Here is a 54,834-nt window from a genome sequence, read left to right as displayed (position 1 = left end):
ATGGCCGACACTGCGTTTTTAAAGGGCGTCGGCTACGGTCGGCGCTATCCTTCCCCGCCCTGAAGGACGGGGCTTGCCGCGCCTTTTGGTCAGGGGATCGCCTCAAAGCAGCTTGAAACAGCCACAACCCACCTCTAACCAAAGCTGATCCGGAGCAGGGAGAAATCATCCTCAAAGTCCGTCCGCCCCTGAAAGGATTGGGCCTCATGGATCACCTGATCCAGGCCACCGTCAGCGCTCTTGCTCAGCAGGGCTATCAAATTGTCCAGCCCCCAGAGTTCTCTCTGCGGGTTTATGACTTCGTAAACTCCATCGCTGAACAGGTAGAGATGGCTGTTCTCCGGGATCCGCACCTGATCCCTTTGAAAAGTGAGGTCGGGCAAAATGCCAATGGGCAAGTTGGCAGTCTTCAGCAGGAGCGAATCCTGACCCTGGATGAGCAGGGCAGGTGGGTGGCCGGCACTGGCAAAAGAGAGCAGACGGGATCCCGGCTGATAAACCCCATACCAAAGGGTGAAGTACATCTCATGGTGGGATCCCATTTGAAAAGAGTGGTTGAGGGCGCGCAAGACCGCGTCCGGCTGGCGGGGATCGGCATCGGCCAAGCCTTGAGTGCGCAACTGGTTCATCACCGACACCGACAACAGAGCGGATCCCACCCCATGCCCCGACACATCCAGCAGATAGATGGCCAGGTGCTCCTCATCCAGCCAATGATAGTTAAACGAATCTCCCCCCAATTCCTGGGAGGGCAAAAAGCGCCACTCGAGAGCCACTTTGCAGTCGGGGAAATAGGCTGGCTCCGGCAGGAGGGAACGCACATAGCTGGCCGCCTCGGCCAATTCTGCCCGTAACCTGGCCGTTTGCTGCTGCAGGTCATAGCTGAGCTGGTGTAAGCGTAATCCGGCTCGCACACGTGCCCGCAACTCATTGGGGTCGATGGGCTTGCTTAGAAACTCATCTGCTCCGGCATCCAGGCCCTGGATGCGGTCTTCCACCTCAGTGCGGGCGGTGAGCAAAATAAAAAACGTCGTGGAAAACTTGGGATCGGCTTTGATGCGTCGGCAAACCTCCAGCCCATCCATGTCCGGCATCATCCAGTCACAGATGATCAGCCCCGGCACCAGCAGGTGGGCTTGCTCCAGCCCCTCGGAACCGTTGCTGGCCATCTCCACGGTGTAGCCCTGTCGTTCCAGGGATCGCTTCAACACCAGCCGAATCGTCGGATCGTCGTCGACAATCAAAATGGCCGCCATGACCGCTGCACCCCAATCCCAAAGTCAAAACGCATCCAAACCCAACTCCAGCCCAATACCCCATACTGGTAGGCAGACCTTTTATCGTAGCTTAGGCGTTGCGTCAGGAAAACCAGCTCGGCAAGCAGTCCACGACAAAGGGGTGAAGCCTCAGCAGCCTCATCCATCAGAGCTGAAGGTACGTATCGATTTGTGGATCCTCAAAACCGTGGTTGCACGCTACCCAAAAGCTAACCGTTTCCAGATACTGGTGGCGGGAGACAATTCGAGGCAGATTCTGGGCAGATTCTTCTTGAGAGACTTTCATTGGATACAGAGATACAGATCACACTCATCCATCCTTCGCCGACTTAGAGTGAACGTTAAGATTCAATAGCCTTTACCGCATGAGCACATCTCCCCCATCCTTATCTCCTTCCGCCGTTCAGGATTCGCGGGCGAGCTTGCCTCCGGGACCTAGCGAAGCTCACAGGGGAGAAATTCGGCTGGAGGACTTGGACGAGAAGCAATTGTTGGCCTCCCTATCGTCGGTGGTGTTAAACCCGGCAGCTTGGAGTTGCTTCAGCGTCAGTGAAACCAGTCGCCTGCTACGCCCCCTGCAAATCTGCCCTGACTTGACGGGAACTCTTGTTCTCTCCCCAGGGGCCACTGCCGAAGTGGTCTATAAGTTCCTGCTGAGCGATGGTCGGATCGGAACCATGAAGGGGCTGATCTCCATCGAAGACTTCCGCAGCGAGCGGCTGCGCTCCGTTTACGATCAGCTTCACATCGAAAAGATTATACCGGTCTTCACCGAGTCGGTTGTGGTGCAAATCATCGACCATTTGAAACCGATTTTTGCCCGTGACTTGGATGAGCTGCTTTGGCAAGAAAGTTTTTACTTTACCCCTCAAGATCTGCGCCAGCAGGAGTTCTTGTTGCGCGGCCTACGGCCCGAGGCGATCCCACGCAGCTTTCGGCCTCACCTGCAAAGGGTCTACACCCAGATTATGAAGGTGTGTCGCAGCTTGCCCAACATCGCCTTCCAACTGTGTCTGCGAGCCTACCTGGAGTACAACGAGGTCAAGAACAGGCATCTGCTGGCGCTTCTGCTCAGCAAGTATTTTTACACGCTCTACCGCATCGGCGGGCTGGACGGTTGGGAAAGTGGGGATCCGGTGGAGCTGGGATCCCTGCGCTCCTCCAATCGGCAGGCTCGACTCCAGGCTCTTGCTCGCCTTCTAACCCTGGACAACGACAGCGACGCTCCCCTGGTGGGCATTGGGGGCAGCGGGCTGGGGGGCAGCTATTTCAGCGGGGAACGGGAGCCTGCCGGCGTTGAGATGGTGAGCTCAGAAGAGATTGAAAAGCTGCGGCAAGATGTGGAGGTGGCCCGCGGCCAGATCGCCGAGGCCCAGCAATTGGTGGCCCAATATCAGGAGGAGAAAAAACAGGAACTGCTCAACCGCCTTCAGGATCCGGGAAAGTTTCTCCTCTTCAGCATTCATCAGTTTTTTGACACCCTCTTCGGATCCCTGCCCGGAGAAGTGAAAAGCGAGTACGGGGCAGTTTGGGTGCCGCGCACCTCCTACTTGGATGAGAAGGAGCGAGATGAGCTGACAGAGCATTTGCGCCTGATCACCAGCGAGGCCTATTTGGTCAGCGTTCCCTCTGCCGAGGCCACCCTCATCGGCTATTGGCGAGTTTTGGCCGATTCCTTCTACAACCAATGGGTTTTGAATCAGTACAAGCAGTTGCAAAGCTATGGAGTGGATCTGGAGCAACAGGGCATCCAGATTCTGGAACGAGAACGATTCCTGGATGAGGTTCAGTTGCGCTTTGCCGCCCGCCACCGAGAAATCGTCACCCAAAATGTGGAGAAGATCACCCAAATTGTGGTGGATAGCCTGGCCAAGCGGGTGGCCCTCAACACCGGCCAGCAAAGTTTTCAGGCTATGCGGGCCAAGTTGACCACCGTTTTGGATATGGACATTTCCCGCAAAGACGTGGGGGAAGTCAAGCGGCTGATCGACTACTTTACGGATGTGTTTTTGGGCAAGCGGGAGGAGCTGCGCTCCCCCTATCCGGTGGGCACGATTTTACAAGTCAAGGCGGCCATTGAGGCTCGCCCCCCCGATAGCCGCACCCGCATTGGTCTGGAAATTTTGGGTCAGCTCTACCGCGAGTACGTTCCCCTGCTGGGATCCGCACCGAAATAGGAACGGGGGCATAGCGGGGGATCCCGTAGGCCGACAGGTTTTGGGCACAATGGGGACTGGCGCGCTGTCTAGATGGAGATTCCCCATGCGCTACCGCCAGCTTGGCCACAGCCCTTTGCAAGTTTCCGAGATCTGCCTGGGCACCATGACCTTTGGGCAGCAGAATACTTTGTCTGAGGCTTTCGAACAGCTCGACTACGCGGTGGAGCACGGGATCAACTTCATCGATACCGCCGAGATGTACCCGGTGCCGGCGCGGGCGGAAACCCAGGGATCCACCGAGCGCTACATCGGCGAGTGGCTGCAACACCAACCGCGGCATCGCCTGATCCTGGCCACCAAGATCACCGGCCCTGGTCGGCCCTGGCATTGGATTCGCGGCGGATCCCTGTCCATTACCCGCGACAACCTCAAGCAGGCGGTGGCCGGCAGCCTCAAGCGCCTGAAGACCGACTACATCGACCTCTACCAGATCCACTGGCCGGATCGCTACGTGCCCCTGTTTGGGGGCGTTGCCTACGATCCCAGCCAGGAGCGGCCCACCGTTCCCATTGCCGAGCAGTTGCAGGCTCTGGCGGAATTGGTGCAAGAGGGTCTCATTCGCTACATCGGCCTGAGCAACGAAACCCCTTGGGGGGTGAGCAAGTTCTGCCAGGTGGCCGAGCAACTGGGGTTGCCCAAGGTGGTCTCGATTCAGAATGCCTACAGCCTCATCAACCGCACGTTTGAAATGGGCCTGGCGGAAGTCTGCCGCCACGAGCAGGTGGGCTTGCTGGCCTACAGCCCGCTCGGATTTGGGCTGCTGACGGGCAAATATCTGGGGGGGGTGAAGCCGCCGGGATCCCGTTTGGCCTTGTTTGAAGGCTTTGGCCAGCGGTACCGCAAGCCGAATGTGGAAGAAGCGGTGGCCGCCTATGTGCAAATTGCCCGCCGGCACGGTCTGACACCGGCCCAGTTGGCTTTGGCCTTTGTGCGCAGCCGCTGGTTTGTCACCAGCACCATCATTGGGGCCACCAGCCTGACCCAACTCAAAGAGAACCTCAGTTGCCTGGATGTGGAGCTGTCCCCGCAGCTCCTGGCGGAGATCGAGGCGGTGCACCAGCGCTACCCCAATCCTGCCCCCTGAAAGGTTGGCGAAACCGACGGCCAAATAGAACTTTTCAGAAGGTTTCCTCGTCTGGATGTGCGGTTTGGATCATCCTCTCCTACACTTCTGTCCGGCCAACTTCCAGGGCCCCTCCCAACCGAGAGTGGGGATCCAAGACTGTAAATCCCGTACCCAGAACCTGAGGTGTGAACGATGCGTGAGCTTTCCCTTTGGCAGGGCTGGAAGACTGCGGCTCTGGTGATCAGTTGCAGCAGCTTGGCCTGGCTTGGGGATCCCGCTTGGGCCCAACTTTCTGATATCAGCACCTATTGGGGTGCCCAGTACATTGCTGGGTTGAATGAACGGCAGATCATCGGCGGCTTCCCGGATGGCACCTTTCGTCCCAACGAGTCCATCACCCGTGCCCAATTTGCCGTCATTGTCACCAAAGCTTTTGGCCTAGATACCAACGTTCCTGTGCGCTCCTTTGCCGATCCCATTCCCAGTTGGGCGGCTCCCTCCATCGGCGCGGCGGCAGCGGCAGGGTTTGTTTCCGGCTTTCCGGACGGCACCTTTCGTCCCAACGATGTGCTCACCCGTGCACAAGCCATCACCGTCCTAACCCGTGCAGCCACCAACGGCAGGCTCATCGAAGATGCCGGCCAAATTGACGCGATCCTGGCCGGGTTTGGCGATGCCAATTTGGTTCCCAACTTTGCCCGCGCCCCCATCGCGACAGCGGTTCAGGAAGGGCTGTTGGTGCTCTACCCCAACCCCACTCAATTGAATGCCCAGGCGGTGGCCACGCGGGGGGAAGTGGCTGCCCTTACCTACCAAGCGCTGGCCAAGGTGGGTCGAGTACCCAATTTGGATCCGCCGGTGGGGGCTGCCATCCCCGGCCCTGGGATCCGTACCGAGCTCCTTGCCCAGGTCACTCCTACGCCCGAACCCCTGACCACGCCAGACATTCCCATTGAGCCTCTGGTAGAAACGCTGCCCGCCGCCCCAGAGGTGAGAACCTTCTTTGCCCGCGAAGAGCTGGGATCTGTAAACCCAGGAGATACGATTACCGTGTTTTTGCTGGGATCCCCAGGGGCGCAGGGATCGTTTTCCATCCCCGGCATTGCCTACAACCTGCCACTGCAGGAAACCCGCCCAGGGCAATACGAGGGCAGCTACACCTTCCGCAGCCAAGACCGGGCCTCAGAAGCGCCTGTTTTTGCCCGCTTGGAGCGGGATGGACTGGTAACCCTGGTGCAGCTGCCGGATAAGACCATCACCATCGGGCGGGTGACCGACACCACCTTCCCCACCATCAGCGAACTGGCCCCTCCCAACGGATCCCTAACCGACAACTCTCGCCCCTCCATCTCAGCCCGTTTCCAGGACGACCAGGGAATCGACCTCAATAGCTTTACCTTGCTGGTGAACAATGTGGATGTCACCGCCCAAGCCCAGCTCACCCGCACCGGCTTCGCCTACACCCCAGCCGAGCCGCTGCCCACCGATCGACCGACCTTAATTGCCGTCCAAATTGCCGATACCAGCGGCAACACCACCATCCAGCAGTGGTCTTTCCAGGTGCAGGCCGCCCAGCCCACTGCCACACCGACCCCAACACCAACCCCAACACCAGCAGCGACACCCACACCGACCCCAACGCCGACTCCAGCTCTGACCCCAACGCCAACCCCAACACCGGTAGCTACGCCTACTCCCACACCCACGCCGGAAGCTACACCCACCCTGACTTCAACACCGACCCCCACACCCACTCCGACTCCACAGCCTGGCGGGGAGCCTTCACCTTCTCCTTCTCCAGAAGGACGGTCTCCTGCAGAACCCAAGCCGGAGTCCAGCCCCGAGGCTCAGGAGAGTGAGGCTACAGAGTCTCCTAAGCCAGAATCCCCAGCCCCCCAGCCAGGGGATCCCGGCGGACCGACTCCTTCTCCTTCCCCCAGCCCCTAGGGAAAACTCGATCCAGACCCCGAACAGGCTCAATAGTGTTTTAAGAGCTTCCGATCCCTTAATACCTACTAAATCTAGTGGGCACAAGCGGGGCAGGATGTTAAGCTACTGCCAGTTGCGACCGGATGGGATCCATGAGCTCAACCTTGCAGCCGTTCCTGCATTTGTTGCAGAGGAGTTCCTTTTGGGGGGTGTTGATAGCCGGTGCCGTTACCCCGGTTGCTGCTCAGCAGTTCGAGTTCACCCCTCAGCCGGTGCCCCCCAGGGGGGATCCCGTCCCTACCTTGCCCTTGCTGAGTGCTCCGCCCTCCCCCAGCTCTGCCGCCCCACCGGCCCTACCGCCTGTACCTCAGGTGCCGCAAATGCCGCTGGATCCCACAGCTCCGGCCTTGGATCCGATCCCGGTGGTGCCCGTTCCAGCGGCCCCAGGTGGACAACTCCCCCAAGGCGAGGCCTATTCCTATCAACGTCGGCCCGACCTCAGTCCAGGTGGGGATCTCCCTGGAGCCACGCGGGGCGAGCTGCCTGCCGGCACCCGTATTCTCCTCACGGTCTACCGCCCCATCACCTTCCAGCCCTACCAGGCCATCAACGGCCACCTGGAAGTCTCCGAGCCGGTGGTGGATCGCTTTGGCCAGGTGGTGATCCCGGCAGGGAGTGTGGTGTGGGGCACTTTTGAGCCGGTTTACCGAGAACTGAAGTTGTCTGGCCGGGAGGCGGAGAGCGCCGATCCCCAAGAGCGGGTCGTCGGCAGCCGCTTTGTGGCCAACCGCCTCACCATCGGCTCTTCCACCTACTTGGTGAGAGGCCAATCTGCGCCGCTACCAGTCGGGTTGGATCGCAACGCCGATGTCGGCACAACTGTAGCCCGCGGGGCAGGCTATGGGGCAGCAGGTGGGTTGGCCTTGGGGATCCTCACGGGGGGATGGGGCTTTTTGCCGATCTTGGCCGGCAGCTTGGCAGGTGCTGCGGCAGGCAGTACCAATATCGACCGGGTGGTGACGCTACAGCCCAATACGTTGGTGGAGCTGGAACTGACCGATAGCCTGATCATCCAATAACTGGTCAACGCTCTCTTGCGCTGGGGCAGGTCAGTAGAGTAGAAGAGAGCACCCTCAATTGCTTCCATGGCCTTCTGGATCTACGTTGTGCCCCCGCTGGCCGGGCTGGTGATCGGCTATTTCACCAACGACATTGCCATCAAAATGCTGTTCCGGCCCTACCGCCCCTATCGGGTTTTCGGCTGGCGCATCCCCTTTACCCCCGGCCTGATCCCGCAGAACCAGCCTCGTCTGGCCAAGCAGATCGCCAAGACCATCATGGGATCCCTGCTCACGCCGGAGGAACTGCACAATCTGGCCCGTAAGCTGCTGCAAACCGAGCGCATGCAAGCAGGGATCCGCTGGCTGCTGGGGGTAGCCCTGGATCGGCTGCAAAACCCTGAGCAACAGCAGCAAACTGCTCAGGTGTTGGCGCGCATTTTAGCCGACCTGTTTAACGAGTCGTTGCCCCGCCTGGTGAAGGTGCTTGCCCGCCAAGAAACCTTTTTGGAAGGGCCCATTAACCAACTGTTTGACCAGGTGTTGCTGGAGCTGCGCCTCAGCAGCGAGCAGGCTAAGCAGCTCTCGGAGTGGATCCTGAAGCAGGCGCTGCCCCCAAAGGTGTTGCGGCAGAACTTGGTGGACTTTCTCACCGATCGCAACATCGAATCCCTTGACGAGGAGTTTCGTGAACGAGCGACCGGCTCCTACTGGGTGGTGGCCAACTTGTTCGGCCTGAAAAATGCCCTGTTGCGCCTGCGCACCTATTGTCTAGAAGAGCCGGAAGGGGCAGAAGCCATCTTGGAAGATCTGCTCAAAGACATCAACGCCTCCCGCCGCCTGACCGAGATCCTGCAGAACCTCTCGCTGCAAAACCTGCCGGTTTCCGCCGTGCGTCAGTTGCGCCGTGCCCTCCGCGACGGGATCCAAGATTACCTGCGCAGCCAAGGGCCAGAGGTTATCAAAGGGCTGGGGGAGACCATCGATTGGGAAAAAGTGGCCAGCCTGGTGTTGGGACGCCTGCGCAACTCCAAGGCGTTGATCACCTCCATCGATCAGATCAGCGCCGACCTGGCTTTGGTCTTGGAGCGCTACCTAGAACGGGATCTCGAATCCCTGATGATGCAGGTGATCCCGGTGTTGAACCTGGATCAGGTCATTGCCGATAAAGTCAACGCCACCTCCCCTGCCGACCTGGAGCAGGCCATCCAGCAGATCGTGCGCCAAGAACTCCAGGCCATCGTCAACTTAGGCGGCCTCCTCGGCTTTTTGGTGGGCTGTGTGCAGGTGCTGTTCTTGCTGGGCTGACGAGTTTGGGTTGGGCTTTGACTTTGGCTATGATATGAGAATGCGATTAACAATTCTCCACACTTCGGATCTCCATGCCAATCTACATCCCTGGAACTACTTCACCGGGATCCCTGCGGAGCACGGTTTAGCCAAGCTGGCCACCCTCATCAAGCGCGTGCGAGCAGCCAGTGAGGATCCCGTCCTGCTCATCGACAGCGGCGACACCATTCAGGGATCCCCTTTAGGCAGCTACTATGCGCAAGTGGAGCGCGTCTCTCCCCACCCCTTGGCCCATGCCCTCAACGCCTTGGGCTACGACGCCTTTACCCCCGGCAACCACGACTTTAACTTTGGGCTGCAAGTTCTCCAGGATTTTATCGGCGATCTCCGCTGTCCGGTGCTCTGCGCCAACATCCTCCGCCAGAATGGGGATCCCCTCTTCCAGCCCTACCTGATCCGGGAATTGGCCGGGGTTCGCGTTGGCTTGCTAGGGCTGACCACCCCCCGCATCGACACCTGGGAGCGACCCGACTACATTGCGGGGCTGCGCTTTGCCCCCTTGTTGGAGACCGCCCGACACTACCTGTCGCTGCTGCGACCTCAGGTGGATGTTTTGATCTTGATCCTGCACAGCGGCCCCAACCAATTGCCCCCCCTGCGCACCCCTGAGCATTGGCACAACCCAGATCGCTCCGGCTGGTGCAGCAACAAAAGCCTGGCAGGGGAAAACGAACTGTTGGCCCTGGCCGAACTGGACGGCATTGACGTCATCCTCTCCGGCCATACCCACCAGACCATCGCCGGTCTGGGGGGATCCCCAGCTCTAGTGGTGCAGCCCGGCTATTGGGGCAGCCACCTCTCCCAGGTATCCCTGGAGCTGGAGCGCCAGGGCAGCCGCTGGCAAATCATCAGCAAAAGCGCACAGCTCCTCTCCGCCGAAGGGATCCCTCCCGATCCCGAACTCTTGGCCTTGACAGAGCCCTATCATCAAGCCACCCTGCGCTACATCCGTCAGCCCATTGGCCAAGCCCGTTCTGCCTATAGCGGCGGTCTGGCAGCCCGTCTGGGGGCCAACCCTCTGGCAGAGCTGCTCCATCAGGCCCAATTGCAAGCAGTGCGGGAGGCAGGATTCCCCGCAGAGCTCTCCCTGGTCAACATCTGCAGCAGCGCCGGCCTGTCAGCAGGCCCCATCTCCCTGCAAGATGCCTACAGCCTCACCGTCTACGACAACACCCTCTGCGTTTTGGAGATCACCGGAGATATTCTGCGGCGCGCCCTGGAACAGACTGCCGGCTATTTTCGCCAGTTGGATCCCAATCACCTTCCCGCCGATCCTGCTGCCGTCGTGGCCCCCGAAGCCCGCGGCTACACCTTCGACCTCTACCACGGCATCGACTACTGCTTCGATCTCACCCGCCCCGTAGGAAAGCGCCTGGTGACCTTACAATTCCGCGGACAGCCGGTGGAACCAGCACAGACCTTTCGCCTGGCCATTAACCACTACCGAGCCGGCGGCGGCGGCGGTTACAGCATGTTCCAAGAAGCCCAAACCCTGTGGATCTCAGCCGATAGCATCCGCGACTTTCTGGTCTACTATATTCACACCCACTCCCCCATTCAACCCATCTACAGCCCCAACTGGCGCCTAATCCCCGACTTGGCCAAGATCTACTTCCCCGATTGCCTGGGCCGGCCACGGGAACATCTGCTGGTCGGCTAGGAAAGAAAAGATATTGACTTCAACTGGCTGAAAGAGAACCCGGTAGAATACGATCAACACAGAGCCTGGTTTGGCTGAGTGCAGCGGCGGTTTTGAAACTGCCAAACTGGGGATATCCGAGTCACTGCTCATTGCTAACACTTGCCGACATCGCCCATGACTGCCGAAGAGAAGCAACCGATGGCCCCAGAAGATACCTATCCTGAACTACAGGAAGAAGAGATCGACGTAGAGGCAGAGCTGGAGAAGCTGATTTTGGAAGATAGCGAAGCAGAAGCCGGTACCTCCTCCGGAGAAACCGCAGCTGAGCCTTCTCCAGATCCCGGTGAAGCTCTCAAGCAGCTCCAGCACGAGTTGGAAGTTGTCCGCCAGCAACTCAAAGAGAAAGAAGACGCCTACCTGCGCCTCTACGCCGATTTTGAAAACTACCGGCGGCGTACCCAGCGGGAAAAAGAAGAGTTCAGCCAAAAAGAACGGCAGAAATTTGTGCTGGAGATCTTGCCTGTTGTGGACAGCTTTGAGCGGGCTCAGCAGCAGCTGAAGCTGGAAACCGACCGCGAGCGGGAGTTGCACAACAGCTACCAGAGCGTCTACCGCCTGCTGGTGGAATGCCTGAAGAAGATGGGCGTCTCCCGCATGAAATCGGTGGGCCAGCCCTTCGACCCCAACCTGCACGAAGCCATAGCCCGTCAGCCCAGCCCAGACTATCCCGAGGATGTGGTAGCCATCGAATATCAGCCAGGTTACAAGCTGGGGGACTTGGTGATCCGTCATGCCATGGTGGCCGTCTCGGCGGGCAGCCCCAGCTCTGAACCATCCCCCCCAGCCCAAGCCACCATCGAAGCTGGTCCGGAAAACACGCCCGCCTCTCCCCAAAACCCCCAACCTTCCTAGCCGAACTTGCTCACTTGAACCTTGACAAACAGAGCCAGAGCAGTCTCAGAAACGCTACAGTAAAGCTACGGAGACGAAAGCAACGTCTGAAGGTTTCTGCGGGATTCTGGGCAGAATGCTTTTAAGATCCGTGGAATCGCGTTCTTGGGTTGAGACTTGGCGCACGGGGAGAGGGGGCTATGGGTAAAGTCATCGGGATTGACCTGGGAACCACCAACAGTTGCGTGGCGGTTTTGGAAGGTGGTCAGCCCGTTGTGATCACCAACGCCGAGGGAGGGCGCACCACCCCCAGCATTGTCGGCTTCGCCAAGAACAACACCCGCTTGGTGGGCCAACTGGCCAAGCGCCAGGCGGTTACCAATGCCGAAAACACCATCTTCAGCATCAAACGCTTCATTGGCCGCACCTTTGCCGAGACCGAAGATGAGCGGAGGCGGGTTCCCTACAAGGTCATCCCCGGTCGAGACAACATGGTGGAAGTGGCGGTGCAAGATCGCGCCTACACTCCGCAGGAGATCTCCGCCATGATCCTGCAAAAGCTGAAGGCCGATGCGGAGGCCTATCTGGGGGAGCCGGTGACCCAAGCCGTGATCACCGTTCCCGCCTATTTTACCGATGCCCAGCGGCAGGCCACCAAAGATGCGGGCACCATTGCCGGCCTGGAGGTGCTGCGCATCATCAACGAGCCGACAGCAGCCGCCCTGGCCTATGGCCTAGACAAACAAGATCAAGACCTACGCATTCTGGTTTTCGATTTGGGTGGCGGCACCTTCGACGTCTCGGTGCTGCAACTGGGCAGCGGGGTGTTCGAGGTGCAGGCGACCGCCGGCAACAACCACCTGGGGGGGGATGATTTCGACCAAAGAATTGTCGATTGGCTCATCCGTCAGTTTTTGGAGACGGAAGGGATCGACCTCTCGCGGGATCGCATGGCCCTGCAGCGGATGCGGGAGGCTGCTGAGAAGGCCAAAATTGAGCTGTCCAGCACCCAGGTTACACTCATTAACCTGCCTTTTATCACCGCCGACGATTCGGGGCCCAAGCACCTGGAAGTGGAGCTGACCCGCGGCAAGTTTGAGGAGTTGGTGCGGGATCTGGTGGAGGCCACCGTGGAGCCTACAGAACAGGCGCTGCGGGATGCTGGCCTCTCCCCTGCAGACATCGACCGCGTGCTGCTGGTGGGCGGCTCTACTCGTATTCCCGCTGTCCAGGAGAAAATTCGGCAAATCTTCGAAAAAAACCCAGATCGCTCCGTCAACCCGGACGAGGCGGTGGCCCTTGGCGCTGCCATCCAGGCAGGCGTGGTGGGTGGAGAAGTGAAAGATCTACTGCTGCTGGACGTGATCCCTCTCTCGATTGGGGTGGAAACGCTGGGGGGAGTCTTCACCCGCATCATCGAGCGCAACACCACCATTCCCACCAGTAAAACCCAGATTTTCTCCACTGCCACCGATGGCCAGAGTGTGGTGGAGATTCACGTCCTGCAGGGAGAGCGGGCCATGGCCAAAGACAACAAAACCTTGGGCCGCTTTCAGCTGACCGGGATCCCGCCGGCTCCCCGTGGGGTGCCCCAGATCGAGGTTTCTTTTGACATCGATGCCAACGGGATCTTGAAAGTCTCGGCTCGGGAAAAGGGGACAGGAATCGAGCAGAGCGTCAAGATCACCAACAACGGTGGCTTGAGCAGCAGCGAGATCGAGCGAATGCGTCGGGAAGCGGAGGCCTATGCCGAAGAAGATCAGCGCCGGCGGCAGTTGGTGGAAGCCCGCAACCAGTCAGATAGCCTGCTCTACAACTACGACAAAACCCTGCAGGAGCATGGCAATCGTCTCAGCGAAGCTCGAATCCAGCGGGGGGCTCAAGTGGCGGGCACATTGAGGGCATTGCTGGCAAATGATAACGTAGACTTAGCAACTTTACGGAACGCAATGGAAGAACTGCGGGCTGTCCTGCTGGAGATGGGTAGCGAGATCTATGGAGCTCGCTGAGGATTCTAGGCAACTGCTTGCTCTCCCCCAGCTCCGGTGCCTTGTAGGTCTGCTTCGGTTGTGCTGCCTGACAAGTTGCATCTCAAGTGTGTCTGATGTTTTGATCTTTAACCTCTTCTGAAGCGCTTCTATGGCTCGCGACTACTATGAAATCTTGGGGGTTAGCCGCGATAGCTCCAAAGAGGAGATCAAGCGCGCCTATCGACGGTTGGCTCGTAAGTACCACCCGGATGTCAACAAGGAGCCAGGCGCCGAGGAGCGCTTCAAGGAGATCAACCGTGCCTATGAGGTGCTCTCTGATAATGAGCTGAAAGCCCGCTACGATCGCTTTGGAGAGGCGGGTTTGAGTGGAGCTGCCGCGGCAGCAAGTGGATTCCAGGATTTTGCGGGGATGGGTGGCTTTGCCGACATTTTCGAGAGCTTTTTCACCAACTTTGCAGGGGCAGGAGCCAGCTATGCCCGCAGTCGCCAGGGGCCGGTACGGGGCGATGATCTGCGCTTTGACCTCAAACTGGAGTTTCTGGAAGCCATCTTCGGCGGCGAAAAGCAGATTCGCATCAGCCACTTGGAAGTCTGCAATGTCTGTGGAGGCAGCGGGGCTAAGCCCGGTACGGAGGTGAAAACTTGCCCCACCTGCGGGGGCAGTGGTCAGGTGCGGCGGGCAACCCGCACGCCGTTCGGCAACTTTACCCAGGTCTCGGTTTGTCCCACCTGTGGTGGCAGCGGTCAGGTGTTGGAGGAGCCCTGCTACAACTGCAATGGCGAGGGCTTGGCCCAAACCACGAAGAAACTGCGCATTAACATTCCAGCCGGCGTGGATAGTGGCACCCGTTTGCGGGTTTCTGGGGAAGGCGATGCCGGTCGACGCGGTGGCCCGCCCGGGGATCTCTACGTCTACCTATTCGTGGAACCGGATCCCGACTTCCAGCGAGATGGCCTGACCATTCTCTCGGAGGTGCGGGTGAGCTATTTGCAGGCCATCTTGGGGGCCAAGGTCTCTGTGCCCACCGTGGACTCGAAAGCCGGCCTGGAGGAGGAGGTGGAGCTGACCATCCCAGCCGGATCCCAGCCGGGTACAGTGCTGACCCTGGAGGGCAAGGGGGTACCTCGCATTGGCAACCCGATGTCTCGGGGCGACCACCAAATCACCTTGGTGGTGGAGATCCCCACCCGCATCAGCTCAGAAGAGCGGGAATTGCTCATGCGCCTGGCTGAGCTGCACGGAGAACGCATCAACAAGCGGGATGGTTTCTTGGGCGGGTTGTTGCGGGGGCTGGCCCAGATGCCTGGCAACCGGGAGCGTGAGGAAGAATGACTGCAGAGGCTGTTTCGTCGGAAGAGGTCAAGTTTATCCTTGACCAGCGCGGGATCCCTTGCCCACTTAACTACGTGCGGGCGAAGCTGCGCCTGGAGCGCATGGCTCCTGGAGAATTGCTGGAGCTATGGCTGGATGCGGGAGAACCCCTGGAGCAGGTGCCCAACAGTCTAGCCATGGCCGGGCATCGGATTGAGGGACAGGCAGCTTCCCCCGAAGGCCATTACATTCTCTGGGTGCGTCGCGGCACGCCTGCGTCGCCATGAGCCCGGTGAAACCAGAAGGAAAGGGGGATCCGGGATCCAGTTGTACCGGCTGGGTGCGAGCAGCGCAGGCCAACTTTTATCGCGTGCGGATCGATCCGAGTTTGGCCGCCCTTTTTCCCGAGATCCCGGCTCAGTTTCCGGCTCAAAAGCCCACCCCGGCGGAGATTCTCTGTACCTGTCGGGCCAAGCTGAAAAAAACGGGCCAGCAGGTGATGGTGGGGGACTGGGTGGAGGTGCGCTTGCCGCCTGCTGCCGCCGACCTCTGGCCGGAGCGGGGGGTGATCGAGGCGATCCTGCCGCGGCGCACTCAGCTGCCTCGACCCGCTATTGCCAACGCGACCCAAGTTCTGGTGGTGGTGGCCCTGGCCGAGCCCGACCCTGAGCCCAACGCCCTCAGTCGTCTGCTGGTGCAAGCCGAGGCCAGCCAACTGCGGGTTCAGGTGGTGTTGAACAAATGCGACTGCGTGGATCCAGAAGTGGCGACAACTTGGGTGGAGCGTCTGCAGAGGTGGGGATATGAGCCTCTGTTGGTCAGTGCCCACACCCAAGCTGGGATCCCCCAGTTGCAACAGTGCTGTCGAGATCAGATCTCGGTGGTGACAGGCCCTTCCGGGGTGGGCAAATCCAGCTTGCTCAATCGGCTGCTGCCGGACGTTCGGCTGGCCACTCAGGCCGTCTCCAGACGTTTGGGCCATGGTCGGCACACCACCCGCCATGTGGAGCTGTTTCCTTTGCCGGAAGGCGGTTGGATCGCCGATTCGCCGGGATTCAATGCTGGCGAAGGGATCCCGCCGGTGCATCCTTTGCAGTTGATACGGTGCTTCCCCGAAGTAAGGGATCGCTTGGGCGCCTGTCAGTTTCGCGATTGCCTGCACCATCGAGAGCCGGGCTGTGGGCTCCGAGATCTGGATTGGGAACGACGGACTTTTTACTTGCAGCTTTTGCAAGAAGTCCAGCAGGTGCAAAAGGCATCGGTGGGCCTTATCCAGCCTGGCCAAGATCCCAGTCTCGCCAGAATTGCGCGAAAGACCCCAATCTGAGGACTATAGTCATTCCAAACTAGATTGAGACACTCCTCAAGCATTCCGTGCAGCTTCTGCGACCACTCCCAGCCCCTCTTCCTTTGGGAGAGGGGAGTTAGGAACCAATACACAATACAACAGAAATGTTTCATTCCTGTCTAAAATGACTATAAAACGACCGTAGAATGTCAGGTGGACCAGATCTTGCGGATGGGCAAGGTGAAGCCCGGCAGCACGTCCTCTCCCGATAAGGTTTCCGGATCTTCGACCAATTCCGGCGCTTGCCCTTGTCGGTAGATCATCACCCGCTTGGCCTTGGGATCCAGCAGCCACCCCAGCCGGCAGCCGTTGTCCATGTATTCTTGCATCTTGGCCTGAGTTTGAATCCAAGAGTCGGTGGGCGAGAGGATCTCCACCACAAAATCGGGGCACAGGGGCAAAAATCCTTGACGGACTGAGGGATCCAAAGCTTCCCACTTTTCAATCGGGATCCAGGCCAAATCAGGGGAGCGGTCGCTGCCTGAAGGCAAGGAAAATCCGGTGGAAGAATCAAAGCTTTTCCCTCGGCCCGATTGCCGATTCCAAACATAAACTTCCCCGGCAATTTCAAAGTTAAGATTGCCCGTTTCCCCACCGGTTGGAGACATGATGACCAATTCTCCTTGGGCAGTACGCTCCAGCTTCAGCTCAGGATTGGCGGCACAAAGCCGGATAAAATCTGCTCGGCTGAGGGTTATCAGGGGAGATAGATTCAGAGTCAGAGCAGCCATGGTAGTGTGACTCCGCCTGTTTTTGGCCTATCGCTCAACATTTTTACTGCAGCTGTTTCCAAGGTTGGGAGAGTTCTGCAATTGCGTGGGATCCCTGTCATGCAAGAGATCCATCAGAGTTGGCTGGGTTAAGGGTGTGGAAAAAAGCTGTATCAGGGATCGTAAATCCGTGAAAGCTACTCATATCAAGCCGACCAGATCTTGCGAATGGGCAAGGTGAAGCCCGGCAGCACGTCCTCTCCTGATAGGGTTTCCGGATCTTCGACCAATTCCGGCGCTTGCCCTTGTCGGTAGATCATCACCCGCTTGGCCTTGGGATCCAGCAGCCACCCCAGCCGGCAGCCGTTGTCCATGTATTCTTGCATCTTGGCCTGAGTTTGGATCCAAGAATCGGTGGGCGAGAGGATCTCCACCACAAAATCGGGGCACAAGGGCAAAAATCCTTGACGGACTGAGGGATCCAAAGCTTCCCACTTTTCAATCGGGATCCAGGCCAAATCAGGGGAGCGGTCGCTGCCTGAAGGCAAGGAAAATCCGGTGGAAGAATCAAAGCTTTTCCCTCGGCCCGATTGCCGATTCCAAAGGGTTAAGTCTGTGGTGATTTCGGCATTCCAGTGGCCGGTTTCCCCGCCGGTTGGAGACATGATAACCAATTCTCCTTGAGCGGTACGCTCCAGCTTCAGGTCAGGATTGGCGGCACAAAGCCGAATAAAATCTGCTCGGCTCAGGGTTGTCAGGGGGGATAGATTCAGAGTCAGAGCAACCATGGCAGGCGTTTGGACACTCCTAAACCATTCTTAGAATGAGTCTAATGGGACCTCAGGATTTGCCCTCTGCTCTTAACCAAGCCACATCTTAACTGGGGTGAGGGGCGGGTTTGGTCAGGCCGATCACCTGAGTGTATGCACCGCGGGCCTGGGTTACACCAATGGTGTGCTCAGCTTTTTCGATCATGGGGCGGCGTAAACTGACCACCAAAAACTGCGCCTGACGAGATTGCTGCCAGATCATATTGGCCAATTTTTCCACATTGGCCCCGTCCAAAAACATATCTACTTCATCAAAGGCGTAAAAGCTGGAAGGGCGGAATCGCTGCAGAGCAAAAATAAAGCTGAGGGCTGTCAAGGATTTTTCTCCTCCCGACATGGCGCTGAGACGGCGCACCGGCTTACCTTTGGGGTGGGCCACCAAGGTTAGACCGCCTGCGAAGGGATCCTCTGGGTTTTCCAATTCCAAATGGCCATCCCCATCGGAAAGTTGGGCAAAGATGGTTTGAAAATGGCCGTTGACGGCATGAAAGGCATCCAAGAAGGCTTGCCGACGCAGGGTGGAAAAGTTCTCGATGCGCAGCAACAACTCGGTGCGCTCTTGGTGCAGGGTTTCCAGTTTGGCGCTGAGATCCCGCAGGCGAGCTTGGGTCTGTTCGTATTCGGCAATGGCCAGCATGTTTACCGGCTCTAGGGAACGCAGTTGATCTTCGGTTTTGCGTTTTTGCCGCTGCAGCTCGTCTAAGGTCAGGGTGGCGGGCAAGTCGGGCAGCGGATCCGGCAGCTCTTGGGCCACCGCTTGCAGTTGGGTTTGCAGTTGGGCCAGCAGGGCCTCTTTTTCCTGTTGTTGGGTGAGGGCGTTGTAGCGTTCCCACTCCAGGCGTTGGATTTGCTGTTGTTGGGCCCGCAGTTGAAATTCCTGCCGATCTCGCTCTTGGCGCAGGTGGGAAAGTCGGGCCTCGATCTGGCTTATCTGTTGCCGTTGCTCGGCAAGGTGTTGCTGGATGTGACCAAGGGTGGCTTGGGCTTGGACGATCTGCTCCTGCAGATGGGCTTGGCGCTGTTCGCTCTCTTGCAGGCGCTCCTGGTGGTGCTGGATTTGGGCCTGTTTCAGGTGTTGTTGGCCGGAGTTCTCCTGCTGTTGCCGCTCCAGTTGGGCCAGTTGCTGCTGCAGCTCTGCCAAGCGACTTTCTTGCTGCTGCACCGTCTGCTGCAGTTGCTGCCAATGCTGGTTCACCGGGGATCCCTCCAGTTGGCTGAGCTTGAGGGTGAGATCGGCTAGGCGCTGTTGCAAGGGATCCCAACGCAGTTGAATCTGCTGGAGCCGCTGCTGGATCTGGTGGCTTTCGCTTTGCCTTTGCGCCAGGGATCCCTGCAGGTGTTGCAGGCGGGCCTGTTGCTTTTGGCAGTCGGCTTGGTGCCGCTCCAGATATTGCTGGGCTTGCAGGGCGTCTTGGCGAGCCAGGAGCAGGGCTTGGGCCAGTTGTTTTTCGCGGGCTTGGGCTGCTTGTAGGCGCAGGGTGAGGGCGGCCAGCAGTTCCTCCAGCTCGGCCAAGCGGGAGCGCAAGGCGGCCTCCTCGGAAGGTTCGCCGGCAGAAAAGTGGATCCCAGCTCGCTGGGGGGCGCTGCCGCCGGTCATGGCGCCCGAAGTTTCCAACAGCTCCCCTTCCAGAGTAACCATGCGGTGCTTGCCGATGTGGGGCTGGGCCAGCTCTAGGCTTTGGAAAACCAGGGTGGAGCCGAACACAAAGCCGAAAACATCCCGGTAGCGCTCTTCAAAACGCACCAAACGAATGGCGTAGTCGATCAGGCCGTCCAATTTCAGGGGGCTGGGGGGGCGGGTGGGCTGGAGCTTATTCAAGGGCAAAAAGGTGGCGCGTCCGGCTTTTTCCCGTTTCAAAAAGTTGACAGCGCTCACGGCCACGGTGTTATCCTCCACCACCACAAAGTGCAGCCGGTTCCCTGCCGCGATCTCCAGCGCCAGTTGATACTGGGGATCCACCTGCCCCAACTGGGCCACCAACCCCAAAACCCCCGGCAGACGGGCACTCAGGATGGCTTGGGTCGCTCGGGATCCCTGGGATTCTTGCAACACTTGGCGGCGGGTTTCCCATTTGTCCAGTTGCCGCTGCTTGGCGTGCAGCTCGGCGGCCAGGCGCTCGTGGGTGGCGCGATCCAGCTCCAGGCCGGCCTGCAGTTGGGCCAGCTCTTGGGCCAGGGTCTGAACCTGAGCTTCCGACTGTCGGCAAGTGTGTTCCAGCTCGGCGGTGAGGGCCAGGTGGGATCCCAGCCACGCCTCGATCTGGGCAACCTCCGCCTGGATCTCTTGGCTTTGCCGTTCCAGTTGCCGTTGTCGCTCTTGCAGGCGAATTTGCTCCTGTTGGAGAGGCTCCTGTTCGGCGCGAAGTTCCTCAATGTGGCGGGTGAGGTAGCGCTGCTGTTTCACCCAGGCATCAGCGGATTGGGCTAGGGCGCGCAGCTGTTCGCGGCTCTGTTCCAAGCTAATTTGGGCTTTCTGAACCTGGGCCTGCAGGGATCCCTGGGCTTGGGCCAGTTGCTCTTGTTGGCTGTGCAGGTGTTCCAGCTCCGCCTGCAGATGCTGCTGTTGGGCTTGGCACTCCTGATGTAGGCGCTGCGCTTGCTGGATCTCCTCCTGCCAGGCTGCGATCTGTCGGCTGACCTGTTGCCGCTGTGCTTCGGCGGCGGCGATTTGGGCTTGCAGGTGCAGGTATTCCTCCTCTCCAAGAGCATGGATGCGGCTTTGCAACTCGGCCAGGGCGGCTTCGGCCTGTTGCAAATGATCGTTCAAGGTCTGCACCTGAGCAGTGGCCTGCTCCTGAGTTTCCAGAAACCGCTGAATGGCCGCCTGGGTTTCTTCCACTTGGGCCTGCAAATGCCGCCAAAGCAACACCTGTTGCTGCTGCTCCAGCGTTTGCAACTGCAGCCGCAGTTGCTGATAGTGTTGGGCCTTTTCGCTCTCTCTGAGCAGCCGCTCTCCTTGAGCTTGCCATTCTTGTTCGATGAGCCGAAAGCGCTCAATTTGTTCCCGTACCGCCTCCAGCTTGCTGTTGGCCTGGGCGATCTTGCGGTCGAAGGTGGCCACCCCCGCCAATTCGTCGATGATCTGCCGCCGTTCCTTGGGGTGCATGGAAATGATACTGGTGACATCCCCCTGTAAAACGACGTTGTAGCCGTTGGGGTAGATGTGCATCGCCTCCAGTTGTTCGTGCAGCTCGCTCAGGGTACAGGGCACATCGTTGATGTAGAAAGTGCTGGTGTAGGGGAGAGAATCCGTCCCGCTATCGCGAGTGGGATCCTCAGCCTTTCCGGGCTTGACCCGCAGCCGGCGACTGACTTTCCATTCCCTGGGCTGACCATCTTCTCCCGGCCCCAGCTCAAAGGTGACAGAAACATGGGTTTCCACCTGCCGATTGCCGTTGAGGCTGCCGGAATGCACCAGATCCAAAAGCCTCTCTGCCCGCATCCCCCGCGAGGACGATAAACCCAGCGCGAACAGGATCCCATCCAGGATGTTAGACTTACCGGAGCCATTGGGGCCAGAAATAACCGTGAACCCCGGCAACAGGGGTATCGAGGTTGTGCTACCAAAGGACTTAAATCGGGTCAGCTCAATCCGCTTGACGTACATGACACCCCATATCTAGCGTGACCACCGGCAGATGATGGCAACAGGCTAGCATGGGTAGCAAAAACCTGTGCAGCTCAAGTTTCTTAGGACGGCTTGGCATCTGAGTCTGCACCTGTTGAGTCTACATCTGTGCCGACGAGCAGGTCGGCCTTTTGTAAAAGACGATGCACCTCCGCCCTCAGCTCCGGCCAGCGGTAGGTCAGTAAGTTTGCCTTGGAGATAAACAGCAGCCGGTATCCGGGTTTCAGGTTTGGGCACAGAGGGCGCAAGATTTCTCGCAACTGGCGTCGCAGCCGATTCCGTTTTACGGCAGATTTGCTCACCTTTCTGCCGATCACCAGCCCCACTTGGCTAGGGATCCCTTCACACCCCACCGGCATCGGCTGAAACAGCAGGGTCAAGCCTGCACCGGAACGACGTTGGCCTCCCTGGTAGAGCGCCTGAAAAGCTCGTCGATCCCGCAATCGATGAGGAGCCGGCAACATTGGGCACCGAGGAGAGTCTGCCCCAGAAGTCAGCGAGTTTTGGGCTGCAACGCTCCAAAAAACCAAGACAAATCAAATCTCTGACCAAAGGGCTTAGGAAACCGCCAGGCGATAACGACCCTTGGCCCGCCGTCGCCGCAAGACCTGACGCCCGGTTGCCGTTCGCATTCTGGCCCGAAACCCAGAGACGCGAATGCGTCTGCGATTGGTGCCACGAAGGGTACGCTGAGTCATGGTGAGAAGCCAACCAATGAAGCCAAGATCATCTGCCAGAGCTGACCAGACTGCCATTCAGCCTGCTGGCAACTGATCACAGGTGGTTAATCCTAGCAGACTCAATGGAAAATTGCTAGATTGGCCACCCCGCGCCGAGCAGTTAAATTGGGAATCCCGAAGCTCCTGTCGAGGAAGCCGCCGCTGTTTCCTCTGGGCTTCTGCTGTGTCGCTCTGAGTGTGTGGTGTGGATATTTCCCTGGATCAGCTCTGGGATGAAGCCCTGTGTCATCTGCAGGTGCAGCTCAGCCGTCCAACCTTCGAGGCTTGGATCAAAACGGCGCGGGCTGAATCGTTGGTGGACAACCGCCTCACCATCTGTACCCCCAGCGAATGGGCACGGGGCTGGCTGCAAAAGCACTACGCTTCCACCATCACCGAGGTGGTGCAGCGGGTAGCCGGGATCCCTTTGCAGGTGGAGTTTTCCGTTTCCCCCCACGCTTCTGTCGAGGCAGAACCCCCTTCAAGGGCGATTTCCCCAACATCGGGCAGAGCCGGCAGCTTACCTGCCTCCACCACCCTAGGACTGGAAGTCGGCGGCAGCCTGCCCATGCGGGCGCCGGATCTCAACCCCAAGTATTCCTTCTCGCGGTTTGTGGTTGGCCCCAACAACCGCATGGCTCACGCTGCAGCTCTGGCTGTGGCCGACAAGCCTGGGCGCGCCTACAACCCCCTGTTTCTCTGCGGCGGGGTAGGGCTGGGCAAAACCCACCTGATGCAGGCCATTGGCCACTACCAACTGGAGGCCAATTCACGCGCCAAGGTCTTCTACGTGTCCACCGAACGGTTTACCAACGATTTAATCGATGCCATCCGGCGAGACAGCATGCAGTCTTTCCGGGAGCACTATCGGGATGTGGATATTTTATTGGTGGACGACGTTCAATTTATCGAAGGCAAAGAGTACACCCAAGAGGAGTTTTTTCACACCTTTAATACGCTGCACGAGTCCGGCAAACAGATCGTACTGGCCGCCGACCGCTCTCCTCATCTGATCCCGCGTCTGCAGGAGCGGCTTTGTTCTCGTTTCTCCATGGGTTTGATTGCGGAAATTCAATCGCCGGATATCGAAACCCGCATGGCCATTCTCAAGAAGAAAGCCGAGTACGAGGGGATGAACCTGCCCGCCGACGTGATCGAGTACATTGCCACCACCTACACCAGCAACATCCGCGAGCTGGAAGGTGCCCTGATCCGCGCCGTCGCCTATGTTTCCATTTCCGGCTTGCCGATGAGTGTAGAGACGATTCAGCCCATCCTCAATCCCCCCAGCGAGCCGAAAGAGATCACCGCCGACATGATTACCGATGTGGTCTGTGAAGAATTCGGCATCGACCGAGACAGTTTACTGGGATCCTCCCGCAAGCGTGACATCAGCCAAGCACGGCAAATTGCCATGTTCTTGATGCGCCACTACACCAACCTCAGCCTGCCCAAAATTGGCGACTACTTTGGGGGAAAAGATCACACCACCGTCCTCTATAGCTGTGAGAAAGTCAGTCAGCTACAGCGGCAAAGTCTGCAATTTGAACGGCAACTGCAAAAATTGGTCGAGCGCTTGCGGGTGGTTGCCAACAGCCGGAGCAGCTAGGCTTTCTGTTGTCGCTGGGCCGTCTTTGAGGTGTTGTTGCCGCGCTGTGGAGCACCTCCAGCCTTGCCCGTCTGCGTGGAGAATCCCTCGGAAAGCGGCTACAGTAGGGACGCAATGAATGTGGTTGCAGGTGGTGAGACAGTCTGGCAAAGGGCTTCGCCTGGGTATGCTGCTCCTCTGGGCTGGACTGGTGCCTGAGCGGCCAGTTTGGGCCAATTCCCAGCAAGCCCCTATTCCAGATCCGGTGCCGGCCACCCTCTCAGCCGCTTTGGATTTGGGCTTGGATGACCGAATTTTAGAAGACAGCCCCGTGTTGCGCCGCTGGCTGCAAAACCCGCCCAATCTCCTGGAAGAAATCCGCAACACGCCCGTCTTGCCCACCCGCTTGCAGGCCGGCTTTGAGTCCTCTTCGCACTGGCGAATCAGCCTGCAGGATTTGCGCCTGGGAGATCGCCTCACCCTCAGTGGTGACTATCGCCAATCTTCCGAACATCCCGAAGTGCGCCAGTACGGGTCGGAAATGCGTTACTTTCTGGCCCCCCTGGGATCCCGTTTTAATCTGGCGCCACAACTGGGGTATCGGGCTTTGGAACAAAAGAACCGCAGCCTCAGTGGAGTTAGCTATGGGGCTTTTGCCGTTTTGGCCTTGGCTCCCGGAGCTGCAGATTTGACCGGTAGCTACAGTTGGGTTGCCCCCCAGGAGCCGGAAGAAGGACAGGCCACCCTGGCGGAGATCACCGCTGCCTATGCCATTAGCCCTTCCTTTCGTCTTTCTGCTCGCTATAGCCTGCGCAACTCGACCCTGGATCGGGAGTTTAGCTTTGGCGTTGGGCTGGAGTGGATCCCCTAGCCTGCGCTCTCGCCCTCACTCCCAGGCCCTCTCCCGGTGGAAGAGGAGGGCTGGGGATCGACGCGACTTGGATTTGGGTGATGGCTCCGCTCTGGACTCAATGAATGGCCACCTCAACCCAGCCCAGATCAGAGGCGCACTGCCCGCACAAAGGCCACCCAACCCAAGCTGAGATAACGCTCCAACTGCAGCCCCACCTGTTGAAGGTGCTCGCGCAGCTGGGTTTCTGAGAAAAAATGAAGGCTGGTGGCTTCCAGCCATTGCTGCACCATCTGCCCCCATCCCTGGACCTGCTGGCTGTGCATCGAGACAAAGGCTCCTCCCGGTCTCAACACACGGGCAATTTCCCGCAAACAGGGATCCAAAGGCAATTCGTTCAAGGTGGCCCCGCTGATCACCGCCCCAAAAGTTCCAGAGGCGAGGGGAAGCTGTTCAGCCCGAGCCCGCATCAGGCTGTAGTGCTGCCAGTGGGGCTGCGCTTGTTGAGCGGCTTCCGCCAATACCCCTGCTGCATTGTCCAGGCCGATCACCGTCCGTTGTGGATCCTTGGCCAGGAGCAAGCGGCTCCAGTACCCCCCGGCAGTGCCCAAATCCAAGATGGGATCCCCCTCCCCCACCAACTCGGCCAGCAGTTGACTCTCCCGCTCGCTGCCAAAGCTCTCTCCCGTCAGCAGCGACAGGGCCCAGGGCCGCCAGAGGCGATCGTAGCCCCAGGCAAACCCAGGCAGATGGGCAATGGCTTGGGCCGGCGTGAGATGCAGGTCCGATGAGCTGCCGATAAAATCCACAGCCCCAGAAGCGGTGATGGGGTAAACCTGGCCGCAACTGGGACAATAAACCCGATCCGCCGCGGATCCCTGTTCCCGCCCTGGTGATTGGGTCAACCCTTCCCGACCGCAGCTCAGGCAGCGATAGAGGTGAACCGGCAAAGCAGAGAGCGAAGAGAGCATGCGACAGCCCAACGCAACCCAAAACTCGCGAGGAAAAGGGGGCAGCTGCCGGGATCCAGCCCCAACACCCCCCCCAGTTGTCTATCTGGCAATGGAGATGGGATCCCCTAGACCAACTTTGGACTCCGTCCCGCTTCCGGGAATGGACTGGGTAGGCCGACCTTCTCCGGGATGGGCACATACTCCGAGACAATCGCCCGGAATTCGTCGCCATCCAGGGTTTCCCGTTCCACCAAGGTATCGGCCAATCGATCCAGCAGAGGGCGGTGCTCCAGCAAAATCTGCTTGGCTTTCTGGTAACAGCTCTCCAGGATCTGCCGCACCTGGCGGTCGATCTTGGCGGCCACATCCTCCGAGTACTCGACGCGGTTCATCCAGCCGCCGCCCAAGAATACCTCGTTGTTGGGGGGATCCAACATCAAGGGCCCCAGCTCGGACATGCCAAAGCGGGTCACCATCTGCCGCACCAGATTCGTGTTCTGCTGCAGGTCGTTGCTGGCTCCGGTGGTCACTTCCGAGTAGCCGAAGACGATCTCTTCGGCCGCCCGACCGCCAAAGCCCACCACCACCCGATCCAGCAGCCAAGCGCGGCTGTACATGCCGGAGTCGATCTGCTCCTCGTTGGGCAGTTGCTGGGCAAAGCCACCTGCACCGCCGGAACGGGGGATGATGGTCACCTTGTTCAAGGGATCCGCGTGGGGCAAAAGTGTCATCAACAGGGCATGGCCACACTCGTGGTAGGCGATCAGGCGCTTGCTCTTGCCGTCCAGAAGCGGCGGCTTGGTCAGGCCAATGGTGATGCGGTCAATGGCGTCCTCAATGTCTTGGTTGGTGATGGCCATGCGCTGACGGCGGGCCGCCAAAATGGCCGCTTCATTGAGCAGGTTGGCCAGATCCGCGCCGGCAAAGCCAGGGGTACGGCGGGCAATCGCCTCTAGGCTGACCTCTTCCGCCAGCTTCTTGTTGCGGGCATGCACCCGCAAGATCTCGTAGCGCCCCTTAAAGCTAGGCCGATCCACCGTAATCTGGCGGTCGAAGCGCCCCGGACGCAAGAGAGCGGCATCCAACACATCAGGGCGGTTGGTGGCGGCAATCACGATAATGCCGGTGTTGCCCTCAAAGCCGTCCATCTCCGTGAGCAACTGGTTCAGGGTTTGCTCGCGTTCGTCGTTGCCACCGCCGATGCCGGCCCCCCGCTGCCGGCCCACCGCGTCGATCTCGTCGATGAAGACGATGCAAGGCGCATTCTCCTTGGCCTTCTTGAAGAGATCCCGCACGCGAGAGGCGCCCACCCCGACAAACATTTCCACAAACTCAGAGCCGGACAGGCTAAAGAAAGGCACTCCTGCCTCGCCGGCAATGGCCTTGGCCAGAAGGGTTTTGCCCGTCCCCGGCGGCCCCACCAACAACACGCCTTTGGGGATCTTGGCCCCAACAGCGGTGAAGCGCTCCGGCTTCTTCAAGAAGGTAACCACCTCTTGCAATTCTTCTTTGGCTTCTTCAATCCCGGCCACATCGTCGAACTTAACGCCGGTTTTGGCTTCCATCTGAAAGCGGGCCCGCGATTTGCCGAAGTTCATTGCCTGCCCAGGGCCGCCCGCTCCAGCACCGGCACGCCGCAGGAAAAAGAACAACCCTCCCAACAGCAACAGCGGGATCACCAGGTTGCCCAGAAGCGCCCAAAAGGCGCTGCCATTGCGGGTGGGTACCACTGCCACTTCGATCCCCTGCTCGGTGAGGCGGTCCACCAGTTGCGGTACGGTGTTGGGCAGCAGGTTCACTCGGTAGCGGGTGGAATGCTGGGTCTGGGGATCCACAGCCGTAACTTCAGCTACCAGATTGTTGTCCGTGAGGCGCACATCCGTAACCCGCCCCTCCTCGACGTAGCGCAAAAAGCGATCGTAGGTGAGGGCCGAGGCCAAAGCTGCATGGGCGGGTGCAGGCTGCAGCACCAGGCCGGATCCCTGCCAGAGACAAAAGCCCAGCAGGAGGGCGATCAGCCAGCGCTGGGGAGATAGAGGCTTGTTCATAGGGAAGAGAACGCTCGGTTATTAAAAGTCCTTTAACAAACTTAACCTGTCCCTCCTGGAAGGCACAACCCTACCCCCGCAAGGATGAGCTCCTGAGGGATCCCTGCCCCATCCGATGCCCGCCACCAGCCTGCAGTTAGGCCGAGCCGGGGGATCCCAGACCATCCAGCCCATAGACGCGCCGCCACATGGAGTCAGCCAGAGCAGCGGGCATGAGCCGCATCAGCCCCAACGCCACCTTACCCCCCGTGAAAGCGGTGTAGCGGTCGGAAGGGTGAGGATCGGTCATCGCCCTCAAGATCGGCTCCACCACTTTTTCCACCGGCCAGGCCATTTTGCTGAACGAGCTGGCCAGCTCGGCGGTCTTGTCCAAGATCGCCTTGTAGGGGCCGTTGGGGTTGACAACGGCAGCAAAGGTTTCTTCCGCCACGCGGCCAAACTCGGTGGCTACCGGCCCCGGCTCGATCAAGATAACCTTGATGCCGAAGGGGGCCACTTCCACCCGCAGGGCGTCGCTGAGGGCTTCGACAGCAAACTTGGTTGCGTTGTAAACGCCGCTGAAAGGCATGGACAGCTGGCCGGCCACCGAGCTGAGGTTGAGGATGCGGCCACTGCCCCGTTCCCGCATTTGGGGCAAGAGGGCACGGGTGAGGGCGTGCAAGCCAAATACATTCACCTCAAACTGGCGCCGCATGGCCGCCACATCCACCTCTTCCACCGGCCCCATCTGGCCATAGCCGGCGTTGTTCACCAGGATATCCACCCGGCCAAAGTGATCCAGAGCCTTTTGGGCCAGCGCCTCCACCTGGGCCGTATCGGCCATGTCGGTGGGCACCACCAGCGCCTCCGCTCCCCGACTCTCCACCAAGTCTTTGACGTTTCGCAGCAGCCCTTCCCGGCGGGCCGCCAGCACCAAGCGAGCCCCGCGTTTGGCCGCCTCCAGAGCGACGGCTTCCCCAATTCCAGCAGAGGCGCCGGTAATCAGCACCACCTGATTTGCAAGTGAAGGCATGGTTTCTTTTATCCAAACTCTCCACCATCCTAGAAGAACGACTGGGATCCCTGGAGAGGGGCAGCTCCGTCTTCCGAACTTCTGGATTCGGCATCCGCTATCATGGCTACATTGGGTAAACCCAGAAAACAGCCGGGACAAAGCCCGATAGACAGGTCTCTGCTTGGGCTGAAGTCCTATGGTGCTTTGATTTAAAGTAGAGAGTTGTGTATAGGGTGCAGCGACTGTGAAGTACTTCTGCAGGCGAGTTGGCCGAGGTCGATCTCTCTCCCCGGAAGAGCGTTGGGTTGTTACTGAGGTTCGATTGGCTCAATTGCTCAGGGCAGCGGAAGCCAACCTCAAGGCCAACTCTGAGCTGCGGCAGCAGCAGCAGGAGCAGCAAAAGCAACTGGAAGCCGAGCGCCGCCACAGCGAAGCCCTAAGAGACTCGACCGCCGATTTGCGCACCAGCGTGATGGAGCTGCGGGAAGGACAGGCCCTTTGGCAGAGCCATGTGGAAGAGCTGCGCTCCTGTCTGCGGGAGCTGCTCAAGGAACAAAGCGAACTGGTGCAGATTGTTGCCCAGCAGCAGCACATCCTGAAGGATTGTCAGGAAGTCATCCGCGCCATGCTGGAGCAAATGCGAGATGACCACCGAGACTTCCGCTCTGCCATCAGCATTTTGCTGGAGGAGCTGCACCAAACCGTGCGCTGTTTGGTTATCAGGTCAGGTGGCACCCTACCCAAGCCCGTTCGCCATCCCGAAGTGCCGGAGACGGATCCCGGCTCCCCGCCGACCGATTCGGCCTCGCCTGGGGAAGGCTCTTCGTCCTAGGGATCTTCTGCTCCCCCAAGAGCTATCCCACATCGCCTTCCGGCAGCCACTGCGGCCAGAACAGGCGCAACTCCCTGACCCGCTCCCCTTTGACCAGGAGGGATCCGCCCCCGGAGCGGCTTTGCAGCGGGATCTCGGCAGGAGAGAAGGAGTACACCTGTTCAGACTCCGTGATCACATCCAGTTGCAGATGGGAATGCCTCTCCAGCTCGGGGGGGAGACCCACCAAGCCCACCAGCACATCCCCTCGGTCGGAGAAGTGAAAGGCCGGCGCGCCCACCGGACTCCGCTCCAAGATGGGGATCTCGCTCAGGGGCAAGCGCTTCAGGTGGCCCAACCGGCTGGCCAGAACCAGGATCCCTTGCGGGGGCAGCAGCGCCATACCAACTATTCGCTCGGCGCGCCCCAAACGCAGGGCCGGCGATCCCATAGCCGCTCGACCCATCAAAGGGATCCCTTCGGCAGCCAGCCGCAGCACCCGTCCCCCTGAAGTCGCCAGAGCAACGCTGTAGCCTTGGCAGCCGGGATCCCAAAGGGCTGCCCAGCCCAGCTCATCTCCCTCTTTTAGCTTGAGGACGGTGGATCCCCGTTGGGTAAGGCCCATCAACTCTGCCAGGGCCAGCCGCTTGATCCGCCCCTGCCGGCTGAGCACCACCAAACTTGCCTTGCCCGGATCCGGAGCCAACGTGAAGGTGGCAACCATCGGCTCGGGGTTGGGGAGAAGGGTAACCAGAGGCACCCCCCGTGAGGACCCAGTGCTGAGGGGGATCCCTGCGATGGGCACGGTAAAAGCCTTGCCGCCGGCGGTGAGCACCAAGATTTCCTGCTCCAGCGTGACGCATTCCAGGCCGACCAGCACATCTTCCCCCAGTTCCCGTTGCGCGGGGTTGCTGCGGGAGCGACGGCCAGGCAGAGGCAGGCGGCGCACATAGCCCTTGCGGGTGAATTGCAGCAAGAAGTGGGTCTCTTCCGTCTCTTCGCCGCTGGGGATTTGGGCCACTTCCGCTTCCAGCTCCGAGGCCGAGAGGATCTGGGTGCGCCGGGGATCCCCGAAGATTTTCTTCAAGTGGCGCAGCTCTTTTTTCAGGTAGTTCAAGAGCTTGCGGCGGTCGCTGAGTAGCCCCTGCAGTTCTTCGATGCGGGCCTGCAACTGGGCATGTTCCTGGTGCAGCCGTTCCCGCTCCAATCCCGTCAGGCGACGCAGAGGCATGGCCAAAATCGTCTCTGCCTGCTGGGGGGTACAGCCCAGGCGAGTTTGCAATTGGGCTTTGGCCGTGGTGCCATCGGGCGCTTGCCGCAGCAGCTCGATCACCCCCTCCAGATCCGCCAACGCCAGCAACATTCCTGCCACCTCTTCCGCCTTGCGCTGCACCTGCTGCAACTCGGCACGGAACATCCGGTTGAGGGTGGCCTCGCGAAATTGCAAAAAGTGCTGCAGGATCTCTTTGAGGCTCAGCTGCCGCGGTTCCCCGTTCACCAAAGCCAGCAGGATGGCTCCAAAGTTGCTTTGCAAAGGGGTGAGCTTATACAACTGCTGCAAAACCGCCTGTGGGTTGGCCTCTCGCTTCAGCTCCACCACCACGCGAATGCCGCTGCGATCCGACTCATCGCGCAGATCGGCGATGCCGCTGATGCGGTCTTGGTTGGCCAGCTCGGCCACTTTTTCGATCCAGGCGGCTTTGTTCACCTGGTAGGGAAATTCAGTGATCACCAGAGCAGGCCGCCGGTGGCGTCCTTTGCCCGGCTGGATCTCCTCAAATCGGGCTACCCCCCGCAGGGTGATGGAACCGCGCCCGGTGAGGTAGGCTTCGCGGATCCCTTGGGTGTCTAAGATTTGGCCGCCGGTGGGAAAATCCGGCCCTGGGATCCAGCGCAACAGTTCCTCAGGGCTGAGGTCGGGATGGTCGATCAAAGCCAACAGGCCATCCACCACTTCCCCCAGGTTGTGGGGTGGGATATTGGTGGCCATGCCCACAGCAATGCCGGCAGAGCCGTTGAGCAGCAAAATGGGCAAGCGGGCCGGAAGAACGGTGGGCTCCGCCTGGGATCCGTCGAAATTGGGCATGAAATCGACGATCTCTTCCGACACCTGCTCCAGAAGCGCTGTGTGGCTCAGCTCCGCCAGCCGGCACTCCGTGTAGCGCATAGCCGCCGGCGGGTCATCATCCACAGAGCCGAAGTTGCCGTGTCCCGCCACCAGGGGATAGCGGCTGGAAAAGTCTTGTGCCATGCGCACCAGCGCGTCATAAACTGCCTGATCCCCGTGGGGGTGATATTTCCCCAGCACATCCCCCACCACCCGTGCGCATTTGCGGTAGGGGCGATCCGGCGTCAGGCCCAACTCGTGCATGGCATAGAGAATGCGGCGGTGCACCGGCTTTAAGCCATCCCGGACATCTGGCAAGGCCCGCCCGACAATCACGCTCATGGCGTATTCCAGGTAGGAGCGCTGCATCTCCCCCTGCAAATCGGTGGCAATCACCCGCCCTTGACGCGGCCCCCCGTTCGATTCGGATCCCAGTCCGTCGAGAGTCAGTTGCTGAGTCATGGCACACAGGAGCGGAACGCTTTCCAGGTTACTCTAGCCGCTTCTCTGGTTCTTGCGAGGTGGGATCCCACACTGACAGGGGCTGAGAGACTGGAAATGCTGCTCACTATCCATCGAGTTGTATCCATGCGTTTCTCTGAAAGAGCTCAACCTTTGCTCGTTGTGGTATCGATCGGCGTGGGTCTGGCCCTCACAGGATGGCCAAACTCTGTCCAAATCTTAAGAGGCTGGGTACAACCTCTGTTGGCTTTGCTGCTTTATCTCACTTTCCTGGGCATTCCACTCGCATCTGGGGGAAAGGTTTTTTTTCAGAAACTTGAGCAGGTTAATCGCGCTTCTAAAGCTGTATTGGCAGTGGCGTTGGCCAGTTTGTCGATCAACTTTCTGTGGACTCCGATTTTTGCCTGGGGATTGGGGGCTGTTTTTTTATCGGATCTGCCAGATTTGTGGGTTGGCCTGCTCATGTTGATGGTAACTCCTTGTACGGATTGGTATTTGGTTTTTACAGGGATAGCGGGTGGAAATGTGGTTTTAGCAACGGCCCTGTTGCCTGTTAATTTGGTTCTGCAAGTTTTGCTTTTGCCAGTTTATCTTTTGCTTTTGGCAGGAGATTTAGTCGAATTAAATGTTGAAATTTTATTGTCAGGCTTGTTTTGGATCCTTTTCTTGCCTTTGCTGGCAGCAGCACTCACACAATACTCCATTCGGCAAATCAAAACGGAACGTGGAGAGAGGGGATCCCTTGAAAGCTATCAAGACCGGATTAGCATCATGCAGATTGTGGCTTTGAATCTAGCGATAGTTTTTATTTTTGCCACTGAAGGAAGCATTCTCGCTGAGAATCCAGCCCTACTTTTCAAGCTTCTGCCTCCCATTCTGGTTTTTTTCGCCGTCAACTTCCTCTTGGCTTACCAGGTCAGCCGCTGGCTGGGTTTGGCTTATGAGGAGTGGGTCTGTTTGACCTGTACAACCTTGGCTCGCAATTCTCCGCTTGCTTTGGCCATTGCTGCTTCTGCTTTTCCGCAGCGTCCGTTGATCCTTCTGGCTTTGGTGATCGGCCCCCTGATCGAGCTGCCGGTTTTGACGATTGTTGCCCAGATGCTGTTGCAAATTCGACAGAAGAGATGCTGGAAGCAGGCTCGACGCTAGTTGAGGTGGCGCTCGGCCAATTCTAGCCAACGGGCGGTCCCGGAGTCGATGGCGGCGGTTAAGTCTGCCAGTTTCTGGGCTAACTTTTGCACTTCGCTGTAGCCGCTGGGAGGGTTGTGATAAAGGATCTGCTCAATTTCAGCTTTTTCTGCCTCCATCTGCGGAATTTGGCTTTTAAGCTGCTCATATTCCCGTTTTTCTTTGAAGGAGAGTTTTCTGCTTTGTGGGATCCTATCAAGCTCTTTTTCAGGCTGGGGAATGAGAGGGACAGACTCAGGGCGGGCGGATTTGATCTCACTCTCTTGGCGCTGCTTATGCTCCAGATAAACAGAATAGTTGCCAGGATATTGCCGGATTTGGCCGGATCCCTCAAAGGCGAAGATGCGATTCACGGTGCGATCCAAAAAATAGCGGTCATGAGACACCACGATCACACAACCATTGAATTCTTCCAGATAGTCTTCCAATACTGCCAAGGTTTGCACATCCAGATCATTGGTGGGCTCATCCAAAATCAACACATTCGGCGCTTGCATCAACACCCTCAACAAAAACAAGCGGCGGCGCTCACCACCGGAAGTGGAGTGGGGCATATTGTTGATTGGGGGGAAAGAGAAAGCGCTCCAACATTTGCGATGCGGTGATCGTCTCCCCATCGGCAGTTTTCACCAGCTCTGCCACTTCTTTGAGGTACTCGATCACCCGTTGGTCGGGGTTGAGGCTGAGATCGTCAGAGTGTTGGTCGAAGTAGCCAATGTGGATGGTGGGGCCAATCTCCACTCGGCCCGCATCTGGAGCCAATTTGCCGATGATGATATTCATCAAAGTCGATTTTCCCGCCTCATTGGGGCCAATAATGCCCACCCGATCATCGGGGGCAAAGGTATAGGTAAAGTCTTGAATGAGGAGTTGGTCGCCGTAGGATTTGTGGATCCCTTCTAGCTCGATCACCTTTTTGCCGATGCGACGCCCGGCGGTCGCAATATCCACTTGTCCCAGAGCTTGCTTGAATTCTTGATTTTGTAGGTCTTCGATGCGCTGTTTGCGGGCTTTTTGCTTGGTGCTGCGGGCTTTGGCGCCTCGTTTGAGCCATTCCAATTCCCGCCGTAAGAGATTGGCATACTTGCGTTGGGATCCCTTTTCGACCGCTTCAGCAGCCGCTTTTTTCTCCAGGTAGTAAGAGTAGTTGCCGCTGTAGGCATACAGATCGCCGCGATCAATTTCCAGAATGCGCTGGGTAACCCGATCCAAAAAATAGCGGTCGTGGGTGATCAGCAGCACTGCCCCAGCAAAACGATTCAAATAATCTTGCAACCATTCCACCGATTCGGCATCCAAGTGGTTGGTGGGCTCATCCATCAGTAGAGCATCTGGCTCTGCCAAGAGGGCTGACGCAATGGCAATCCGCTTACGGTATCCCCCCGACAAATCGCCAACGCGGGCCTGAAAGTCTGCAATGCCCAAACGGCTGAGAATGGTTTTGGCCTGGGTTTCCAGATCCCAAGCGGATTCCACCTCGATACGCTCGCTAATACTGGCCAACTGGGATAACAGACTGGGATCCCCACCTTGATGGGCCAAGCGATGGGAAAGCTCCTCGTAGGCTCGGATCAAGCGCATTTTTTCTCCGGCAGCCGCAAACACCTGCTCCAGCACCGTATGCTCGGGATCCATCTCTGGCTGTTGGGGTAGGTAGATTATCCTCGCCCCAGAACTGACCCAGAGGTCGCCCCCATCGATGGGTTCTAGGCCAGCGATCATCTTGAGCAGTGTGGATTTTCCGGAACCGTTGGTGCCGATGATGCCGACTTTATCGCCTTCTTCTAGGCTGAAACTGGCATTCCTCAGGAGTTCCTTGATGCCAAAATCTTTGCGAACGGAGTTGAGGGTGAACAGGGCCATGGGGGATCAGGATGCTGGGATCTGCAGGATAGGTCTGCAACGATGATACTGTCCGGCTCGATCCTGACTGTTGCAGGACAACAAAAAGGGATCCCCGATCGAGAAGGGATCCCATAAGTGAAAGATCTGCTGGAGAGGATTTAGAGCTTGTACTCCACGCCGCTGGCTTTATCAATAGTGCGGATCACTTCCCAATACTCTTTGTAAGTGATGGTAATGAACTGCTCCCCACCACTCTTGCCAAACTCTTCCGCTAGCTTGGTGCCTTCCCACTTAAAGGTGAAGAAAGCCTCTTTCACTTTTTCCGCCACTTCTGGGTGGAGGTTGTAGACAACTCCATAGGCTGTGGTGGGGAAAGTTTGAGATTTGTAGATGGTGCGAATTTTGCTGGGATCAATCGTGCCCCGCTTGGCCATGCGGGTCATCACGGAGTTGGCAATAGCCGCCGCCTCGTAGTCACCGTTAAACACACCCAAGATAGAGTTCTCGTGGTTGCCTGAGAAGACAGTTTGGTAGTCAACCCCGGGCTCCATGCCAAATTCCCCTTTCAGCAGCGCCGAAGGAGCCTTAAAGCCAGAGTTGGAGGTTTCGCTAGTGAAAGCCAATTGCCGACCGCGCAGATCTTCGATGGATTGGATATCGCTATCGGCAGGAACGATGATCTCCATTTCGTAGCCGAAGCTGCCATCCAAGCTGGCCATCATAGCAAAAGGACGGAAGCCCACCGCATTCACCGCCAAAGGGACAGAGCCGGTGTTAAAGCCGGTCACATGCAAACGGCCCGCCCGCATCGCTTCCAACTGAGCAGCATTGGACTGCACTGGGAAGTATTCCACCTTCTTGCCGGTTACCTCTGCCAAGTGATCGAGAAACTCAGCCCAAACGTTCTTGTAAACTGAGGGATCCTCAACGGGGGTGTAGGCAAAGATCAGGGTATCCGGATTGATCCACTCGTTCGGATCTTCCGGCACATCGGCAATCAAATCGCCATCGCGGTCGCAGAAGCGCACATCCATCTCCGGCGGACGGGGGCAATCTTTGGCCTGGGCATGCACCAGTCCAGACAGGGCTACAGAAGCACCGGCCACGGTGGCAACTAGCCCCACGAGCAAAGAGCGACGGCCTGCCAAGAAAGTTTTCATCATAGTGTCTATTGACTCCTCAATGAGGGCTCAGTGTTTCTTCAAGGAACAGATAGAAAATAGCAGGCTAGAGTTAACTTTTTGTTAAGCGAAGATTCAGAAAAGGTAATCTCCACTCAAAATCCGCAGAATTTCAGAGAGGGATCCCAGTGATTGCTACTGATACGCTGGGTTTACCCGTAGAACTCACTCCCAGGCCCGAATGGCCGAAATGGCCACCAGCAAGCTACCAAAACCGACAACACCCGCCAAAAATGCCCCAAAGTGCCCTTCGGTTTCGGGTAGCTCGTGCTTCAGCACTTGAAAGATTAAAACCCCCGCTACAAAGGCAATGCTGGCGGCTAAGGCTATCTCCGGCAAAATGGCCCTTTGCCCCATCAGCCAACCGACAAAAAGGGATCCGATCAACAGCCAACGCCCTTGGTGCTGAAATAAGTGGGGATGATGCTCAAATAGATCTTTACAGACGATGCTGAGGTGGATAGCCAAAGCGATGGTCAGCAACAGGCAACTGAGCCATTCTTGCACCGTGTGTCTTAGCAAATAACCCAGAATTACGCTGTAGAGCGTAAAGAAACCAATGTGAACGGAAAATATCCTTGGATGCAGCAATGCCTCTTGCTTGGAAGATTGGGCCAGCCCCTCCAACCCATATACCGTAACAATGCCCAGCAACATGAGCAGATGAATGTGTTCAATCAAATAGCCCAACACAGGCACTTCTAGGGGCATCAAGTGTTGTTGCAGCTCCGTCACTTCCGCCAAAAAAGCCGTGAACACATAGGCCAGAGAAATCCCTCCACCCAGAGAGAGCCAGTAGCGCTGCGGAATGTTGTGCAGGAGTTGCTGTAGCCGCCGGGTGAAGAAGATCACCCCAATCAAGGTCAGCAGAAGGAGTAGGCTGAACATCTTGGCACCACAACTTGCAGAACTGTACCCACGTAAATACGCGGAGGAACTCCCTCGCAGATACCTTGGGCCGTCAGGCTGGGAGCTGGATTGATGAACCCTGCAAGAGAAACTCCTCTCTTATTACCCCCGCTCCAGCTGAGAATGCAGCCCATTTTGCCTGAGAGTGGGCTGAGAAACCGCAGATCAACCGCTTTTTCGTCCTCCTTGAAACCATTGACCTTGGCATCATGCTATGAGTTGATGCGACGGGATCCGATACATCAAGCCATGCCCACCCCCCCCATCCGCTTTGGCACCGACGGCTGGCGAGCCGTGATTGCCGATGCCTTTACTTTCCAAAACTTGGCCCTTGCCGCCCAGGCCAGCGCCCAAGTGTTGGCCCGCACCTACCCCGGCGAAGGGATCCTGATTGGCTACGACAACCGCTTTCTCTCGGAGCGCTTTGCCGCCCACGCTGCCGAAGTGGTGGCCCGATTGGGGATCCCGGTCTATCTCTCCACCTGTGTGGCCCCAACGCCGGCCTTTAGCTGGGGTGCCAAGGAGCGGGGCTGCCACGGCGCTTTGGTGATCACCGCCAGCCACAACCCCCCCCACTATTCCGGCCTCAAGGTCAAGGGAGGATTTGGTGGCTCCGTGCCGCCGGAAGTTACCGCCGCCATCGAGCAGGATATGCGCCACCTGCAACCTCTTGGATCCCACAAGGCCCCCATCCACACCTGGGATCCCTGGCCCGGCTACCTGGCTCAGCTCAGCCGCTTTGTGGATCTGGAAAAGCTCAAGGGATCCCCGGCCAAGATCTGGGTGGATGTCATGTTTGGCTCTGGCGCCGGTGGCCTCAAGCGCCTACTGGGGGAGAAGGTGATTGAATTGCAGGCCCACCGGGATCCCTTATTTGGGGGATTTCCCCCTGAGCCTTTGCCGCAAAACCTGCAGGCTTCCGCTCAGATCATCGCAGCGGATCCGGCCCCCTTGAAAATGGGCCTGGTCTTTGATGGAGATGCCGACCGCATTGCCGCCCTGGATGGGCAGGGCCATTTCCTCAGCCCCCAGATCCTGATCCCCATCTTGATCGACCACCTGGCCGGGCGACGCGGCTTGCGGGGCGAGATTGTCAAAACCATCAGCGGCTCCGAACTGTTTGTTAAAGTTGCGGAGCACTACGGCCTGCCGGTTACGGAAATGCCGGTGGGCTTTAAGTACATCGCCGAGCGCATGATGAGCACCCAGGTGCTGTTGGGCGGAGAAGAATCGGGCGGCATCGGCTACCTGGGCCACATTCCCGAGCGGGATGCCCTGCTTTCGGCCCTGTATCTCATCGAAGCGGTTACGGAAACCGGCCAAGATCTCAGCGCCCTTTACCGAGCTTTGCAGGAACGGGAAGGGTTCACCTCTGTTTACCTGCGCCGCGATCTCCACCTCGCCGATCAAAATCAACAAACCCAGCTCTTCCAGCGGCTGCAAAAGGATCCCCCGCTTGAGATTTTGGGGCAGCAGGTGATCAAACATTTCGACAAAGATGGCCACAAATTCACCCTCGCCAACGGCAGTTGGGTGATGATTCGCGGCAGCGGCACCGAGCCTCTGCTGCGGCTGTACTCGGAAGCCAAAACCCCGGAAGAAGTGAATCGCCTGCTGGATTGGGCAGCCGGCTTGAACAGCACAACAGCTTAATATCCCAGATAATCTTTTGCGCAAAGCTGGATCCCTTTGACTCTTGAGTGCAGAGACTGAGAGGCTGCCAAACTGCGGCAGCCTACAGGGTTGGCCTCTCCCCCCAAGCTCTGCTGAGCAGCATAGGAATGCTCACAGCTTGACCCATCTGCCTCACTTTTACTTGGGTCAAGGGTAAGAACTCTAATTAAAAGAAAGTTACAGTAGCTGCACTAGAAGTCGCTGGCGGCGCGCCATTGCTCAAGAGAGTAACAGGTGGATTGGTGTAGATCGCAGGCATGGGCATCGTTTGTTCGACCAATACAGAAACTACGCAGGAGGTGCCTGCTGCTAGGCTTCCGTTCATGAGAGAAATCGTGGTCCCAGGGGTAAGCATACCACTGCAGGTGTTTGAGGTAACTGCTGGACTCGTAATTTGTAACCCTGTGGGCAAAGTGTCGATGAAACTGAGGCCGGTTATGGGAACAGTTGCAGTGTTCGTAATTGTGAAGACAACAGCCACGACGTTGCCGTTTTGAGTCGAGTTAGGAACAAACTGCTTATTGAACGTTGGAGCAGGAACCGAGATCACTGACAGATTAACAGGTGTGCTTTGAACAGCAGGAGCCTGGTTACTGGTCAGAGTTACGGCAGGGTTAGTATAGGTACCTGTGCCTGCAGCAACAACCTGAACAGTAACTGTACAAGTTGCATTGGCAGCCAGTGTTCCACCGCTTAGAGTGATTAGGGCCGCGCCTGAAGTCGGAGCAAATGATCCACCACAGGCATTGGTGGAGTTGGGCGGATTGGCAACAAACAACCCTGTAGGCAGGTTGTCTGCAAAGTTGAGGCCAGTCAGTTGGATGCCAGAGTTGTTGGTGATTGTGAAGCTTAGGGTTACGGGAGCGTTTGGTGAGGTTGTGGAAGGACTGAAGCTCTTGGTAAACGTCGCCAGGGGGCCTGGAGGCAGGCCAACGATGCTGGGAGAGGGGTTCGGGCTGGGCAGGGGCGGGATCGTCGGCGCCGACACAGGAGAGGGCACAAGAGGGCTGGGCTGGGTGGTGGGAACAGATCCAATCGGAGGAGTGGATGGCAGCCCTACCCCCGTTCCTCCGGGTTCTGTATTCGGGTTTTGCACAGGGATGATTGGCCCTGGCAGCGAGCTGATTGGATTCCCCTCTTTAGTTTGTTGACAAGCTGTTAACAAGCCCAAACACAGGCAAGCCAAAACCCCAGCTACTTTTCCCGTTTTCATTCCCTCATCCTCCTGCCATTCAACTCTCTCGTGGCACAAACCCAAACAGCCTTACTCAGCTCCAGCTTAGGGGGCTTGGGCGCGCGCTTCCAGCCTCAGAGCTTGACCAAATGAATCTCGAATGACCACGATTACCAAAACCCTTTCTCCCGCAGCAACGTTGGTGTTGTAGGCGGCTAGAGCCGCCGGGAAGGTGAAGCCGTTGGTAAGCGTGATCCCGTTGATTCGGTCGTCGTAGCTATTGCCTCTGCCTATCAGCGTATTTCTAAACTGCTCAATTGCCGTCGGCAAAAAGATGCTGGTAATATCCGTGCCGCGACTGATGTTAAAAAACTGAACCTCTACGCTCCTGATCACTCCTGGAGCAAGCAAGCCGCGCAAGGTGATAGTTACAAAGGCGGATCCCACTGGCGGAATGCCAGAAAGCAGCAAAAGATTAAACTCCCCAGCTGGAGCTGGCCGCAAGCTAGGCGGATCCGGTAGGTCGGGCTGGATGGGCGGCGGGGTGATGGGGGCGAAATCCGGACCAGGGCGGAAGGTGATAGGCGTGAGATTGGGGGCAATCGTGGGGGCAACGGCCACAGGAGGAGGCGTGGCACCGCTAGAAGCCAGTAGAGGCGGCACCCCGCTGGTGGTCTCGCTACTGCAGCCGGTAATTAGCGCAACCGAAGCACAGGTTGCCCAAAGAGAGAGGCCGCCACGGCCAAGGGCTGAGCCAAAACGTCGTCTCATCGAAAAATCTCCACTCACTCACACCACAGCAAACGTCTTAGGCAGCGTCCAGCGGGGATCCACCGAGCTTGCTCAAGTCTTATGCATCTGCACAATTTCAAGGGGGGATGCCTGCTGTTAGTTCTACTGCATCCTAGAGCGTTGTCAAGCGAGCGGCAGAGCAAATGCAAGAAATTGTTCTGGAAATGGCCCATCCCCTAGATATGGGGTATCATAGCCTCGAGCAGGGGCGGCCAGCTTACCTGTAGCGTTAGGGGTTGGGTGCCTTCTCCCCATTTTGTGTGTGGATTTGCCCAGATTTAAGGTGTGTGAGGAAGTGCCGTATGAACTTCAAAGGTCGCTCGTTGGCGGTTTTGTGTGGAGTCTTGCTGCTAGGCGGCTGCGGAGAAGTTAATGAGTCTCCGACCTTGCCTGGGCCCGTCCAGGTGGATCCGGCTGCCTTTGTCTCGGCCCAAGAGTATCGCTTTACCCCCGGCTCGGTGCTGGAGACCACCAGCCTCCGCTTGGACTATGTCAATCCGAGGTTTGACAACGGGATCCCTGTGCGTACCAACCCCTTCCAGGGAAGTGGTGAAGCTCGCATCGCCAATGTTGAAGCCCGCATCTTGCCTGTGAACGAGATTCCAGCCAGTGACTTGACGATTGACTCCACCCTTCGCTCCAGCACCCTGGCCATCCAAATTGGGCAAACCACACCGCTGGTGAATCTTATTGCCTTCGGCCCTAATGACGGCAGGCTATCTACGCAATTTAATATCGCCGGGCTGGTTGCAATTTCGACAAACCCCAATGATCAGCGCATTCGAGTGAACACAACCTTTAGAGCCGCCAGGGAAGGTACTGTCTTGACTCTCACCGTGCGCCGAATCTTGGTGAATAGGAATGGCAACCAAGTTGTCCTAGAGGGAGATTCTTCTCTCATTGTCCGCACCACGGGGGTACTCTATGAAGATCCTGGCCCAGGTGGCAACCCGCTAGCAGGAAGCTTCGTGAACCCAACAGAAGGAGTATCTGCCATTCTCCAGACAGGTAGTTTCTCCGCCAGCTTTGTGGTGCGCCAGCGGGGGGTTGCGGGCGATGGCACTCCCGAGGACGCCTTGGCTCTCTTTGCCCGCCTGAACTTCCGGCCCAACCAAGCGGAGATTGTCTATCGTCCTGCCCAGGTGGGTACGCAGTCGGTACTGTTCGCTCCGGATCCCACTCGTCCAAACATCTTGCCCAATCAGTTGGTTCGCATCCGCCGCTTACTGAACGGTCGGGTGCAGGCAGAGTTTGACCCGGCCAATGTCAGCACAGTCCTCAACTTCGTCCAGGTTAGCCCTCCACCGCGACCTTTCCCCACACCGATACCGCAATTGCCGGTTCCTGATCGTCCGGGTGCCCCAACAGCCTTTGATTACTTTTTCTCATTGCGCACAGAGCGCTCTACAGGTACCCTGCCCGGCTCGCCTGTGGAAGGAACCAACCCTGAGCCCGTTATCCTTCAGGGCATTGTGCCCACCACAGGAGATTTCGTCTTCCGCACCCTGGCCGGAGCACAATTAGCGGGGCCGTTTAACCGGCTTGATATTGGTGGGGGAACACAAAGAGGAAATCTGAACCTTGTCTTCGATTCAACGACCTCTGCTGAGCGCATTTCCGGCCAGTGGTTCCTGGAACAAGAGTTCCCCACCGGCAACATTGAAGGTGGGACGGAAGATGAACCAGGAAGTCCTGCTAGCCGGGAAGGGGCCATTTTGATCATCCGTGGGTTCTTTGAGGGAACTGAGGTGCGGCTGTAACCCAGGCAACCCGTTTGATCCCAGAGCAGGGATCCGCTCTGGCTTGGCCTTTTCGTCGGTCAGAGCTTGGGTAGATCGCTGAGCACCACCTGTGCGCAGTTGTGGCCAGGGATCCCGGTCACTCCGCCTCCTGGGTGCGCTCCTGAACCGCAGAGGTAAAGGCCGGGAATGGGGGAGCGATAGTCGGCCAGGCCGGAGATGGGCCGCAGGTTGTAGCTTTGATCCGGCGTCATTTCCCCGTGAAAAATGCTGCCCCCCACAAGGCCGAAGCGGGCCTCCAGATCCACGGGCGACAACATCTGCCGTGCGATCACGGCGTTTTTAATGTTGGGGGCAAATTGGGCAATTTTGTCGATTACCCGATCGGCAAATTCTTCCCGCAGGCCATCGTTCCAGTCTCGCCCTTTGGGTTGGTAAGGCACAAACTGGCAGAAGCAGGAGAGAATGTGCTTGCCTGGGGGAGCCATCGTCGGGTCGGTGGGGGATTGGCTGTAGATCTCGATAAACGGATCCCGGGAAGGGATCCCGTACTTGCAGTCATCCCAAGCCCGCTCCAGATAGGCCACCGAGGGAGCAATGTCTACCGTGGCGGAACTGACCACTTCTGGGGGCACTTCAGCAGGGGCCGCCGTGTAGCGGGGCAGTTCCTCCAGGGCCAAGTTGAGCTTGTACACCGGGCCTGAGGTGCGGTAGTGCCGTTCTAGCCGGTCACGCAAGTCTGGGGGCAAAGAGGAGCAGAGTCGCAAAAAGGTGATTTGGGGATGGGCATTGGAGAGAACCGCCCGCGCCCGCACGGTTTCCCCCGATTCGAGGATAACCCCAGCGGCCTGCCCACTCTCCATCAAGATCTCCGCCACTGGAGCAGACGTGCGGATCTCCACCCCTAAGTCCAGAGCTGCCTTGGCCATCGCTTGGGTAATGGATCCCATCCCACCGCGCACATAGCCCCAGACCCCACGCGAGCCAATAGCCCGACCTACCGCATGGACTAGCCAAATGTAGGGCGTACCCGGAGTCATCGGCCCGGCAGAGGTGCCGATCAAAGATTGGGGAGCCATCGCCGCCTTGACTTGCTCCGACTCGAAGAACTCATCCAAGAGATCGGTGGTCGAGAGGAGCATGATGCGGCGGAAATCGTCTTCATAGCCAGCAGCTGCAAAGCGATCCGCCAGTTGCCCCAGTGAAATCGGCGGCTGCATTAAGGTTGGCTCCACCACCTCGTTCACCCGATCCCAAAACTCCTCCCAGCGGTCGTAGGCTTCCGCATCTTTGCGAGAAAACTTGGCAATTTCCGCCTTGCTCTTGGCACGGTTATCGGCATACAGGAAGAGGTGCTGCCCATCCGGGAAAGGCATGAAGTAGGAAGGTTGCTTGGCGTAGACCTCAAAGCCATAGTCCGGCAGGCGCAGATCGCGAATGATCTCCGGTCGCAGCAAACTACAGGAATAGGAAGCCACCGACACGCGAAAGCCCGGGTGAATTTCTTCTGTAATGGCAGCCCCACCAACGGTGTGATAGCGCTCCAGCACCAGCACTTTTTGCCCGGCCTTGGCCAAATAGCAAGCGCTCACCAGCCCGTTGTGCCCGGCCCCAATCACCACCGCGTCGTAGCTCATCGACAATCCTTCTGCAAACGCTTCTCCACCCACAATACTCCTGCCAGCCAAGACTCGATCTGCCGGCAAGGGATCCCTGCCTTAACCGATGGAAAAAACGTAAACTACCCGACCCTGACTGCTTCGCAGTACAGGGCGGGTTTCGGTAGCCCTGCAGTTGGCAAGCCAACCACGGGCCTCTAGGCTGGTTTACGACAGCCCCAAGCTTGGCAATCATGTTGGCCCCATTCCAGTCCGCATCCCCTTCCCATCCACAGTGCCCACACTTGAACTGCTTCCCACTGCGATAGGATTGCGTAGGATCGGGATGGACGTGCAAACACCGGTGGCAGGTCTGCGACGTGTAGGCAGGCGGCACCAGAATCAAGGTAACCCCTGCACGCAGAGCCTTGTATTCCAGAAACTGCCTCAGCTGGTAGAACGCCCAACTGTTGGCCCTGCGCCGTTCAGCTTTGCTGCGTGGCTGTTGATTGACCCTTTCCCGGATCCCTGTCAGGTCTTCCAGAGCGATAGCGCTGTTGGTAGCTTTTGCCTTAGAGACAATAGCTTTGGAGATGCGATGATTGACCCACGTTTGAAAGCGTCTTTCCTTGCCAGACAGCCGTTGCAACAGTTCTCTGCATCTGCGCCGCGAACTGCGTGTGCCCTTACTGGCTTTGCGTTGGAGTACCGCCCTCAACCGGGAGTAGCGCTCTCGGACTCTGCTCAACTGCTGTCCATTCCAGTTGTCCCCCTCTGACGTATGGGCAATATCTGTCCTCCCCAAGTCCACCCCGATCACCTTGTCGGTATCTTGTTGCTTGGGTGGTTTTTTCTCTACGCAAATCTGGATGTAGTAGGAGCCGTCTCTGCGCTTGACCAGAGTGGCGGATTTGGGATTGGAGCCTGCCAACTGTTCTCTCTGGTAACGGCCAATCGCCAGCTCAAAGCGCTCTCGACCCTCCACTGTGGTCAGCGACACCGTCCAGTCTTTCTCGCGAAACGAAAAGATACGGGCATCGTAGGTCGCAAAGCCTCTCTTGAACGCTTTGACGGGGCGGTTTTTCTGTCGGGCAACCTTGCGGGCACCGGCCAGCCGTCTGCAGACCTGCTGGTCGCGTAAGCGGGACGTAGTCCTTGCCAAGTTACTGGACAAGCCGAACCGGGCACGGATTTCGCGGTAGCACAGAGATTGAAGTTTAACGGCGTTGGTGACTTTCTCGGGCGTGTTTTGGTTGACCCAGTTCAACGCCTGCACAAAGGCATCCAAGGTCGCGTCCAACTTTGCGGCCTGCGACTGGGACACCTTGAGCTTACAGGAGACGGTCAGGACTTGGGTCATGGTTCTATCGTAACTTCCGCATTCCTCCCGACACTGACCCTACGGGTACAGTGCGGGGCTCCTGCGATTTCTAGCTGATCCAGACTCAACTCTCCAGCCAGGATCCCTGGGATCCCAACTTTTTCCTTGGGGGTGTAAGCCTCTCTTTTTTGGTAAACTCCCGACTCTATTGGCAAGCTGTACGTCTCTAGGCAGTTCTCTTGCAAGTTCAAGATCCAGTAGTTGGGGATCCCGGCTTTGGCGTAGAGTCCGAGTTTGACTTCCCGATCATAGGTAAGGGAAGAATCAGCCACTTCGATGATGAGATAGATGTCTTCGGGCTGAGGATGCCGAGAGCGGTACTCATCCTGCTGAAAGCGCACAATGGCAAAGTCGGGCTCTGGCTCGTGATTGGGGGGCAGTTGGACCGGATCCTGGGTGCGCACAATAGCTTGCTCCTGCACAAGGCCCACCAACAGTCGGTACAGGCGGCTACAGTAGGCGGCGTGCCTCTCCCCTTTCGTCATCTTTTGAACTAGGAGCCCGTCAATCAGCTCCAACTGATTGGGCTCTTCAATCTGTCCAGACTCAATCAGTCGATGAAACTCCTCAAAGGTATATCGCCTGATATAGGGATCCAATCGGGCGGCTAGAGTCATCGACCAAACTCATCAGACCCTAAACTTCATATCACCACTCTACCAACTCACAAAAAAGGGATCCCTGGACCAGCCGAGGGATCCCTATTCAGCAGGTTATGGGCTTGCTACCCCGACTGAGAGGCTGTCGAGGCGATAACAAAGGCCGCGTAGGTCAGCACGTAACCCACCGTGAAGTGGGCCAGACCCACCAGACGACCTTGGACAATCGACATGGCCACCGGCTTGTCTTTCCAGCGGATCAGCTTGGCCAAGGGAGTGCGCTCATGCGCCCACACCAAGGTCTCGATCAGCTCTTGCCAGTAGCCGCGCCAGGAGATCAAGAACATGAACCCCGTCGCCCAGACCAAGTGGCCAAACAGGAACATCCAGGCCCAAACCGCCAGGTTATTCATCCCGTAGGGGTTGTAGCCGTTGATCAACTGAGCAGAGTTGGCCCAGAGGTAATCCCGCAGCCAGCCCATCAGGTAGGTGGAGTTCTCGTTGAACTGGGCAGTGTTGCCGCTCCAAACCCCAAGCTGCTTCCAGTGCCAGTAGAAGGTAACCCAGCCGATGGTGTTCAGCATCCAGAACATGGCCAGGTAGAAGGCATCCCAGGCGGAGATGTCGCAGGTGCCGCCTCGACCCGGGCCGTCGCAGGGGAAGCTGTAGCCAAAGTCCTTCTTGTCCGGCATCAGCTTAGAGCCGCGGGCATCCAACGCCCCCTTGACCAAGATCAAGGTGGTGGTGTGCAAGCCCAGCGCAATGGCGTGGTGCACCAGGAAGTCACCCGGGCCAATGGGCAGGAACAGGGATCCATTGGGATCGTTGATGGCCTGCAGCCAGCCCGGCAGCCACACGTTGCCGTAGTTGGGCCAAGCGGTAGAAGCAAGGCTGTCGGGGTTGGACAACAACACATCCATGCCGTAGATCATCTTGCCGTGAGAGGCCTGGATGAACTGAGCAAACACCGGCTCGATCAAGATCTGCTTCTCCGGCGTGCCAAAGGCCTGCATGACGTCGTTGTGGACGTACAGCCCCAGGGTGTGGAAGCCCAGGAACAGCGATACCCAGCTGAGGTGGGAGATAATCGCTTCCTTGTGATCCAGCACCCGCGCCAGCACGTTGTTCTTGTTGGCCTCAGGATCATAGTCCCGCACCAGGAAGATGGCCCCGTGGGCAAACGCCCCCACCATCAAGAAGCCAGCAATGTACTGGTGATGGGTGTAAAGAGCCGCCTCCGTGGTGTGATCCATGGACATGAACACGTAGGGGTTAAGGGCGTACATGTGCTGCGCCACCAGCGAGGTCACCACCCCCAGACAGGCCAAGGCCAGAGCCAACTGGAAGTGCAGGGAGTTGTTGACCGTGTCGTAGAGACCTTTGTGGCCTTCTCCCAGCAGGCCTCCGAAGGGAGTGCCCTTGGGGGGGTTGTGGGCGCCAAGGATCTCCCGGATGCTATGGCCAATGCCCCAGTTGGTGCGGTACATGTGGCCGGCCACGATGAAGATCACCGCGATGGCCAGGTGGTGGTGGGCCATGTCCGTCAGCCACAGGGACTGGGTGTTGGGGTTAAAGCCACCCAAGAAAGTGAGGATGGCCGTGCCCGCCCCTTCTGCCGTGCCCCAGACATGGTTGGCCGTGTCCGGGTTCTGGGCATACACCCCCCAGTTGAGGGTAAAGAAGGGCTTCAGACCTGCCGGGTGGGGCAGAGTGGTAAGGAAGTTGTCCCAGCCTACGTGCTGCCCGCGGGACTCGGGGATGGCGACGTGTACCAGGTGACCAGTCCAAGCCAGGGAACTGACCCCAAACAAGCCGGCCAGGTGGTGGTTGAGACGGGCTTCAGCGTTCTTGAACCAGCTCAGGCTAGGCCGGAAGCGGGGCTGCAGGTGCAGCCAGCCGGCAAACAGAAACACTGCCGCCAACAACAGCAGGCCAATCGCGCCGGTGTAGAGATCGCCGTTGGTGCGCAGGCCAATGGTGTTGAACCAATAGTACAGGCCAGAGTAGGCCGCGTTGACGGGGCCGCCGCCCCCCGGTTGGGTAAAGGCTTCCACCGCTGCCTTGCCAAAGTGGGGATCCCAGATGGCGTGGGCGATGGGGGTGACACCCGTGGGGTTGGCTACCCATTGCTCATAGTTGCCTTGCCAGGCGATGTGGAAGACGTTGCCGGAGGCCCACAGGAAGATGATTGCCAGATGGCCAAAGTGGGTGGCGAACAGCTTTTGGTAAAGCCGCTCCTCTGTCATGCCATCGTGGGTCTCGAAGTCGTGGGCGGTGGCAATGCCATACCACAGCCGACGCGTGGTGGGATCGCTGGCCAGGTCTTGGCTGAATTGGGGAAAACGAGTTGCAGTTGTCATGATTCTCTCTTCCTCCTTGCCTTAGCCGAGTGCGCCGAACCGTGCCAGGAAGAACGCCCAGGTGGTGACGATCCCTCCCAACAGGTAGTGGGCCACACCGACCGCCCGACCCTGAATGATGCTCAGAGCGCGGGGTTGAATGGCCGGAGCAACTTTCAGCTTGTTGTGAGCCCAGACAATTGACTCAATGAGCTCCTGCCAGTAGCCGCGACCGCTGAACAGGAACATCAGGCTGAAGGCCCAGACAAAGTGAGCGCCCAAGAAGAGCAGCCCATAAGCCGACAGAGCCGAGCCGTAGGAGTTGATCACCTGCACCGATTGCGCCCACAGGAAGTCCCGCAACCAGCCGTTGATGTTAATGGCGCTGGCCGCAAAGTTGCCGCCGGTGATGTGCTCAATCGTGCCATCGGCGTTGACGGTGCCCCAGATGTCGCTCTGCATCTTCCAACTGAAGTGGAAGATCACGATGGAGATGCAGTTGTACATCCAGAACAGCCCCAGGAACACGTGATCCCAGCCGGAGACCTGGCAGGTGCCGCCGCGGCCCGGGCCATCGCAGGGGAAGCGGAAGCCCAATTTGCCTTTGTCCGGGATCAACCGGGAAGAGCGGGCAAACAACACCCCCTTGAGCAAAATCAGCACCGTAATGTGGATGGTCATGGCGTGGATGTGGTGCACCATGAAGTCCGCCGTGCCCAGCACCATGGGCATCATGGACACCTTGCCGCCCACAGCCACCACGTCGCCACCAAAGATGGGGCTAACCGAGGCGCCCACATAGGGAGCGGTGCTGGCAATGGCCGAAGTGTGCAGCGACTGGATCCACTGGGCAAAGATCGGCTGCAGTTGGATGCCGGTGTCCGAGAACATGTCCTGCGGACGGCCCAGGGCTTGCATCGTGTCGTTGTGGACGTAGAAGCCAAAGGCGTGGAAGCCCAAGAACAGACACACCCAGTTGAGGTGGCTGATGATGGCGTCGCGGTGGCGCAATACCCGATCCAACACGTTGTTGCGGTTCACCGCCGGGTCGTAGTCCCGCACCATGTAAATGGCCCCGTGGGCAGCACCCCCCACCACGAAGAAGCCGCCTATCCACATGTGGTGGGTAAACAGGGAGATCTGGGTGGCGTAGTCGATGCCCATGTAGGGGTAGGGGTTCATGGCGTACATGTGCTGGGCCACGATGATGCTCAGGGATCCCACCATGGCCAGGTTGATGGCCAGCTGGGCATGCCAAGAGGTGGTGAGCACTTCGTAGAGGCCCTTGTGGCCTTCGCCGGTGAAGGGGCCCTTGTGGGCTTCCAGGATCTCTTTAATGGAGTGGCCGATGCCCCAGTTGGTGCGGTACATGTGCCCGGCCACGATGAAGAGCACGGCAATGGCCAAGTGGTGGTGGGCTTGGTCGGTCAGCCAGAGGGCACCGTTCTGCGGATCCAGGCCACCCTTGAAGGTGAGGAACTCCGCGTACTTGCCCCAATCCAAGGTAAAGAAGGGCACCACCCCGCTGAAGATGCCCCAATCCACGCTGGGGAACATCTCCTTCATCAGGGCCGGGTTGAGGATGAACTCGTGGGGCAAGGGCACCTGATTTGCCGGCACACCCGCATCCAACATCTTGTTGATGGGAATGGCCACGTGGATTTGGTGACCGGCCCAGGCCAAAGAACCCAGCCCCAGCAGGCCCGCCAGGTGGTGGTTGAGCATCGATTCCACATTTTGGAACCACTCCAGCTTGGGAGCCCGCTTGTGGTAGTGGAACCAGCCGGCAAACAGGCACAGCCCGGCCATCACCAAGCCACCGATGGCGGTGCAGAGGAGTTGAAACTCATTGGTGATGCCGGCAGCTCGCCAGAGGTGAAATAGACCAGAAGTAATGCGGATCCCTTCGAAGCCGCCACCCACATCCCCATTCAGGATCTCTTGGCCAAAGATGGGCCAGACCACTTGGGCGCTGGGCTTGATGTTGATCGGATCCGCCAGCCAAGCGGAATAGTTGGAGAACTGAGCTCCGTGGTAGTACATGCCGCTCAGCCAGACGAAAACCACCGCCAAGTGGCCGAAGTGAGCGGAAAAGATCTTACGAGAGACGTCTTCTAAGTCGCTGGTGTGACTGTCGAAGTCATGAGCAAGAGCATGGAGGTTCCAGATCCAGGTCGTGGTCTTGGGGCCACGGGATAGGCTGCGATCGAAGTGCCCCGGCTTAGCCCATTTCTCAAATGAGGTGGGAACCGGATCCACATCAACCGACACCTTGACCTTCGGCTCTCGCTCCTTTGGCGTAGTTGTCATCAAGAACTCCTCTCTTGCGACAAGGAACGAAGCATCCCCACCCCTTGGCAGAAGATTCCCTCAGGGCAGGACTTACCTGGCATTATAGGTCAGGGTTTGTGAGCCCTCAGTTGCTTCACAATAATTAAACGAGGGATCCCTTGTCCCATCGAGGCTGGAGTCGATTGGCAATTGTTTTTTCGATCATAGATGTAAATATATGTAACGAATTTTCAGCCAACCCAATCCGTTCTCAGGAAGGGTTGGAACTGAACAATAGACAGCAAGGGATCCCCTGGGTGGGGATGTGTGGTAAAACCCTGGCAGCCCTTTTGCAGATACCACCCTATGACCCTAGAGATTCCCCGTCGCCAATACGTCAGCAACTACGGCCCCACCGTAGGGGATCGGGTGCGCCTGGCGGATACCGAACTGATCATCGAGGTGGAGGAGGATTTCACCACCTACGGCGAGGAGATTAAGTTTGGGGGCGGCAAAACCATCCGCGATGGCATGGGGCAATCGCCGACGGCCACCCGCGCCAATGGGGCCTTGGATCTGGTGATCACCAACGCCCTGATCCTGGACTGGTGGGGCATCGTCAAGGCGGATGTGGGCATTCGCGATGGCTACATTGTCGGCATTGGCAAAGCCGGCAACCCCAACATCCAAGCGGGGGTGACGCCGGGCATGGTGGTTGGCCCCAGCACTGAGGTGATTGCCGGGGAAAACCTGATCCTGACAGCGGGCGGGATCGATGCCCATGTGCATTTCATCTGTCCGCAGTTGTGCGAGTTTGCCATCGCTTCGGGAGTGACCACCCTTTTGGGGGGCGGAACCGGGCCGGCCACCGGCAGCAACGCCACCACCTGCACCCCTGGAGCTTGGAACTTGGGCAAAATGTTGCAGGCGGCGGAGGGGTTTCCGGTCAATTTGGGCTTTTTTGGCAAGGGGAACGCGGCTTTCCCCGAGGCTCTGCGGGAACAGGTGGAAGCGGGGGCCTGCGGACTCAAGATCCACGAAGATTGGGGATCCACGCCGGCGGTGATCGACAGCTGTTTGCAAGTCTCGGATGAGTACGACGTCCAAACCCTCATCCACACCGATACTTTAAATGAATCGGCTTTTGTGGAAGATACCATCGCCGCCATCAATGGCCGCACCATTCACACCTTCCACACCGAAGGGGCCGGGGGTGGGCATGCCCCCGACATCATCCGCATTGCCTCGGAGCCCAACGTGCTGCCCAGCTCCACCAATCCCACCCGCCCCTTTACCCGCAACACCATCGAAGAACATCTGGACATGCTGATGGTGTGTCACCACCTGAGCAAGAATGTGCCGGAGGATATTGCTTTTGCCGAAAGCCGCATTCGCCCCCAAACCATTGCCGCCGAAGACATCTTGCATGACATGGGGGTGTTCAGCATCATCTCTTCCGACTCGCAGGCCATGGGCCGGGTGGGGGAGGTGATCATCCGCACTTGGCAGACAGCTCACAAGATGAAGGTGCAGCGGGGGCCTCTGCCGCAAGACAGCAGCCGCAACGACAACTTCCGGGCCAAGCGTTACGTGGCTAAGTACACCATCTGCCCCGCCATCGCCCAAGGACTCAGCCACGTCATCGGGTCGGTGGAGGTGGGAAAACTGGCGGATCTGTGTCTGTGGAAGCCGGCCTTTTTTGGGGTTAAGCCGGAAATTGTCCTGAAGGGGGGCCTGATTGCCTATGCCCAAATGGGGGATCCCAATGCTTCCATTCCAACCCCGCAGCCGGTGTACCCTCGCCCCATGTTCGGCAGCTTTGGCCGCGCCTTGACCGAGACCAGCCTCCTCTTTGTCTCCCAGGCTGCCCTAGACCTGGGGATCCCTGAGAAATTGGGGATCCAGCGCCGGGCCGTAGCGGTGAAAAATTGCCGCGAGATCGGCAAAGCGGATTTGAAACTCAATACCGCCACTCCCCACATTGAGGTGAACCCAGAGACCTATGAAGTGCGGGCCGATGGAGAGCTGCTCACCTGCGAGCCGGCAGAGGTGCTGCCCATGGCACAACGGTACTTTCTGTTCTAATTCGGGTGTTCTAATTTGGGAGAGCTTGAGAGCTCTATTGAGCGTTTGATCGGTAACCCAAGCATGGGCCACCTTGTTCTCCGCCACCTCAGCAAGCGCTTCCACAAGGGAGGGATCCCTGTCCTCAGGGATTTGTCTTTGAGCGTGGAGGCAGGGGAGATCTTCGCCCTGCTGGGGCCGTCGGGCTGCGGCAAGTCCACCACCCTCAATCTCATCGCCGGCCTGCTGGAGCCGGATCCCTTGCCCTATCCGGGGGAAATCTGGCTGGACGGGATCCCCCTCAACCCTCTGCCGCCGGAACGGCGCGGCGTGACTTTGCTGTCCCAACACAGCCGCCTGTTTCCCCACCTGAGCGTGGGGGAGAATGTTGCTTTTGGCCTGAAAATGCGGGGCATTCCCCGGGCAGAGCGGGAGGCTGCCGCCTGGCGCATGTTGGAGCGGGTGCAATTGCCCGGCTTTGCTCAGCGTCGGCCCAGTCAGCTCTCTGGCGGACAAGCGCAGCGGGTGGCCCTGGCGCGGGCTTTGGTGATTCGGCCCAAGGTGCTGCTGTTGGATGAACCTTTATCGGCCCTGGATGCCAACCTGCGCCAAGAGATGCAGGCCCTCATCCTGGAGCTGCAGGCGGAAACAGGGGTGACGACGGTGCTGGTTACCCACGATCAAGCAGAAGCCACAGCCATGGCCCAACGCATCGGCCTGATGTTTGAGGGGCAGCTACACCAGGTGGGATCCCCTGTGGAGTTCTATCAGCAGCCGCGCTCCGAGCGCATTGCCCGCTTTTTTGGCGGGGTCAATTTTTTCGATGCGCAGGCGGAGGGTCACCAGCTTCGCCTCAACAACGGGATCCTCTTGAAAAGCGCCGCGCCACTCCAAGGTCAGGTGCGGCTGACGGTGCGCCCGGAACAGGTGCAGGTGCTTCCCCAGCCGCCCGGCTTGGCCGACAATGTTTTCTTGGCCCAGGTGATGGCGGAACGCTTTGCGGGCACCCAGCGACGGCTGACCTTACAAACCCCTTGGGGCAGTCTGCAGGCTTGGGTGGCTCCCCATCAGGTGTTTGCGCCGGGGCAGACGGTGTGGATCCACTTGCCGACAGAGGCTCTGTGGCCTGTGGAGATTGGCGGGGATCCCTCACCCCCGGCCCTTTTCCCAAAGGAAGAGGGGAGAGTATGACTCTAGTCAATGATATGCTGGACTATACTGGAAATAACGTATAGTATGTTCAGCATGGCTGCTTAGTATGGCTAGGTATGTGAAACCGAGAGAAGCGGCGGACTATTTCGGGGTATGTCTCCACACTTTGAGGCGATGGGAACAGAAAGGTTGGATCAAGGCAATACGCACACCATCCGGTAGGGCGAGAAGGTATGACCTCGACAGCTACATCAAAACGCCAAGAAAAGTCAAACGAGTCGTTTTGTACGCCCGAGTCAGCAGCCGAGGGCAGAAGCCAGACTTGGAGAGACAGATTGCAAGGCTGGTTAGCCTCTATCCTGGAGCCGAAGTGGTCGGAGAGATTGGCGGCGGTCTCGACTTCAAAAGACCAAAGTTCCTTGCCTTATTGGAGCGAGTTCGTACAGGAGATATCGGAACAATTGTGGTCGCTCATCGGGATCGACTCTGCCGGTTTGGATTTGAGTTCGTTGAATGGTACTGCCGTCAATACGGATGCGAAATCTTGGTTCTCGATGACGATCACCTTTCTCCCCAACAGGAACTGGTTGAGGATATCCTCACCATCCTGCACTGCTTCAGCAGTCGGCTCTACGGACTCAGAAAATATCGGGCTGCAATCGAGAAAGATACGGATTTATCCGGAACCAGCGCTGGCTAAAGTTTGGAAGCGGTGGCAAGCGGCGTGCCGGTACTGCTACAACCAAGCGATTGCCTATCAGCGTCAGCATGGCACTACTAAAACCCCAGAAAAGCTGCGGAATATTATCCTGCAATCGGACTTGCCGCAGTGGGTGAAGGAAGCCCCCTGCCACATTAAGCAGAACGCCGTCATGGAGGCATGGCAAGCGTTTCGCCAAAGCAAGGAAGCTCGGTTTCGCAGTGTGAGGGATAAGACCCACACCTTGCAGTTCAACAACAGTAATTTCAGTCAGGGCAGGTGGTATCCGAAGCTCACGAAGGGTTTGTCGTTTACGGCGTCAGAAGCGGTGCCGCAAAAGTGTGCCTATGGGACTAGGTTGTGTTGATCTTTCATTTGAGCCAAAAGAGAGCACTGACGAGATAGAGAAAACTCAAGAAGTTCCTGGCCAATTTGTCAAAACGAG

38 protein-coding genes and 3 pseudogenes are annotated in these 54,834 nt (G+C 58.3%); 21 read left to right on the top strand and 20 right to left on the bottom strand.

What is annotated here, in order from left to right:
* Nucleotides 1-134: 134 nt before the first annotated feature.
* Nucleotides 135-1,256, bottom strand: coding sequence for a PP2C family protein-serine/threonine phosphatase (locus ACVWXZ_RS08315; protein ID WP_457403957.1), 1,122 nt, complete (start codon nt 1,254-1,256; stop codon nt 135-137).
* A 443-nt stretch (nt 1,257-1,699) separates the two neighbouring features.
* Between ACVWXZ_RS08315 and ACVWXZ_RS08310 the strand changes: the two genes are divergently transcribed.
* The 11 genes from ACVWXZ_RS08310 (at nt 1,700) to rsgA (ending at nt 16,062) form a co-directional block, all read left to right on the top strand.
* Nucleotides 1,700-3,454, top strand: a complete 1,755-nt coding sequence (locus tag ACVWXZ_RS08310) for a hypothetical protein (RefSeq protein WP_457403958.1) — start codon at nt 1,700-1,702, stop codon at nt 3,452-3,454.
* An 85-nt stretch (nt 3,455-3,539) separates the two neighbouring features.
* A complete protein-coding gene (locus tag ACVWXZ_RS08305) occupies nt 3,540-4,580 on the top strand; it encodes an NADP(H)-dependent aldo-keto reductase (RefSeq protein ID WP_457403960.1) in 1,041 nt (346 codons plus the stop codon).
* Between the two features lie 174 nt (nt 4,581-4,754).
* Nucleotides 4,755-6,509, top strand: a complete 1,755-nt coding sequence (locus ACVWXZ_RS08300) for an S-layer homology domain-containing protein (protein ID WP_457482380.1) — start codon at nt 4,755-4,757, stop codon at nt 6,507-6,509.
* 134 nt (nt 6,510-6,643) lie between these two features.
* The gene (locus tag ACVWXZ_RS08295; protein WP_457482379.1) at nt 6,644-7,570 is read left to right on the top strand and encodes a hypothetical protein; all 927 of its coding nucleotides are present in this window, start codon (nt 6,644-6,646) and stop codon (nt 7,568-7,570) included.
* Nucleotides 7,571-7,636: 66 nt separating this feature from the next.
* Nucleotides 7,637-8,857, top strand: a complete 1,221-nt coding sequence (locus tag ACVWXZ_RS08290) for a DUF445 domain-containing protein (RefSeq protein ID WP_011434466.1) — start codon at nt 7,637-7,639, stop codon at nt 8,855-8,857.
* A 40-nt stretch (nt 8,858-8,897) separates the two neighbouring features.
* Nucleotides 8,898-10,559: a bifunctional metallophosphatase/5'-nucleotidase gene (locus ACVWXZ_RS08285; protein ID WP_414349860.1), complete on the top strand. Its 1,662-nt coding sequence runs from the start codon at nt 8,898-8,900 to the stop codon at nt 10,557-10,559.
* A gap of 156 nt (nt 10,560-10,715) precedes the next feature.
* Nucleotides 10,716-11,453: a nucleotide exchange factor GrpE gene (gene grpE, locus ACVWXZ_RS08280; protein WP_414407151.1), complete on the top strand. Its 738-nt coding sequence runs from the start codon at nt 10,716-10,718 to the stop codon at nt 11,451-11,453.
* 179 nt (nt 11,454-11,632) lie between these two features.
* Complete coding sequence (gene dnaK, locus ACVWXZ_RS08275; protein WP_457482378.1) at nt 11,633-13,441, top strand: molecular chaperone DnaK; 1,809 nt, start codon at nt 11,633-11,635, stop codon at nt 13,439-13,441.
* Nucleotides 13,442-13,571: 130 nt separating this feature from the next.
* Nucleotides 13,572-14,756 (top strand): molecular chaperone DnaJ, encoded by a 1,185-nt coding sequence (gene dnaJ, locus ACVWXZ_RS08270; RefSeq protein WP_011434470.1) that lies wholly within the window; start codon nt 13,572-13,574, stop codon nt 14,754-14,756.
* Nucleotides 14,753-15,022, top strand: a complete 270-nt coding sequence (locus ACVWXZ_RS08265; RefSeq protein ID WP_414329168.1) for a sulfurtransferase TusA family protein — start codon at nt 14,753-14,755, stop codon at nt 15,020-15,022. Before dnaJ ends, ACVWXZ_RS08265 begins: the two co-directional genes overlap by 4 nt.
* Nucleotides 15,019-16,062, top strand: coding sequence for a ribosome small subunit-dependent GTPase A (rsgA, locus tag ACVWXZ_RS08260; RefSeq protein WP_457482377.1), 1,044 nt, complete (start codon nt 15,019-15,021; stop codon nt 16,060-16,062). Before ACVWXZ_RS08265 ends, rsgA begins: the two co-directional genes overlap by 4 nt.
* A 170-nt stretch (nt 16,063-16,232) precedes the next feature.
* On the opposite strand, the gene ACVWXZ_RS08255 is transcribed toward rsgA, so the two are convergent.
* From ACVWXZ_RS08255 to rpmH, 5 genes are all read right to left on the bottom strand, one after another.
* On the bottom strand, nt 16,233-16,814 hold the full coding sequence (locus ACVWXZ_RS08255; protein WP_414382545.1) for a Uma2 family endonuclease: 582 nt from the start codon (nt 16,812-16,814) through the stop codon (nt 16,233-16,235).
* A gap of 185 nt (nt 16,815-16,999) precedes the next feature.
* Nucleotides 17,000-17,581, bottom strand: a complete 582-nt coding sequence (locus tag ACVWXZ_RS08250; protein WP_011434474.1) for a Uma2 family endonuclease — start codon at nt 17,579-17,581, stop codon at nt 17,000-17,002.
* 88 nt (nt 17,582-17,669) lie between these two features.
* Entirely contained in the window at nt 17,670-21,230 is a 3,561-nt protein-coding gene (gene smc / locus ACVWXZ_RS08245) for a chromosome segregation protein SMC (RefSeq protein ID WP_457441959.1), read from the bottom strand.
* Between the two features lie 83 nt (nt 21,231-21,313).
* Nucleotides 21,314-21,715, bottom strand: coding sequence for a ribonuclease P protein component (rnpA, locus tag ACVWXZ_RS08240; RefSeq protein WP_414522292.1), 402 nt, complete (start codon nt 21,713-21,715; stop codon nt 21,314-21,316).
* 93 nt (nt 21,716-21,808) lie between these two features.
* Nucleotides 21,809-21,949, bottom strand: a complete 141-nt coding sequence (gene rpmH / locus ACVWXZ_RS08235; protein ID WP_011434477.1) for a 50S ribosomal protein L34 — start codon at nt 21,947-21,949, stop codon at nt 21,809-21,811.
* A 226-nt stretch (nt 21,950-22,175) separates the two neighbouring features.
* Between rpmH and dnaA the strand changes: the two genes are divergently transcribed.
* Nucleotides 22,176-23,579, top strand: coding sequence for a chromosomal replication initiator protein DnaA (gene dnaA, locus ACVWXZ_RS08230; RefSeq protein WP_414382552.1), 1,404 nt, complete (start codon nt 22,176-22,178; stop codon nt 23,577-23,579).
* Nucleotides 23,580-23,745: 166 nt separating this feature from the next.
* Nucleotides 23,746-24,429 (top strand): hypothetical protein, encoded by a 684-nt coding sequence (locus tag ACVWXZ_RS08225; RefSeq protein ID WP_457441958.1) that lies wholly within the window; start codon nt 23,746-23,748, stop codon nt 24,427-24,429.
* Between the two features lie 128 nt (nt 24,430-24,557).
* On the opposite strand, the gene ACVWXZ_RS08220 is transcribed toward ACVWXZ_RS08225, so the two are convergent.
* The 3 genes from ACVWXZ_RS08220 to ACVWXZ_RS08210 form a co-directional block, all read right to left on the bottom strand.
* Nucleotides 24,558-25,379, bottom strand: coding sequence for a class I SAM-dependent methyltransferase (locus tag ACVWXZ_RS08220; protein ID WP_457403976.1), 822 nt, complete (start codon nt 25,377-25,379; stop codon nt 24,558-24,560).
* A 107-nt stretch (nt 25,380-25,486) separates the two neighbouring features.
* The gene (gene ftsH, locus ACVWXZ_RS08215) at nt 25,487-27,409 is read right to left on the bottom strand and encodes an ATP-dependent zinc metalloprotease FtsH (protein ID WP_457395727.1); all 1,923 of its coding nucleotides are present in this window, start codon (nt 27,407-27,409) and stop codon (nt 25,487-25,489) included.
* Between the two features lie 136 nt (nt 27,410-27,545).
* Nucleotides 27,546-28,421 carry an SDR family NAD(P)-dependent oxidoreductase gene (locus tag ACVWXZ_RS08210; protein ID WP_457395729.1) on the bottom strand — a complete coding sequence of 292 codons (876 nt, stop codon included), beginning with the start codon at nt 28,419-28,421 and terminating at the stop codon, nt 27,546-27,548.
* Between the two features lie 304 nt (nt 28,422-28,725).
* On the opposite strand from ACVWXZ_RS08210, the gene ACVWXZ_RS08205 reads away from it, so the two are divergent.
* Nucleotides 28,726-29,235, top strand: coding sequence for a hypothetical protein (locus ACVWXZ_RS08205; RefSeq protein ID WP_457403978.1), 510 nt, complete (start codon nt 28,726-28,728; stop codon nt 29,233-29,235).
* 22 nt (nt 29,236-29,257) lie between these two features.
* On the opposite strand, the gene ACVWXZ_RS08200 is transcribed toward ACVWXZ_RS08205, so the two are convergent.
* A complete protein-coding gene (locus ACVWXZ_RS08200; RefSeq protein ID WP_457403979.1) occupies nt 29,258-31,783 on the bottom strand; it encodes a DNA gyrase/topoisomerase IV subunit A in 2,526 nt (841 codons plus the stop codon).
* A 96-nt stretch (nt 31,784-31,879) separates the two neighbouring features.
* Here ACVWXZ_RS08200 and ACVWXZ_RS08195 point away from each other — a divergent pair, with 96 nt between their 5' ends.
* Complete coding sequence (locus ACVWXZ_RS08195) at nt 31,880-32,932, top strand: arsenic resistance protein (RefSeq protein ID WP_457398334.1); 1,053 nt, start codon at nt 31,880-31,882, stop codon at nt 32,930-32,932.
* Here ACVWXZ_RS08195 and ACVWXZ_RS08190 read toward each other — a convergent pair.
* The 3 genes and pseudogenes from ACVWXZ_RS08190 to ACVWXZ_RS08180 all read right to left on the bottom strand — a co-directional run bounded on the left by ACVWXZ_RS08190 (nt 32,929) and on the right by ACVWXZ_RS08180 (nt 36,885).
* Nucleotides 32,929-34,834, bottom strand: a pseudogene (locus ACVWXZ_RS08190) (ABC-F family ATP-binding cassette domain-containing protein). The gene ACVWXZ_RS08195 and the pseudogene ACVWXZ_RS08190 overlap by 4 nt on opposite strands.
* Before the next feature lie 140 nt (nt 34,835-34,974).
* Nucleotides 34,975-35,979 carry a phosphate/phosphite/phosphonate ABC transporter substrate-binding protein gene (gene phnD, locus ACVWXZ_RS08185; RefSeq protein WP_457403980.1) on the bottom strand — a complete coding sequence of 335 codons (1,005 nt, stop codon included), beginning with the start codon at nt 35,977-35,979 and terminating at the stop codon, nt 34,975-34,977.
* Between the two features lie 183 nt (nt 35,980-36,162).
* Complete coding sequence (locus tag ACVWXZ_RS08180; RefSeq protein ID WP_011431684.1) at nt 36,163-36,885, bottom strand: hypothetical protein; 723 nt, start codon at nt 36,883-36,885, stop codon at nt 36,163-36,165.
* 270 nt (nt 36,886-37,155) lie between these two features.
* On the opposite strand from ACVWXZ_RS08180, the gene ACVWXZ_RS08175 reads away from it, so the two are divergent.
* Entirely contained in the window at nt 37,156-38,559 is a 1,404-nt protein-coding gene (locus ACVWXZ_RS08175; RefSeq protein WP_457482376.1) for a phosphoglucomutase/phosphomannomutase family protein, read from the top strand.
* Between the two features lie 187 nt (nt 38,560-38,746).
* Here the strand turns inward: ACVWXZ_RS08175 and ACVWXZ_RS08170 are convergent, their stop codons facing one another.
* Both ACVWXZ_RS08170 and ACVWXZ_RS08165 read right to left on the bottom strand, forming a co-directional pair.
* On the bottom strand, nt 38,747-39,793 hold the full coding sequence (locus tag ACVWXZ_RS08170) for a DUF7933 domain-containing protein (RefSeq protein WP_457440277.1): 1,047 nt from the start codon (nt 39,791-39,793) through the stop codon (nt 38,747-38,749).
* A gap of 66 nt (nt 39,794-39,859) precedes the next feature.
* Nucleotides 39,860-40,525: a hypothetical protein gene (locus ACVWXZ_RS08165; protein ID WP_457387853.1), complete on the bottom strand. Its 666-nt coding sequence runs from the start codon at nt 40,523-40,525 to the stop codon at nt 39,860-39,862.
* Nucleotides 40,526-40,848: 323 nt separating this feature from the next.
* Between ACVWXZ_RS08165 and ACVWXZ_RS08160 the strand changes: the two genes are divergently transcribed.
* A complete protein-coding gene (locus tag ACVWXZ_RS08160; RefSeq protein WP_457482375.1) occupies nt 40,849-42,306 on the top strand; it encodes a hypothetical protein in 1,458 nt (485 codons plus the stop codon).
* Between the two features lie 59 nt (nt 42,307-42,365).
* Here ACVWXZ_RS08160 and ACVWXZ_RS08155 read toward each other — a convergent pair whose 3' ends face one another.
* The 5 genes and pseudogenes from ACVWXZ_RS08155 to psaA all read right to left on the bottom strand — a co-directional run bounded on the left by ACVWXZ_RS08155 (nt 42,366) and on the right by psaA (nt 50,512).
* Nucleotides 42,366-43,922: a phytoene desaturase family protein gene (locus ACVWXZ_RS08155; RefSeq protein ID WP_099812798.1), complete on the bottom strand. Its 1,557-nt coding sequence runs from the start codon at nt 43,920-43,922 to the stop codon at nt 42,366-42,368.
* A gap of 104 nt (nt 43,923-44,026) precedes the next feature.
* Nucleotides 44,027-45,243 (bottom strand): annotated as a pseudogene (locus ACVWXZ_RS08150) (RNA-guided endonuclease InsQ/TnpB family protein).
* Nucleotides 45,240-45,881, bottom strand: a complete 642-nt coding sequence (locus ACVWXZ_RS08145) for a Uma2 family endonuclease (RefSeq protein ID WP_414418193.1) — start codon at nt 45,879-45,881, stop codon at nt 45,240-45,242. The pseudogene ACVWXZ_RS08150 and the gene ACVWXZ_RS08145 overlap by 4 nt, the downstream one beginning before the upstream one ends.
* 107 nt (nt 45,882-45,988) lie before the next feature.
* Nucleotides 45,989-48,223, bottom strand: coding sequence for a photosystem I core protein PsaB (gene psaB / locus ACVWXZ_RS08140; RefSeq protein ID WP_414332634.1), 2,235 nt, complete (start codon nt 48,221-48,223; stop codon nt 45,989-45,991).
* A 21-nt stretch (nt 48,224-48,244) separates the two neighbouring features.
* Nucleotides 48,245-50,512: a photosystem I core protein PsaA gene (gene psaA, locus ACVWXZ_RS08135; RefSeq protein ID WP_457482374.1), complete on the bottom strand. Its 2,268-nt coding sequence runs from the start codon at nt 50,510-50,512 to the stop codon at nt 48,245-48,247.
* 327 nt (nt 50,513-50,839) lie between these two features.
* Here psaA and ureC point away from each other — a divergent pair, with 327 nt between their 5' ends.
* The 4 genes and pseudogenes from ureC to ACVWXZ_RS08115 all read left to right on the top strand — a co-directional run.
* Nucleotides 50,840-52,558: an urease subunit alpha gene (gene ureC / locus ACVWXZ_RS08130; RefSeq protein WP_457398220.1), complete on the top strand. Its 1,719-nt coding sequence runs from the start codon at nt 50,840-50,842 to the stop codon at nt 52,556-52,558.
* A gap of 63 nt (nt 52,559-52,621) precedes the next feature.
* Nucleotides 52,622-53,728, top strand: a complete 1,107-nt coding sequence (locus tag ACVWXZ_RS08125; protein ID WP_457404316.1) for an ABC transporter ATP-binding protein — start codon at nt 52,622-52,624, stop codon at nt 53,726-53,728.
* 67 nt (nt 53,729-53,795) lie between these two features.
* The gene (locus ACVWXZ_RS08120; protein WP_457442072.1) at nt 53,796-54,389 is read left to right on the top strand and encodes an IS607 family transposase; all 594 of its coding nucleotides are present in this window, start codon (nt 53,796-53,798) and stop codon (nt 54,387-54,389) included.
* Nucleotides 54,277-54,750, top strand: a pseudogene (locus ACVWXZ_RS08115) (helix-turn-helix domain-containing protein); the annotation flags it as partial. The gene ACVWXZ_RS08120 and the pseudogene ACVWXZ_RS08115, both read left to right, overlap by 113 nt.
* Between the last annotated feature and the right edge of the window lie 84 nt (nt 54,751-54,834).

This window comes from Thermostichus sp. MS-CIW-38 (genome assembly GCF_054058415.1).
Note: the sequence above shows the minus strand (reverse complement) of the source record. Positions and strands in the feature narration are given on the sequence as shown.

What these genes read in the sequence shown, in the direction of transcription:
- ACVWXZ_RS08315 (WP_457403957.1), bottom strand. Translation starts at nt 1,256, where the DNA reads ATGGCGGCCATTTTGATTGTCGACGACGATCCGACGATTCGGCTGGTG.
- ACVWXZ_RS08305 (WP_457403960.1), top strand. Translation starts at nt 3,540, where the DNA reads ATGCGCTACCGCCAGCTTGGCCACAGCCCTTTGCAAGTTTCCGAGATC.
- ACVWXZ_RS08300 (WP_457482380.1), top strand. Translation starts at nt 4,755, where the DNA reads ATGCGTGAGCTTTCCCTTTGGCAGGGCTGGAAGACTGCGGCTCTGGTG.
- ACVWXZ_RS08295 (WP_457482379.1), top strand. Translation starts at nt 6,644, where the DNA reads ATGAGCTCAACCTTGCAGCCGTTCCTGCATTTGTTGCAGAGGAGTTCC.
- ACVWXZ_RS08290 (WP_011434466.1), top strand. Translation starts at nt 7,637, where the DNA reads ATGGCCTTCTGGATCTACGTTGTGCCCCCGCTGGCCGGGCTGGTGATC.
- ACVWXZ_RS08285 (WP_414349860.1), top strand. Translation starts at nt 8,898, where the DNA reads ATGCGATTAACAATTCTCCACACTTCGGATCTCCATGCCAATCTACAT.
- grpE (WP_414407151.1), top strand. Translation starts at nt 10,716, where the DNA reads ATGACTGCCGAAGAGAAGCAACCGATGGCCCCAGAAGATACCTATCCT.
- dnaK (WP_457482378.1), top strand. Translation starts at nt 11,633, where the DNA reads ATGGGTAAAGTCATCGGGATTGACCTGGGAACCACCAACAGTTGCGTG.
- dnaJ (WP_011434470.1), top strand. Translation starts at nt 13,572, where the DNA reads ATGGCTCGCGACTACTATGAAATCTTGGGGGTTAGCCGCGATAGCTCC.
- ACVWXZ_RS08265 (WP_414329168.1), top strand. Translation starts at nt 14,753, where the DNA reads ATGACTGCAGAGGCTGTTTCGTCGGAAGAGGTCAAGTTTATCCTTGAC.
- rsgA (WP_457482377.1), top strand. Translation starts at nt 15,019, where the DNA reads ATGAGCCCGGTGAAACCAGAAGGAAAGGGGGATCCGGGATCCAGTTGT.
- ACVWXZ_RS08255 (WP_414382545.1), bottom strand. Translation starts at nt 16,814, where the DNA reads ATGGCTGCTCTGACTCTGAATCTATCTCCCCTGATAACCCTCAGCCGA.
- ACVWXZ_RS08250 (WP_011434474.1), bottom strand. Translation starts at nt 17,581, where the DNA reads ATGGTTGCTCTGACTCTGAATCTATCCCCCCTGACAACCCTGAGCCGA.
- smc (WP_457441959.1), bottom strand. Translation starts at nt 21,230, where the DNA reads ATGTACGTCAAGCGGATTGAGCTGACCCGATTTAAGTCCTTTGGTAGC.
- rnpA (WP_414522292.1), bottom strand. Translation starts at nt 21,715, where the DNA reads ATGTTGCCGGCTCCTCATCGATTGCGGGATCGACGAGCTTTTCAGGCG.
- rpmH (WP_011434477.1), bottom strand. Translation starts at nt 21,949, where the DNA reads ATGACTCAGCGTACCCTTCGTGGCACCAATCGCAGACGCATTCGCGTC.
- ACVWXZ_RS08225 (WP_457441958.1), top strand. Translation starts at nt 23,746, where the DNA reads ATGCTGCTCCTCTGGGCTGGACTGGTGCCTGAGCGGCCAGTTTGGGCC.
- ACVWXZ_RS08220 (WP_457403976.1), bottom strand. Translation starts at nt 25,379, where the DNA reads ATGCTCTCTTCGCTCTCTGCTTTGCCGGTTCACCTCTATCGCTGCCTG.
- ftsH (WP_457395727.1), bottom strand. Translation starts at nt 27,409, where the DNA reads ATGAACAAGCCTCTATCTCCCCAGCGCTGGCTGATCGCCCTCCTGCTG.
- ACVWXZ_RS08210 (WP_457395729.1), bottom strand. Translation starts at nt 28,421, where the DNA reads ATGCCTTCACTTGCAAATCAGGTGGTGCTGATTACCGGCGCCTCTGCT.
- ACVWXZ_RS08200 (WP_457403979.1), bottom strand. Translation starts at nt 31,783, where the DNA reads ATGACTCAGCAACTGACTCTCGACGGACTGGGATCCGAATCGAACGGG.
- ACVWXZ_RS08195 (WP_457398334.1), top strand. Translation starts at nt 31,880, where the DNA reads ATGCTGCTCACTATCCATCGAGTTGTATCCATGCGTTTCTCTGAAAGA.
- phnD (WP_457403980.1), bottom strand. Translation starts at nt 35,979, where the DNA reads ATGATGAAAACTTTCTTGGCAGGCCGTCGCTCTTTGCTCGTGGGGCTA.
- ACVWXZ_RS08180 (WP_011431684.1), bottom strand. Translation starts at nt 36,885, where the DNA reads ATGTTCAGCCTACTCCTTCTGCTGACCTTGATTGGGGTGATCTTCTTC.
- ACVWXZ_RS08175 (WP_457482376.1), top strand. Translation starts at nt 37,156, where the DNA reads ATGCCCACCCCCCCCATCCGCTTTGGCACCGACGGCTGGCGAGCCGTG.
- ACVWXZ_RS08170 (WP_457440277.1), bottom strand. Translation starts at nt 39,793, where the DNA reads ATGAAAACGGGAAAAGTAGCTGGGGTTTTGGCTTGCCTGTGTTTGGGC.
- ACVWXZ_RS08165 (WP_457387853.1), bottom strand. Translation starts at nt 40,525, where the DNA reads ATGAGACGACGTTTTGGCTCAGCCCTTGGCCGTGGCGGCCTCTCTCTT.
- ACVWXZ_RS08160 (WP_457482375.1), top strand. Translation starts at nt 40,849, where the DNA reads ATGAACTTCAAAGGTCGCTCGTTGGCGGTTTTGTGTGGAGTCTTGCTG.
- ACVWXZ_RS08155 (WP_099812798.1), bottom strand. Translation starts at nt 43,922, where the DNA reads ATGAGCTACGACGCGGTGGTGATTGGGGCCGGGCACAACGGGCTGGTG.
- ACVWXZ_RS08145 (WP_414418193.1), bottom strand. Translation starts at nt 45,881, where the DNA reads ATGACTCTAGCCGCCCGATTGGATCCCTATATCAGGCGATATACCTTT.
- psaB (WP_414332634.1), bottom strand. Translation starts at nt 48,223, where the DNA reads ATGACAACTGCAACTCGTTTTCCCCAATTCAGCCAAGACCTGGCCAGC.
- psaA (WP_457482374.1), bottom strand. Translation starts at nt 50,512, where the DNA reads ATGACAACTACGCCAAAGGAGCGAGAGCCGAAGGTCAAGGTGTCGGTT.
- ureC (WP_457398220.1), top strand. Translation starts at nt 50,840, where the DNA reads ATGACCCTAGAGATTCCCCGTCGCCAATACGTCAGCAACTACGGCCCC.
- ACVWXZ_RS08125 (WP_457404316.1), top strand. Translation starts at nt 52,622, where the DNA reads ATGGGCCACCTTGTTCTCCGCCACCTCAGCAAGCGCTTCCACAAGGGA.
- ACVWXZ_RS08120 (WP_457442072.1), top strand. Translation starts at nt 53,796, where the DNA reads ATGGCTAGGTATGTGAAACCGAGAGAAGCGGCGGACTATTTCGGGGTA.